Genomic DNA, 53,022 nt, shown 5'->3' on the forward strand with positions numbered 1-53,022 from the left:
GAGGCTGTCTGAAAAGTCTATGAACTGACGTTGGAGTGCCGGCTTCAGCCGGCTAAAGCCGGCACTCCAACGCGTGCCAATTAGCTTTTCAGACAGTTCCTCTGTGTCCTCGGTGCCTCTGTGGTGCAATACTCTGTCCCTCTGCTCATCACCGCTTCACCGCCTCATGAACCTCTAGCGATCCCTGCACCGCAGTACGTATAATCCGCGTCTGTTCGATCACATGCAGGCTATGCATACCCTCAGCGGGCGATGCCGATTCGCTGCGTCCCACATAGCTCAGGGTGATGTGGGCGGGTAGCAGGGGTTGCAACCGTGGCACGATGTAGCTCCAGGCGCCCATGTTCTGCGGCTCCTCCTGCATCCAGACGACCTCCTGTAGGTTGGGGTACTGCGCCAGAGTCTGACGCAGATCATCGGTGGGGAAGGGGTAGAGCAACTCAAGCCGCACGAGGTCAACACTGCCATTGGTCTGTTCCAGTTCACCAGAGGCCAGCAGATCAATCGCCACCTTCCCACTACAAAGCACGAGGCGGGTGACTTCGCTCGGCGGCGGCGCAGCACTCCCAAGGGTGAGCAGCGGCTTAAAGGGGCCAGCGGCCAACTCGTTGAGTGACGAACCGGCACGCGGGTTACGCAGCAGGCTCTTGGGAGTCATGACCACGAGGGGCCGTGGGTGCAGTGAGAGCGAGGCGGCTTGGTAGCGCAGCAGGTGGAAGTATTGGGCCGCAGTGGTGGGATTGGCTACGCGGATATTATCGGTGGCGCAGAGTTGCAGGAAGCGCTCCAAACGGGCCGAGGAGTGCTCTGGGCCTTGGCCTTCGTAGCCGTGGGGCAACAGCAGCACCAGTGCTGGATCAACCGCCCACTTAGAGCGCCCCGCGACAATGAATTGGTCAATAATGACTTGAGCGCCATTCGCAAAATCGCCAAACTGCGCCTCCCAGAGCACAAGCGTTCCGGGCGCGTGGGTGCTATAGCCATACTCAAAGGCAAGCACCGCCGCTTCGGAGAGGGGGCTATTGTAGACGGCGAAAGAGGCGCGGGCCTGGGGCATCGCGTGCAGCGGGATATGGCGTTCCCCCGTCAGTGCATCGTGTAGCACCAGATGGCGCTGACTAAAGGTGCCGCGTTCACTATCCTGACCAGTCATACGAATCGGCGTCCCATCGGCCAAGATAGCAGCAAAAGCCAACGATTCCGCGTGGGCCCAATCAATCCCGCCCTGGTCGTGGATAGCCTGACGGCGACGTTGCAGCATACGCTCCAGTTTGGGGTGGGGCGTAAACTCCTCGGGGCGGTCGAGCAGAGCCTCATTCAGTTCAATCAGCTTTTGGCTGGAGATGGGCTTGGCATAGATCGAATGGCGCAGCGGATTAACCACCGGCTTGGTTTGGGGCGGGGGCGGTGCGGCAGCAGCCAGGCGCTGGCGCTCACGCACCAGCTCAAACGCCTGCTGAAGTTTGGTCATCACCGCCTCAATGCGCGCCTGGGCCTCCTCATGGGTGATCAGGCCGCGCCGTTCCAACTCACGCGCCCAGATTTCACGCACCGTCGGATGATTACGGATGCGTTCATACATGCGTGGCTGGGTAAATTCAGGTTCATCACCCTCATTATGGCCCCAGCGCCGGTAGCCTACTAGGTCAATGAGAATATCTTTCTGGAAACGCTCACGATAGGCCCAAGCCATGCGTGCCACCGCAATGCATGCTTCAGGTTCATCGGCATTGACATGGATGACTGGCATCTCAAAACCACGGGCGAGATCGGAGGCATAGAGCGATGAACGCGAATCCTGGTAATCAGTGGTAAAACCGATCTGATTATTCAAAATAACATGGATCGTACCGCCAACATGATACCCCTCAAGCTGCGACAGATTGAGCGTCTCGGCGACAATCCCCTGGCCAGGGAAGGCAGCATCGCCGTGGATCAGGATGGCGACCGACTCCTTCTCATCTTCATAGGGATAGCCGGGGCGGGTACGCTTCTCTTGGGCGGCGCGGGCCCGCCCGATAATCACTGGATTCACAAACTCCAAATGGCTCGGATTGGGCGACAGGGTAATCGGCATCTCAGAGACACCACTCTCACGATAGGCCTTGCGGGCCCCCAAGTGGTACTTCACATCACCCGTCCAGCCCAGATAGGTGTCTTTGGTATAGTCGGGCGAATGGAACTCGCCAAGGATAGAGAAGTAGGGTTTACCAAGAATATGGGCCAGCACATTGATCCGTCCGCGGTGGGCCATGCCAATCACCACCTCACGGGTACCAGCGGCAGCGGCATTACGAATAATCGCATCAACTACCGGCACCAGCATATCGGTACCCTCAAGCGAAAAGCGCTTCTGACCGGGGAAGGTCTTATGCAAAAAGCGTTCAAAGGTCTCAACCTCAGTGAGGCGGTCGAGCAATTCACGCTGGCGGTCGGGATCAAAATTCGCAAAGAAGCAGCGGCTCTCAGCGGCATCACGGATCCAACTGCGTTCTTCCCAATTCTGAATCTGGTCGGTCTCATAGCCAATCGGCCCAGCATAGATCTGGCGCAGGCGTTCCACGCCATCGGCGGCATCACGAATCTGGCTGGCAAGGGGGCCACGAATAATATGGGCGGGCAAGGCAGCCAGATCAGCCAAGGTGACCCCATGAGAAACCAATTCCAGCCCCGGGTCACCGGGCGGATCGCTGCCAAGGGGATCAATCCGAGCAGCGAGGTGGCCCATCTCGCGCAGATAGCGGATCAGACGCGCCGCACCAACCACACGCGTAACATCAAGCCCTTCCGTCTCCGCAGTTGCCACTGCTTCCAACTCAGGCTGCCATTGGGCAAAGAACGCACGCGTTGCGGGATCAAACGCCTCGGGATCCAGCAGAAAGCGCTCATACAACTCAATCAAATAGCCCGCATTCGGGCCGTGAAACTGCTGCCAGTCGCTCATAGCTTATGCCTTTGTGTGCGTGTGTGCGGCGGGGAGGCGGGGAGGCGGGGAGGCGAGGACGCGAAGACGCGGGGACGCGGGGACGCGGGGACGCAGGGACGCAGGGACGCGGGGACGCAGGGACGCGGGGACACGCTCGTCTGTTCCTCTGTTCTTCCGTTCCTCTGTTCCTCTGTTCCTCTGTGCGTCCATACCTCATACATCCAGTCTGCGCTGTCAATCCATGCGTGTGATTTCATGATACACGGTTTCAGCAAAAAATCAACGATTCTTACCGTTCGCTTATTCTTTTGGCCGATACATGAAATATATTGTTAGGCATGGTTTCAGAAACGGCCTTTCAGCTTTACCGTTGGAGTGCCGACGTTAGTCGGCATCCAGAGGTTGTCGGTGACCTCAGCCGACTAACGTCGGCACTCCGTCGGAAGCCAAACTGTAAAGTGTCCTGAAACCATCCCTTAGCGCGAAAAAGCCTTGGGTTGACAGGCGGCGTCGCGGTGGCTGAGCTTGTCGAAGCCAAGCGGCGCGGCCCAGAACTTCTTCGCGCTAACAATACATTCAATCTACAATCTACAATCTGCAATGGTATAAGGGGGCGGGCGGCGTAGCTATGCTACAATAGCGGCATTGAGCATGTGTGGGAAGAGAAGATTTCCGAAACGGCCCATGGCGAAATCGGTTTGTCGGCTATGCACACGCTGCTGCTGCCCAAGTTTCATCGGCCCTTGCCGCCCAAGCGGGCGGTTGTGCGCCCGGCGTTGCTGGCCCGCCTACACGCCGGGCTGGCCGCCCAGCGCCCGCTGACGCTGATTGCGGCGGCGGCTGGCTATGGCAAAACGACGCTGGCGGCCCAGTGGGCCAGCCAACTTACGACGCCTGCTACATGGCTGACGTTGGAGCCTGCCGATGATGATCCGCTGCGCTTTGCGACCTATCTGGTTGCCGCCCTGCAGCGCCTGCACCCGTCTATTGGTACAAACCTGCTGCCGGTGTTGCGGGCGGGCCAGTTGCCCCCAGAGCACGTATTGCTCACGACGCTGCTCAATGATCTTGATGCGGCCCATGCGCTTCGCGCTACGCAGCAGCAGGCAGCACAAGACCCGTTTGTCTGCTTCCTCGACGACGTGCATGCCATCCAGCAGCCGCAGAACTTGAGCATTGTGCAGGCGCTGTTGAGCCATCCGTCGCCGGGGTTGCATCTGGTGTTGGTCACGCGTGAAGACCCCGCGCTGCCGTTGGCGCGCCTGCGTGCCCGCGCTCAACTGACGGAGGTGCGGGCGGCTGATCTGCGCTTTAGTGAGGCCGAAACTACGGGGTTGCTCTGCACCGGCATGGGCTTGAGCCTGGCCAGCCATGATCTGGCCAGCCTGCATAAGCGCACCGAAGGCTGGGCCGTCGGATTACAACTTGTTGGCCTCTCGCTGCAAGATCACGCCGATCCTGCTGCCTTTGTCGCGGCGCTCAGTGGTTCGCACCGCTTCATCCTCGACTACCTGACCGAAGAGGTGCTGGCTCGTCAGCCTGCCGATCGCCAGCAGTTCCTACTCGAAACCTCATTGCTAACCCGGCTGCATGGCGCGCTGTGTGATGCCGTGACAGGGCGCAACGATAGTGCGGCATTGCTGGAAGAGTTGTTGCGCGCCAATCTGTTTATCATTCCGCTCGACGATGAGGGGCGCTGGTATCGCTACCATCAATTGTTTGCCGAGTTGTTGCAACACAAACTGCGCCGCGAACGTGGCGCGTGCATGCCAACGTTGCACCGACGCGCCAGCGAGTGGTACGAGCGCCAGGGTATGCCCGCCACAAGCATCGAACACGCCCTAGCTGCCGACGATGAGCCGCGTGTGGTGACATTGCTCACAGCGCATGGCTGGCACCTGCTCACCCGCGAACAGACGCCCATGCTGGCGCAATGGATCCAGGCGCTACCTGAAGCGGCACGCCAGCGCAGCCCACACCTGAACACCATGATGGTATGGCGGCACATACTGCATGGTGCCTATCAACAAGCCCCCCCATACCTCGCTGCCGCGCACCGAGCCCTCGCCCATCTGCCGCCAGAGTCCAGTGCAAGCCGTGCGCTACAGGCCGACATCCTCGCGCTACAAGCCTTCTTGGCCCAGGTGCAGGGCCAGCCGAGCCAAGCGCTCACCTTGGCCGAACAAGCCCGCTCACTAGTGCCGCCTGAGCATACGCGCTTGCAAGCCTCAACATCTCTGGCGCTAGGCGTGGCCTATCGCGTGGTAGGTCGTTGCGACGAGGCGATTGAGGCGTTGGAAGCAGCACTGCACGCCGCCCAAGCAATTGACGACCATGTAACAGCCATTGTGGTCGTCGCCCACCTCGCCCTAATCTGGCATCCCTTGGGGCGCTTGCACCGCCTGATCGCCACAGCCGAAGCCGTCATCGAACGCACCGAAACCATCTCGCGGGTTGCGCCACTCATGATTGGCACCATCCATGCCGTGATTGGGCAGGTCTACTACGAATGGAACCAGGTGGCAAAAGCGCGCCACATGCTCCTGCATGGTCTTCAGATGGCCCAATTGTCTGGACAGACAACCTCGGTGGCCTATGTCAGTATCTACTTGGCTCGTGTCGCTCAAGAGACCGGCGATCAGCAAGCGGCGGCCCGCTACCTGCGTGAAGCCGGGGATGTACTGGCACGGGGCGGCGCACCCGCGTGGGTGCGTTTAGATTGGATCGCGCAGCAGGTGGCCTTGCTGGTAGCACAAGGCAAACTAGCGGAAGCGGAGGCGAGTCTCCGCGAAACCGGCATCACACCTGAAACCCCAGTCAGCTATCAGAGCGATACGATCCACCTAGCTTGGCTGCGCTGGCAGATCGCCAGCCGCCAGCCACAGGCACTCACGCTGGCCCAACGGATCGTGCAGAGCGCCGAGGCGCAGGGGCGCAACGGCAGCCTGATCCAAGCCCTGGTCTTGGGGGCAAAAGCGGGCGGCGGCCAGGCATGGCTCATCCGCGCCCGGCAACTAGGCGAACCCGAAGGCTACCAGCGCATCTTTATGGCCACCGAACGCACCCCGAACGCAACGCCAGCCCTGATCGAACCCCTAACCGAGCGCGAACACGATGTGCTACGCTTACTAGCCACAGGGCTAACCTATGCCCAAATCGCAGAACAATTAATCGTCAGTATCAACACCGTGCGCTACCACGTCAAAGGTGTCTACGGCAAACTAGGCGTGGAGAAACAGATGCAAGCAGTAGAACGCGGGCGAGCATTGGGGTTGTTGAGTTATAGCCCTTCAGATAATGAATCGTAAAATTGATACCTCGGTTAGCAAACCTACATTCACGGACTACATCATGATGTAGTCCGTTTTTGTTTGGTCGGGCGTAAACTTGGGGCATAGGTGAGGACAAGCCCATGAACGCCCCAGAGACCCAACGCTATACCCTTCGCTGTCGCGGCGGCCTCGCTGCCAACTTCTTGGCCGACTACTGCCCGGTCGGAACAACCCTGACCATGGGGCAAAACGAATTCACCCTTGCCAACCTGCGTACCGACCAAGCCGGGCTGCTGGGCATTCTGCGTAGCCTGCACAACCGGGGCTGTACGCTGCTCTCGTTGAGCGTTGATACCAACTGAGTGGGCAAGGGTGCCCGAGGGAACCCGGTTCCCTCGTCTTTTCAATGGAATAAAAAAAGTCCTTGAAGCAAGGAAATCTTCATGATCAACTCAATCGCAAAAACAGGCTTTATCCTGATCACGATCATTCACGGCCTGATCCACCTGCTCGGCTTCGTGAAGGCGTTCAATTTCGCACAGATCAATGAACTGACCCAACCCATCAGTCGCCCTTTTGGGCTCTTGTGGCTGCTTGCCGCCCTGGTCTTGATCGTCAGCGCTGCGGCTTTCGCCTTGAACAACCAGTGGTGGTGGGCGGTTGCCATTGTGGGCGTACTGCTCTCACAAGTCCTCGTCTTCAGCGCCTGGCAAGATGCTAAGGTTGGGGCCATCGCCAACCTGATCATCATCGTTGTCGCCCTTTTGAGCCTGGGGAGTTTTCGCTTTGAACAAGGCTACCGCCAGGATGCCAACAATGCCCAAGAGCGCGTGCGTGGTCTACCAGCGGAAATCATCAGCGAAGCCGAGCTCCAAGCCCTGCCGCAGCCGCTGCAACGCTACCTGCGCTATGTCGGCGTAGTGGGCAAGCCAAAAGTTCATAGCATGTTTGTAGAGATGAGCGGCGAGATGCGCCAGCAGGGGCGCGACTATTTCCCCTTGACTGCCGAGCAGCACACCTTCTTCGACCAACCGACGCGCCTCTTCTTTATGAAAGGGCAGATGTTTGGCCTAACGGTACCAGGCTACCACCGCTACCAGGAACAGAGCGCAACGATGGATGTGCGTCTCTTTGGGCTATTGCCAGTCATGCAGGTGGGCGGCAGCGCCATGTTTGAAGCCGACACCGTAACCCTCTTCAACGACATGGCCCTAATGGCCCCGGCCACCCTGATTGACCAACGCATCACCTGGGAGACAATTGACGACCTGACGGTCAAGGGAAACTTCACCAACCAGGGTGTCACCATCAGCGCAACGCTCCATTTCAACGCAGAGGGCCAATTGGTCAACTTTGTCTCCAACGACCGCTGGGATGTCGCCGCTATGCAACAATACCCCTTCTCAACGCCAGTGTCGCGCTACCGCACACTCAACGGCTACAACCTGCCCACCTATGGCGAGATGATCTGGCACTACCCTGATGGCGATTTTGTCTATGGCAGACTGGAGATCAAGGATGTGGTGTATAACAATGGCGGGTGAGCAACCAGCCACGAACCTGGAGGTACAAGATGGAACCACACTTTGCTTGGGATGGATGATCCTTTCAAATTCCCCCTACGTCTGCGGGAGGGTGGCCGTCTGGAGCCAGTAGTCGAGCATAGTTTGCAGGGCTTGCTTGAAGCGCCCGTAGTCTACTGGTTTAATCTGGTAGCTGTTGGCCCCATAGCGGTAGCAGGTGGCAATATCTTTCGGATTATTTGAGGTAGTAAGAACCACAACCGGAATAGATTGGAGTTCTTGGTCGTCTTTGATCACCGCCAAAAGCGCCCGCCCGTCGGTGCCGGGCAGGTTGAGATCGAGCAGGATCAGGGCGGGGCGCGGTGCGGGCCACTGGGCCGCATAGGGGCCGCGCCGGTAGAGGAAATCGAGCGCCTGATCGCCGGTGGCACAGTGGTGAAAGATCAAATTGAGCCCTGGGCGGCGCAGGCCACGCACCACCGCCTCTACGTCTTCGTCGCTATCTTCGATCAGCAAGAGATGCCATTCGCTCATAGGGTACTCGCTCCAAAGGTAAACCAGAAAGTCGTACCTTGATTGAGTTGTGAGGTAAGCCAGATCGTACCACCGTGGCGCTCGATAATCTTTTTCACAATGGTTAGGCCAGCACCAACCCCGCCACCATAGGCGTCACGCCCATGCAGACGCTTGAAGATGCGAAAAATGGTATCGTGATGCTCTTCCGCAATACCAATACCATTGTCACTCACATAAAACGCAAACGTCTTAGAACCATCACCAGCGGCAATGAGATCATAGCCAATTTCAATCAATTTCTGAGATTTGTCATTGTATTTTAGGGCATTGGCAATCAGATTGGCAAAAACCTCACGGACACGGGCTGGATCAGCCTGGATAGTAGGCAGGGTACGGGTCACACGGATAGCGACACCATCTTCACGCAGACGTGGCTCAAGGAGGTGTAGCACATCGGCCAATTCAGCATTAAGATCAACCGCAACGCGAGTGAGTTCAGCGCGCCCCACGCGTGAGTAGTGGAGCAGTGAATCGATCAAATTTTCCATGCGCTGGGTCAAACGTACCAACGTTTCAAGTTTCTCTGTACCCGACGCATCAAGCTGCTCACCATAGTCCTCAATTAAGAAATGGGCGTAGTTATGTAAACCACGCAGTGGTTCTTTGAGATCATGAGAAGCGACATAGGCAAACGAGTCGAGTTCTACATTGCTACGCGTCAACTCCTCATTGAGGCGGGCCAGTTCATCAACCTTATAGAGCACGAGATCGATAATCGCCCGCCGCAGATCGCGTGCAGCGGCAAGTTCACAGTCATGCCAAGGCAATGAGGTGTTGGTTACCGTCTGCTTCCAAACTTCAAACGACTTACGCGGACTAAGGAGATCACTACCCGCCACCACCTCTACTGGTTTTGCGGGATTCCCCCCCCAATTAACGGTTTGGACAACTTCCGGGCGAAACCAGAGCAGATAGTTAGGCCGTGCCCGAACCAAGCGTACAGCCAACAGCCCACTCGCAATCGTCATAAAGGGCGTTATGGGGGGGTAGACACTAGGCAGCGCATTGGTCGCAAAGATCGTATCTTCCATCTCCTGATGCAACCAATCCACCAACTGCAAAATCAGCGCCTGGGGCGGAGTTGTGCCAAGGGTAACACAGCGCCCATCCATACAGACTGCGGTGCCCCCAGCAGTGATGAAGTCACTCAGATTGGGTTGGAAGCGCGTGAGGCCATCAAGCACATCATTAGCGACGCTCATATGTTGAACGAGGGCGCTCTGCACCTCTTGCAGCGCCAGCCGATAGGCCGTATCTTCGGTTGCCTCTTTATCGCCAATCTGCAGCGAAACCATATGGCCTAAAAATTCGCATGCCGCACGAATGTCATAGGGCAAATAGACCGGCCCATGTTCGTGATGGCATGCAATCAAGCCCCAGAGTTGGTTATGGCGTACCAACGAGATAGACATCGAGGCATGCACTCCCATATTCTTCAGATACTCAATATGGATCGGCGATACGCTGCGTAGTGACGCAAAGCTCAGATCGAGGGGCTCACGGGCATGATCGGCATCAAGGGCCAAGAGTGCCACCGGCTGATAGTTCACATCAGGAATCAAACGCACCCAATTGCGTAAGTAGAGCTCACGCGCTTGGCGCGGAATATCAGAAGCCGGATAGCGCAGATCAAGAAATGCTTCAACTGTTTCGCTCTTCTCTTCCGCAATCACAACGCCACTCCCATCAGCCTGAAACTGATAGACCATCACGCGATCAAAGCCAGTCAATCCACGCACAGCGGTCACGAGCGTTTGGGCAAACTCGCGCACCGAGGTGGTACGTTGGCAGGCAATGACGGTCTGTTTGACCATACGGTAGACTCGTAGCGCGAGCGCTTGATCGCTCTGGGCTGAAGCTTCCAGCTCCAAGATGAGTGTTCCAGCCATACGATGAACAATCAAGTCAAAGGGTTGCCCTGAACCACCAAGGGCCAGAGTAAGGTTATGAAACTTCTGTTCTTCAATCTGGGTACTACTCAAGCCCTCTTGAATCAGCGCAATCTGTTCAGGCGTAAAGAGTACTCCCAAGGGCTGGCCCAGCAGATGTTGCGGAGACAGCCCCAGCAGCGTTGTGGTATTGGCACTTACTTGGATAATGCTCAAGTCAGGTTCAGTCAACGCCAACAGCACCCCGTGTGGTTGAATAGTTCCGGGAATATGGATTGGTTCACGATCGCAGTTGGTGAGATCAACCATTCACTATCCACTCCTGCATAGTGCGATAGGTAGCTTTGGTACCAGCGACGACTTCAGCCTCACGTTCAGGGGTGGTGGCATACGCTTCCAGTTGCGCACCAAAGCGGCGCCACATCGATCCGGTGGTAGGGCCATAGGCATAAAAGAAGGCCAAGCCGTGCTCAGGGCCAAGTTGCAACGCGCCCTGCAATTGGCGCACGAGAATTTGCCCGCCGAGAGTCGAGCCTTCAGTGACATAGAGGCAACCCAAGGCGGCAGCGACATTCGGCAGCGGGGGGAGCGCTTGACAGCGGGGAAGCTTGATCAATTCATCATGGGAGAGACCCAAGGCCAAGAGATCACGAGCCAGCAATGCAAGCTTATAGCGCGCCTCAAGATCATCAACGACTGCTGTAAGGTCGGCGACATGTGCCAGGGTCTCTTCCAGGGGCGCATAAAAGCCATAGAACCGCGCCAACAGCATACGGTAGCTATCGAGCGAGGCGACCCGCGAGGGGATGTCTACCACGAGACCAATCTGCTCATGATCGTGGCGGGTCATCTCTTTGAGCTGTTTAAGGAGCATACGCTTCATCCTATTCTATGGATCAGGTGGTCGAAAGCGGTAACCCACTCCTGGTTCGGTAACAATCAGGCGCGGATTGCCGGGCGTAGCCTCGATCTTACGCCGCAGTTGGGTCACAAAGACACGCAACGTATTGATATCATTCTCGGAATGTGGCCCCCAGATCGTACGCAAAATCATGCGATGCGTCAAGACTTTACCGGCATGGCCACTGAGCAATACGAGCAAATTATACTCGGTAGGGGTAAGGCGCAACTCGGCACCATCGTTCGTCACCACACGTCGGGCGCGATCAATCTGTAAGGTACCAAAATGTACCACCGCACCAGGATCGCCATGCAAACGCATGCCATGGCGTAGACCAACCCGAATACGAGCCAAGAGCTCTTTCACCCCAAATGGTTTAGTCACATAATCATCGGCACCCAGATCGAGCATGGTCACCTTCGCATCTTCGCTGAGGCATGCCGTCAAGACAATGATCGGCACCTGCGACCAATCGCGGATACGGCGACAGACCTCATAGCCATTAATGATCGGCAGTTGCAATTCGAGCAATACCAGATCGGGACGCGAGCGGGCCACACGATCAAGCGCAACCTGACCATCAGGCGCGATCTGCATACTATAGCCCTCAGCCTCAAACACCCCCTTGAGCAACCGTCTGATCTGAGGATCATCGTCAGCCAGCAGTAACTGGGCACCCATGCGAAGAAGGAACCTCCAAGCAAGATACGGCTTGCTAGGCAATCTAACATATCGGCATTATTTCCTCCGTACGTGCTGCCATTATAGCGAAAAAGCCTAGCACGAACGGTGCGTAACGTCCCTCTTAAGCTTAACCAAACATGTTTTGGTTCATTCCAAATCTTTTCCACATCCATGCGATGGTACATTAACCTTGTTAGTGTAGCGCACCTTGCGCAAAGCCTCTTGCGTGAATGTACTGTATGGACAAGCGTCTCGCACAACCCACTGCCCACCCCCAAACATCGTTTATTCAACGGATTGTAGCACACATCGAACTAGCCGACCCAATTACTTGGATTTCGCCGATCACCATGGTGATCTGCGGTGCGCTTGCGGCTGGTCGTGGTGAGCCCGGCTTTCATGCCAACGAATGGCGCGATCTTGGATTGTTGGGTTTAGCCCTACTCATGTGTGGTCCGTTTGGTACCGGTTTTAGCCAGAGCATCAACGACTACTACGACCGTGAACTAGACGCGATCAACGATCCGTCGCGGCCCATCCCTTCCAAGCGGGTCACGCTATTTGAAGCACGGATCAACTGGCTCCTGTTGGGGGCGGGAACGTTGCTACTCGGCTTGCTCTTAGCCAGCCAAAATCTTTGGATATTACTCATCACCGCGTTGAGCCTGATTGTCGCTGCGGCCTATAGTGTACCGCCGATCAAACTGAAGCAGCACTACTGGTTTGGCCCGCCGGCGGTAGGTTTTGGCTATGTCTTCCTCAGTTGGATGTTGGGCCACATCATTTTCGCCCCACTAACGTGGCCAAGTTTCCTCTTAGCGCTGATCAATAGCACCCTCGCGGCTGGTCTACTCTTCCTCAATGACATTAAGAGCATTGAGGGTGATCGCAAACTGGGCCTGCAATCGATGACGGTAGCGCTAGGGGCACGCCGCACCCTAATCATTTCCTATCTAATCATTGGCATCTGCCAACTTATGCTCTTGCTGCTTGCACTGATCGCAGGCCACCTCTGGGCCATCATTGTTATGGTCTTGGCCCTTGTGGTGCCCCTCTTGAGCCAAATTCGGCTCTACCGTGAACCAAATCACAGAAACTTTCAGATCTATATTTTGGTCAGCAATCCTTTTGTAGTTTTCATTCAGTTTGCTTCGGCTTTTATTGTAGGTGGCTATTTGGTTTAGTCTACAAGGAGATGGCGTGATTACTCAAGCCGATTTTACGCGTGAAGAGTGGCAGACGATCCTACAAGCCCCTGCCTTCACGATGCTCTATGTCATTCAAACAAGCGCTTGCGGGCCGCTCGTGGCCTACCAGAAGATGCTGATTGGCATGCGTGCAATGACGTGCCCACACACCAACGAACAGCATAGCGACCTGATCAATGCGGTACGTCAGGCTATTTGTGCTGGGCAAGCACCCAACCAACCAGCGCCCCTACCCAAAAATTTAGCCGAGGCACACCAGATGACGCTACAACGCTGCCAAGCGGTGGTCGCGCTGCTTGGTCAGCGCGTACCCGATCACGAGGCCACAGCGTACCTCAACTGGTTGCTTGCAATTGGACGCGCGGTAGCGGCAACGGCCCACACGCCAGCCGACGAGGTAAGCTTGATGCCCTTGGAAACAGCCCTAGCGCTGTAACGTAGAGAAGACGAGGGAACGAAGTTCCCTCGCACGTTCCCCCCTACCTACTCCCCTGTCTCAATCCGTACTTTGGTCGGCGTCTTGGGCTTCACGGGCGTAGTCCCCGATTCACGGATCGCCTGGCTGAGTTGGTGCGTCGTTACCCCAACCGAATTAACTACACTCTTGACTAAGCCTAAATGTAGCCGCCCTACTGCTTGGAAGAGGTCGTTGGTCGTATCGTATGCCTCCTTGCGTGCAGCATTGGGCACTAGATAGAAGGGCCACGTGACGACAGTTGCCCCAACGTGGGCCAACTTTGTACCAACTTTCTCGGCCATAGTGTATACTCTTCCGCCTTCAGCCGCGTTCTCATTGGTCTTTTGTGGGTCTGACATAGTAACACCTCGCTAAACTAACAAACTACGACTGCTATCATACAACATTTTTGTTGTTTTGTCAATTGATTGCATAATATTATCGTTGTAATTCGTCGATAATAAGATCCAAATGTAATTTTATTACTCTTTAATTCTTGCTTTTCGTTTATTTTATTGAAAAATCGCGGAAATGAGATGAAAATACCGTAGGGGCACGGCACTGCCGTGCCCCGGCACAGCGTTCCTTTTGCGTTATTGCGTTTCCTTCGTTGTCACGGGGGACAAAGACCGCTGGGAGTAGGCGCTTCAGCGCCGTTGCTCTCTTCCACTTCAGCCTGCATGAGCAGGTCTACGCCGGAGGCACCGTTGTCGGCAAGACCTCACGCCACTCTTCTTGCACCCAGGTGGGCATGCGCTGTACTTCGGGTACACAGTCGCTCCATGAGAAGAGAGGGGCCCACTGTTCGACACTCCAGAGCTGTAGCGCCTCTTGGCGGGCCATGGCGGCGCGGAAGCAGACAGTTGCGCGCTCGAAGCGCATGAGCGCAATGGCCGTGCGCTGGTTGGCATCAGGCTCGGCGTAGCTGCCTACAATCTCGTGGAAGCCTTGATAGCGCCCAAATGGGGTGTTGGCTGGGTCTTCGGCCCAGCCAACAAACTCGCGCATGGTTTCGATCTGGTGTGCAATCTCGGCGTGGGCGCCCATGCCGCCCACGCGGTAGACATAGCGCGCCAACTCGGCATCGCCACTCGTCACCGCATCAATCCAGGTCTTGAGAAACAGCGCACTCTCGCGCTCGTCTTGGCTGATAGCGGTTACGGCTGCGCTCAAGGATGGTGCGGTGGCAGTTGGGGCAACGCTGACGATGGGGGCCGGCGTAGGATCGTGGCTCGTGCGGGCACAACTGGTGAGCAAGAGCAGCAAAACGAGGGCGAACAGGCCAACAATACGACGGATGAACATAGTAGGGCTCCTTACATAGCGATGTCTCCTACTTATTACACCGCTCGAAGGGGCCAAAAGTTACGGTTTTGCTGAATAGGGATGCTTTCAGAAAAGCGGAAGGTCGCTTTACAATCCTGCGAGGAGGCGTGAGGCGAGGACGCGAAGCCTTAACGTCCTCGCCTCACGCCTCCTCACCCTATGCACGGCCGGCCATCTGTGACGACCCCGGCAAAGCCAACTTCGAGGCGCCACTCTGCAAGCGCACAGCCACTTGCGCTGGCATAGATGTTTTCAAGCGCAATGCCCGCAACTTGGTACCTGTGACGGCGCTCCACAAAACGCCGTGCTGCGCACCCGATGTGCCCACAGTAGGATGGATCATCGAGGAGGGTTAAGACCACTTGGGCCATCTGCGCTACCTCGGGGACTACGACCAGTTCATGGCCTGTTATCGCCTCAAGCTCACGGGCCAGCGTCGGCAGGCCGAGTACCGGCAGTCCTAGTGCCATAGCTTCGAGGGGCGTGTAGAGGGGATGGTGGCCTGGTAGCGCCGGAACGAGGACCAGCGTTGTGGTTGCTAGATAGGGCCGGGCGTCGCGGATTGCTCCGACAAAATGGATACGCTGCTCGTGGGTGAGGGCACGTAGCGCCCCTGGCGGTGGTGGCCCCAAGACCTGCATATGGACATCGGGCCGCGCCTGCCAAATGCCAAGTAGTACGCGATGGGCGGACACCAAGACACTCATGCGCTCAAGCGGCGTAAAATCACGTAGGTCGAGCAGCAGCTTCGCATGATCGCGCAGTTGCAGCATAGGCTTAAAGCGGACGGTATCCACGGGTGTAGGTACCACCTCAGGCCGTTGCGCCGGGTATCCCAGCGTCTCATAGGCCCAGAGGGCTTCGTTGTTGGCTACAATCAACCGTTGCTCATGAGACAAGCCAGTCAAGGTTGCGCGGCCTGGGTATAACGTCTGCATCACATGGGCGGCGCGCACTAAAAGTCCCGCCGCTCGCATGATTCGCTCCTGAGCTTGGGGAATGCCTGTGCTAACATCAACCACCGTTGGTAAGGGCAAGGGCAGTTCTATATCTTTGACCACCTCACCTTCAACATGGGCCAGATCAAACTTTTGTCGCGCCAGTTGATCAATGACCCGTCGAGACAACCCACTCCGCCGCGCCACGGGAATCAGCGTATGGCACCGATCACTCAATTCGTCAAACGCCGTCCCCGCACCATCAATGAAGATCACACTTACGGTGTGACCGCTCCGCGCCATTGCAGTCAGCAAACCATGGGTACGTGGACGGTCGGTTGTTGGTGCCGCTGCACAAATCATGAGAATGTGCATCTTATGTTACGCCTCCCGGCGGGGGTTTGGGGGAGGCTTCGCCTCCCTCGAAGAACTTTTTTTCTTTCGGGTTGGCGGCAAAGCCGCCAACCCGAAAGAAAAAGAGGGTTTGGGGCGTAGCCCCAACGATACTCTACCTGATCATAATGACAACTTGTTGGCAAAAACCGCCACCCAAGATTGCGCTCCTGTCATCTTTTTGCTCAGAATGTGCTACGATACAGCACAGATCAACAAGCTGCAATGGTATAACGCCCTATGGCTAAACTTGAACTCCACGCTTGGTATCGCCAGTTTCGTAAGCTCAAAGATCAAGCGGCTGATGCGATTCTGCTCTTCCGTTTTGGTGATTTCTATGAAACCTTCGATGATGACGCAAAACTCATAGCCGAACTGCTTGATGTTACCCTCACGCGCAAAGATTATGCGGTTGACCGTAGTCAGCCCAAGGATCGCCAAAAGCTCTATACCCCGATGGCGGGTATGCCCTACCATGCGGTTGAGCGCTATGTGAGCGATCTGGTCAGCCGGGGCTACCGCGTTGCGATTGCCGAGCAACTGACCGAGACTGAGTCGTCGCGCAATGATACGCGCCCTCGTTCGATCTTTGCTGCGGGCATTCAGCCGGTGGCTGCCGGTGAGCTGGAACGCAAGATGGTACACCGTGCGATTGTGCGGGTGATTACCCCCGGTACGGTGATTGATGCCTCGATGCTTACGGCGCATGCCAATAACTATTTGGCCGCTGCGATTGTCGAAGGTGATGGCGTGGGCCTCGCCTATGCCGACCTCAGCACGGGTGAGTTTGCGGCTGGTGAGTTTCACGGCGAACGTTGTGCAATCCAACTGCAAGGTGAATTGGCGCGCCTACAGGCCGCCGAGATTCTGGTGCCCGATCTGCCCGAGTTGCGCCTGCCCAACCTTGCGCCTGCCCAGGCGAGCCTGACGCAAGACCTTGCGCCGATGACGAAGGACGAGCGTGATATGCTGCTGCCCCACGAGCGCGTTGCCCGCCGCATCGAGGGTGCCAGTACGGCCCGCTGGTCGCATGGCCAAGTCACGGCATGGCCGGTCTGGCGTTGGGAACTGCGCGAGGCCCAAGAGGTGCTGCTGCGCCAATTGCGCGTTGCGTCGCTGGCCGCCTTTGGCCTCGCTGAACGCCCCCTCGCAACCCGCGCCGCTGGTGCGCTGGTGCAGTATGTCCACGAGACGCAACGCCACCAGGCGGCCCAACTCTCCAACCTGCGTGTCTATACCACCGGCAGCTTTATGCTGCTCGATCCCCAGACACGCAGAAATCTTGAACTGCTCGAACCGAGCCGCCAAGGGGCCAAAACGACCCTGATTAGTGTCCTCGACCGCACGCGCACCCCGATGGGGGCACGCCTGCTGCGGCGCTGGCTGGCCCAACCGCTGCTCGAACTCGCGCCGCTCCAAGCGCGCCAAGCCGCTGTCGCTACCCTAGTGGAAGATAGCCTCATGCGCGCCGAACTGCGCGAAGCCCTTGGTGCCATTGGCGACATGGAGCGGGCGATCAACCGCATCGCCCAAGGCAGCAGCGTCGCCACCCCCCGCGATCTCGTGCAGCTCCGCACCAGCCTGCGCGCTATCCCGGCGGTGCTTGCGGCGCTGGGCGGGCGTGGGGCCGGGTTACTACCAGAGGAGCATAGGGAACAGGGAACAGAGAACGGAGAACAGAGAACAGAGAACAGAACGCAGAGCACAGGGGGCGGCAGTCAAGATGATGACGATCTCTTTGGGGATGATGATCATAGCGAAACCCAAACCCACTCCCCGATCCCCGCTCCCCACTCCCCACTCCCCACTCCCCGCTCCCCGCTCCCCGCTCCCCGCTCCCCGCTCCCCGCTCCTCGCTCCCCGCAGCCCGACCCATGCAGCGACATCCTCGATCTGCTCGAACGGGCGCTTGACGATGATCCGCCTGCGCTGTTGGGCGCTTCCAACTATCTGCGGAGTAGTGAAGAGGGGGGCGAGCGCCCGCGTCGTGTGATTCGTCCGGGCTATGAGCAGCGCATTGACGAGCGTGTGCGCCTCAGTCGCCATGCCCAGGAGTACCTTGATCGGCTTGAGGCGAAAGAGCGCGAACGCACCGGCATCAAGAGCCTCAAAGTGGGCTATAACAATGTCTTTGGCTACTTTATTGAGGTTTCGCGGACTACCGACGAACAGCTTATTCCCAAAGACTATGAACGCAAACAGACTTTGGTTGCTGCCGAACGTTATGTCACGCGCCAACTCAAAGAGTGGGAGAGCGTGATCAACGAGGCGCGGCTGCAACTGGTTGAATTGGAACGCGACGCCTTTGGGCGGCTCTGCAACGAACTGAGTGGCGGGCTGGAGCGTTTGCGTAGCACCAGCCGCGCCTTGGCCCATCTGGATACGCTTGCAGCCCTGGCCGAAGCCGCCGTGCGCGGGCGCTATGTGCGTCCCACCCTCAACGAGGGCACCGCGCTACAGATCGTCGCGGGCCGCCACCCCGTGGTGGAGCAGGTACTCAACGACCGCTTTGTTGCCAATGATCTCACCCTTGCCAGTGCCAGCGAACAACTCTTGATCATAACTGGCCCCAACATGTCGGGCAAGAGTACCGTGTTACGTCAAGTGGCCCTCATCGTCCTCATGGCCCAAATCGGCTCATTCGTACCCGCCGAGGCGGCAGAAGTCGGGCTTGTAGACCGCATCTTTACCCGGATTGGGGCACAAGACGATATTGCCACCGGCCAGAGTACCTTCATGGTCGAGATGACCGAAACGGCGGCATTGCTCTTGCAGAGTACCCCGCGCAGCCTGATCATTCTCGACGAAGTGGGGCGTGGCACCTCAACCTACGACGGCATGGCGATTGCGCGGGCGGTAGTCGAGTACATTCACAACGAACCGCGCCTGGGGTGTCGCACCCTCTTTGCTACCCACTACCACGAACTGACGGCGCTCGAACAAGAACTCGCACGCCTCCGTAATTACCACATGGCCGCCATCGAACAGGCGGGCCAGGTGGTCTTCCTGCATGAACTACGCCGGGGCAGTGCCGACCGCTCCTACGGCATCCATGTAGCCGAACTGGCTGGCATCCCGCGTGAAGTGATCACCCGCGCCAGCGCCCTGCTCAGTGAACTAGAAGGCCAGCGTCCGCAAAGGCAACCAAGCCCAGAGCAAGAAGAGCAGGAAGCAGCGCAGCAGAACGCACCATGCGCGCAAGAGCAGCCAAGTTCAGAGCATGCCCAGGAAGTAGCACAGGAGAACGCGCCACCGCATCCACCGCCTCCCCCCCCAGCCCCCGCATTCGCACCCATAGCCCCACCGGACCTCGCAACGGGGCAACTCTCACTCTTCGATCTCGCCCCCAACCCAGTCCTCACCTACCTACGCCGACTCAATCTCAACGAAATCACGCCCCTAGAAGCCATGATGAAGCTGCACGAACTTCAGAAACTCGCGGGATCTGAATAAGATTCACCACAGAGGCACAGAGAACACAGAGATGGTTTTCGCATAGCACTCACCGAAGCTTATGAACTCACCAGCGCAAGCCCATATCCTATTAGTTGATGACGAACCTGCGGTACGGCTAACCCTCGCCGCGCTCTTGCAGCGGCGCGGGTTCAGGGTCACCACTGCAGAAGACGGCGAAGCAGGGCTCGAACTGCTGAACGCCGGGCCTTATGCTATCTGCATTATTGATCTGCACCTACCAGGCATCAACGGCCTCAAGCTAGCCCGGTGCGCCCGCGAACGCTTTCCCAACCAGCCAATTCTGATCCTCACGGGCAGCGGGATCAGCCCCCATGATGATCTTAGCGCAGCGATGGATCCCTTCCCGGTACTCATGAAGAGCAGTAATCCTAGTGAAGTGTTGGATCGTGTGGCTGCGCTGTGTGGGCAAGAGCATACTTGAGTACAAAAGAGGGCTTGGAGGAGGCTTTGCCTCCCCCAAGCCCCCGCCGGGGGCTTAATGTAATGCGAATGGGTGCCCCACCTCCTAACGCCGCACTAAGGGTAACCAGACGCTATGCCTGCCGTCGTTCGCCGCGCCGACGGTGAAACTCCAGGTATGCGCTTCGGCCAAACGGTTGCCCGCGCGGTCGCGTACCCCTGTGGTGATGGTGACGCTGTAGCTGCCTGCGTTGAGCGCTTGGCGCGGCATGAGCACGATCTGGTTGCCTCGTGGATCAAAGTGGGCCAGGGTGGCAATCGTGTTCCCATTGCTGCTCTGTACCTGCACGGTGCTACTCGTCACCGTTGCGCCATCCAAAGCCTCCGACATGCCCGCAATGATCTGTGGCCCGTAGAGGTTGCCCTGGGTGTCGCTGAAGACCACCGTGCGCGAGGCGAGTACTCCGGTTGCATCGGCTGCCGGTAGGGTCCATACCACCTGGGGCGCACGCGTGTCGCCCTCAGAGCTGACTTCGATACGCACGTCGGCAGGGCGGCTGTCAATGGTGCCGTTGTTGGCCACGAAGCTGAAGAAGTCGGCCCCAACATAGCCCTCCATTGGCGTGTAGGTTAGGTTGGGCGGCGTGCCGCTCAGAGTGCCGAACAGGGGCGGTGTGGTGATGCGGTAGGTTACGGCAGCGTTCGAGACCTCGCGGGCGCTGAGGCTGATCGCGAGGGGCGTCTCATGCTTGGTGGTCAGCGTTTGCGGCTCGGCCACCACTGGCTGCACCATATGTACCACCACACTGGTCGGCGTCTCTTCGGGCACGCTGGGGAAATAGACCACCGCCTGGTTGGTGATGATCGTGCCGCCGGGCAGGTTGGGCTTGAGGTTTACCGTAAAGGTCACCTCGCCAGTAGAACCGGGCTGACCCACGGGATCGAGATCGCCAATCAACCAACTGATCTCGCGGGTGGTGGCGTTATACTCGCCGCCATTGCCGATCACGAGGGTCGCATCGTCAAAGTGTTCGTGGAGTTGGTCAATGATATAGACGCCATAGGCGATCCCTTCGCCGACATTCTCGTACTCGATGGTATAGGGCACCACCTGGCCGGGCAGCAGATCACCAGCGGGCCCATGCTTCTCGTTGGGGTCACGGGCGATGATAAAGCTATTGCCGCGACAGTCTACGCCATTACCAGAGTCGCTGCAGCCCGCACCAGGCACACAGCACTCACCAAAGGCACAGGGCAAGAACTCTGGCTTGGTGCTGTAGCAACCATTGCGGCAGCGCCAGACGGTGCGGTTGGGTACGCCAAGCCATTCGTAGATGTTGTACCAGCGCGGTTCGCAGGTCACCAGATCGTTTGTACAACTCTGACTGTTGGGATCACCGGCACACTGAGCGAGGCACTCGGTGACGCCCGCGAGATTGTCAAGTCCACTCACCCCCAGTAGCCGCTTGCCAATCGTGTCGGCGCATCTGGAGAGTTGATCGCTCAAAGGATCAGACCTCAGAGACTGGGCACAATCATAGGTTGCCATAATGGTACCGAGGGTACCGCTCACTTGTCCCACCACTGCCGAGAGGGCAACGTTACTGAGGCAGTTGCTGAGACAACAGCCAGCCCCGCTCAGTTCAGCGCAGAGTTGGGCGTCAACCACGGTACCGGGCCAGGCCGCGCCATTGATCGTATCCCACGCGCCCCAGTAGCGCCGCTCATCACTCAGCATATCCCACTGCATCCCCCCCCGAGCGTCTTCGACACGATAGCTGTTGGGGGCGTAGGTGGCAGCCTGGGTACGCTCACCATGCAGTTGCAAGACGCGCACTGCTCGCTCGCCGCGATGCAGCAAGATTGCCTGGTAGCTCTGCTGATCACCCGCGAGGTCTACCTGCTGGGCCCCGGCCCAGATGTAGCCCGCGTTGAGCGCCTGGGTATACAGGCTGTTCAGCTCGGCATTGGTATTGCGTAGATCGTTCCATTGGTTCAGACTCAGTTGCCCAACCTCGGCGATCGCTGGTGCGCTGTAGTTCTGATACGCAGTGCGATCAAGCAGATCCTGGTTGTAATTGGCGGCCACGAGCATGGCCGAACTGCTATCAAAGGTGCCAATTGGAATGCCCCACTGGAAGCGGGCGCGTACCAGGAACTGCTCACTGGCCCCAGGTGCGATGTTGCCTAACTTCCAGAAGACGACCTGACGGGCAGGCCAGTAGGTACCACTGCCACGATCCTCAAGGGCAGCGAGGTAGGGCAGGCGGAAGATCAGGATGGCATCGTTGATCGTACCTTCAGTGTGGTTGGCATAGCTCACCACATAGTCCACCAGTTGGCCGGGGAAGATGCCGCCGACACTTGCAATCTTCACCGCCACCTCAGCGGCTTGCACCGGCGACGCGGTCAGCCACGGATCGAAGAGGATATTATCATTATTCCAGAGCGTATTGCCCTGACCATCTGGATTCTTCCCAACATGCTTGGGCCCACTCGCGTGGCCCCACCAGTTGCCGCGCACATCGAGGGTGGGTTCGAGCGTATAGCCTAAGCCATACCCATCAATATCCTCGATCCGATTGTTGCGGAAGGTGAGGGTACCAAAGCTATTCACCCACAGCCCATGGCCGCCACTCGCATGGAAGGCACAATCTTCAACCCGCACCGTGCCGGTCGTATCAATTTCTAAAAGCGACCCAAAATTACGCCAGAAGGTACGCCCGCCATAGGCAACCTCACAGTGCTGCAAGGTAGCGCTGCTGCCTGGTGTTAAATGGATGCCATGCCATGCCCCCGCCCCCCGCTGCGCCCCCAAGAAGCGGATCGGCGCTTCTGGCGTGCCCACGGCTGTGAGTTGACCATTGACAGCCATAGATGAGCCTTGGGGGAAGTTGAGCGTGACTCCGGGCTCAAGCCGGAGCGCACCCTCACTACCAATCGAGAGGGTACTGCCTTCGACCAAAAAGGGTAAGCCCGCTTGCGGGATGCGCCAATGGCGGTTGTGCTGAATCCCAGCGAAGCCGATGAGCATGCCATTAAAATCATTGCCACTGATCGTGGTATCCGTCAGCACCGGCGTATCATTGTCGGCAGTCATGCGCAGCGCCGCGCCACCGTTGTTCGTTATGCGGCTATTGTTCAGGGTCACCTGATTGCCCACGCTGGCATTATCAAGCCCAAGCCCACCATTATCGCGGATGGTTACATTGTTCAAGGTGAGGGTCTGATCGCGTGGTGGGCCGCCGCCGATGCCTTTGGGCATCGCCAACCGGACACCATCACCACCATTGGCATAGATCTCACTAGCATTGAGCGTCAGTTCACCGTCATAGGTGGAAAGCACCAACCCATCACGCTGATTGTCATAGATACGCAGGTTGCGCATGGTAGTGCGCAGCGCCACCTGATTCTGTTGCCAGCCATCGAGTCGCAGACCGTCATGGGCGCTCTCACGAATCGTCACATCGCTGATCGCCACCTGATCGCTCGCTACCCAAAGCGCGGCAATACTCCCCCCCCAGGTGCCGCTGCCACCACCGCGAATCTCGGTATGGCTAAGCGTGCCCCGCGAGCCATACTGGAGAATCAGCCCCTTCCAAGCGCTCTCGAGGGGGGTAAGCATGATCGGCTCGGCCAGCGTCCCGGTAGCTGTCAAGGTGCCACCCTGCTGAACCACAATCCCTTGGCCGGTATAGAAACCAATGTGCGTCCCTGGACGCAGGATCAGCGTGTTATTGTCGTACACCCCGGCATCATTAAAGATGCGGAAGGGGCCACCATCAAGCACCGCCGTGCCCACTCCGGTGCCCCACGCAATGCCAACGTCATCGCTACTGTTGGCTTCCAGCGTCAAATTGCGGTAGCGTGCCGTCATAAACTGGGTATTCTGGTAGATCGCCCCGGGCAAATTCGGCTCGGCACTGCCCACATTATGTTCGATGTGCGTAGCCTCAATTTGCACATCCACGTCCGGCCCATAGAGGGCAATGCCCGCTTTGAGGCCGTGACTGATGCGGCTCTCGCGGATCTCTAGCGTGCTATCTTGGGCAAAGATCTGGGCACGATTCGCAAAGATCCAATTATCCCACCTGCCCAACTCCCCCGAGCCAGCATAACTGACCTGGGTGTGCAGTAGATTACCCCTACTGCCTGACGCAAAATGCAGGCCATACCACTCGCCCGCAGTGGCGGTATTAGCCCCACCACGGGAGCGATTATCGTTCAAACTGGTGAAGATCACCGGGCTGACCGCAGTTCCCTGGGCCTGCAAGCTGCCCTTGACCACAAGGGCGCAATTCTTGCTCCCCGAGGTTCCACAATTGCCCCCCACCTGCACCGCAGTCCCCGCCTGAAGCGTCAGGGTGGCCCCCTCCGCAACAATCAGGTTGCAGCCATCCAATTGATAGACATTATTCGCCGTCCATGTCGTATTGCTGGTCACGGTGCCACATGCAGGCACCACCGTCTGGGCTAGTTGCGGAGCTGCCGCCAAACTGCCCAATAAGGCCGGAAGTGAACCAAACAAAAGCACCAGAACCGCCACGCCCAACAGAATCGTAAGCCGCCAACGTACGTGGATGGATTTGGTAGACATCGCCGTCTCCTTTGCGAGCACAGCCCAAAAGTTGTCGAGTTACAACCTTGTATTATTAAAAATAAAAATGTTTTTAATTGTTTTTTATTAAGAAATAAGAAACTAAAAATAGAGAAACGATCCTCATTATAGCAATCCGAGCGTCTGTTGTACATAAAGGATTTGTTAAGGTTTTTTGTTCGGTTTTGGCGGCGAAGCCGCCAAAACCGAACAAAAGTAGTGTTAACAGCATCAACACATTCTAACAATCCTCTAACGCCCCATTAGCACAGGACATGCGAAGACCCGCTACACTAAGAGCAGTACATGATAAAGGTGTAGACTTCAGATAGAAGCGAGGAATGCTCATGGCGAAGATTGTAGGGATTGACCTCGGAACAACCAATTCCTGTGTTGCGGTGATGGAGGGCGGTGATCCCACCGTCATCCCTAATGCTGAGGGGAACCGCACCACGCCTTCGATAGTCGCGTTTGCCAAGAATGGCGAGCGCTTGGTTGGCCAAACCGCCAAGCGTCAGGCGACGATCAACCCCGATAATACGCTCTATTCGGTCAAGCGTTTGATTGGCCGCGATTATGACGAAACCCATACCGAGCGTGAGATGGTACCCTATAAGGTTGCCAAGGGGCCGCGTGGCGATGTGCGCATTGCGGTGCCCCAGACGGGCCGTGACTATGCGCCCCAAGAGATCTCCGCAATGGTACTGCAGAAACTCAAAGCCGATGCTGAGGCGTATCTGGGCGAGCCGGTCACCCAGGCGGTGATTACCGTGCCCGCCTATTTTAATGATAGTCAGCGCCAAGCCACGAAGGATGCCGGGAAGATTGCGGGACTTGAGGTGCTTCGGATTATCAATGAGCCCACCGCCGCCGCGCTGGCCTATGGCCTCGATAAGAAAAAAGATGAGACGATTCTGGTCTTTGACCTTGGCGGGGGTACGTTCGATGTCTCGATCCTTGAGGTTGGTGACGGCATCGTGGAGGTGAAGTCCACCAGTGGTGACACCCATCTCGGTGGTGATGACTATGATGCTGCGGTGGTAGACTGGATCATCGATGAGTTCCGCAAGGATCAGGGTATTGACCTGAGCAAGGATCGTCAGGCGTTACAGCGGCTCAAAGAGGCTGCCGAGAAGGCGAAGATGGAGCTTTCGGGCCTTACCGAGAGTGAAATCAACCTGCCCTTCATCACTGCCGATGCCACTGGCCCCAAGCACCTACAGATGCGCCTCAGCCGCGCCAAGTTTGAGCAGCTCACCGCCCATCTCACCGAACGGCTGCGTGGCCCGGTCAACCAGGCGATCAAGGACGCCAACATGCAGCCCAGCCAGATCGATGAGATCGTGCTGGTCGGTGGCTCCACCCGGATGCCGGTGGTGCAGGAGCTTGTACGCAAACTGACCGGCAAAGAGCCCAATAAGTCGGTCAACCCCGACGAGGTGGTAGCCATGGGCGCAGCCATTCAGGCTGGCGTGCTGGGCGGCGATGTCACCGGCGTGGTACTCCTCGATGTTACTCCGCTCTCATTGGGCGTCGAGACCCTCGGCGGTGTGATGACCAAGCTGATTGATCGCAATACCACCATTCCAACCCAGAAGAGCGAGATCTTCTCGACGGCTGCCGATGGTCAGACCGCCGTGGATATCCACATTCTCCAGGGCGAGCGCGAGATGGCGGGCGACAACATGACGCTAGGGCGCTTCCGGCTTGAGGGTATTCCCCCCGCCCCGCGTGGCGTGCCGCAGGTTGAGGTCACCTTCGACATTGATGCCAACGGTATTCTCCATGTGAGCGCCAAGGACAAGGCGACCGCCAAGGAGCAGCGCATCACCATTACGGCCAGCACCAACCTCAACAAGGACGAAGTGGAGCGCATGGTGCGTGAGGCTCAGACCCATGCTGAAGAGGACAAAGCACGGCGTGAACTGGTCGAACTCAAGAACCAGGCCGACAGCTTGAGCTATCAGAGCGAAAAGACCTTGGCCGATCTCGGCGATAAGGTGGACAGCATTGAGAAGGAGCGGGTCGAAGGGCTGATCAAGGATCTGCGCGATGCCGTCGCCCAAGAGGACAAAGAGCGCATGACAAGCCTGATGAACGAGTTGCAGCAGGCGATGTTCAAGCTCTCGCAGAGTGCCTATGGCGATGCCGAAGGGGCCGCTGCGCATCAAGGCCAAGCCCAGGGCCAGGGCGGCCAGCCCGGTGCCGCCGGGCGCAAGCGCGATGATGGGGTCGTGGATGGGGAGTATACGGTAGATTAAGGATAGAGTAACGAGAAAATAGAAAATAGGCAATAGCGCAAAAGTAACGCTGTGAATACGCCATCCTGGGTGTGCGGGCCAAAGGCCCGCGCACCCAGACAGCGTTCCTTTTGCGGTATTGCGAAAATAGGTTTGCGGCATCAGGATGCTTGGAGTGTCGGCTTTAGCCGACTAAAGTCGGCACTCCAGCGTGTGCCACATCATCAAGAACACCAAAGCCCATTGGGACGCCATGTTCGGCAATCTACAATCTACAATCTACAATCTGAAATGGTGTAACATCACCAGCGCACGGTCACTGGCGTACCCAGCGGAGCCCAGCCATAGACCCAGGCGGCTGCGCCGACTGGCAGGTTGATACACCCATGGCTACGACGCACGCCGGTGCCAAATTGGTTGTGCCAGTAGGTGCCGTGCATGGCTACATCACCCACAATGTACATTGCGTGGGGCACGTTGGGCACATTCCAGCACTCACCGCCGCTACAACCACTCATCGTCTGCGCAGGCACCTTATGGTAGATTGCAAAGCGGCCCACCGGCGTATTGAAGCCGTCACGCCCGGTTGAGACGGGGGCATCAAAGACGCGCTGTGTGCCCTCGTAGGCATAGAGCCACTGGGCACTCAGGTCAATCACAATCTGCTTGCCGCCGCCCTGTCCCGCCACAGGTGCGGATGCTTGGGCCGGTGCAGGCGCACGCGCAGGCGCAGCCGTCGGTGCAGGCGCAGCGGGCACCAGCGTTGGCAGGGGCGTCGGTTGGGGCGTTGCTGTGGGTAGCGGCGTCGCCGTTGCGGTTGCCAATGGGAACCACGCCTGTTGCCCCGCAAGCACCGGCTGGCCCCACTGATCCACAGGTAAGGCGCCGGCTGGATCCACCGGCGCTGTCGGCAGACCACGCAGCAACACCAGGTCGCGCCCCAGATCAGCAATCTGCACAACCGCCTCACCCAACTCAGGGTAATGCTCTAGGCGCACTCGCTCAAAATACTGCACCAGCGCCATCTGCGTACCCACATATTCCCATGTTGGCGCACTCAGCGGCAGCCCAAAGACATCCAGCCCCCCAGCCTCATGCCAAAAGCTGCGGAAGGGCTCGGCGAGGCTATCGCCTGTAGCGGCAACATCCCCAGCACCAACGCCACTCGGCGCAGCAAACTCGCGCCAGAGCGCTTGGGCATATTCTGCACCCAAATGCCCGCGCAGCACCGCATCCTGGTATTCTGGATGCAACTCCAAGCGTCCACGTTCAAAATACTGCACCACCAAGCCTTGTTCAAGCAATGGAGGCGTCAACGCAGCCCCTAGCGTTAAGGGGCCATTACTTGCTTGCCAATGGCCCAAAAAGCCATGGGTATGATCCAAACGCTGACCCGTACTCACAAAATAGAGCGCCTCACCCTCAGTTTGGGCTTGGCCCGTACGCGGCACCACCACGAGACCAGCCAGTAACCCCAGCAACAGACCAAGCACACCAAGCGGCCCCAAGTAGCGTGTAAGTGACATATGGTTAGCTCCAACATAAAAAGCCCGTAGTAGCTCATACCATTCACGATTGTAGATTGCAGATTGCCGAACATGGCGTCCCAATCGGCTTTCGCGTTTTTGATCATGCGGTATGTTCAAGGGTCATTGGTATCAGTATAGCACGCTGCAACGAGCCATAGGCTGAAGCGTTAGCATATGAGGTGTGCGGTTTCGCTGCCCTCGTGCCCCTACCGTCAGCTTCGCCTATGCTATAATGCCAAGCATAAGAAGCTGTCTGAAAAGCTGGTGGGCATGTGTTGGAGTGCCGGCTTTAGCCGGCTAAAGTCGGCACTCCAACGCCAGTTCATAGACTTTTCAGCCAGCCTCTAAGGTTTCAGGCTACATTACCCTTTAGAGACATTCAGCGCATCCTGATGTAGCAAACCCTATTTTCTATCTTCTAGTTTCTGTATCCCCTTCCACTATGGCTAAAACACTCCTCCAGGACGCCCCTGCCCCCGCAGGGGTTTTGCTATGGGAACGGGTGGCTCTTGCCGCCCTGATTGTGCTGGTGGCACTGTTGGCGCTGATCAATTTGCCCTATGTGCCACCAACATGGTTCGATGAAGGCTCGCACCTGCATGTTCCCAAGACGCTGGTGCGCTTTGGGGTCTATGCCGATATTAGTAGCGAGGGCTTTCGCTATTTTGGGCCAACCATCGGGGTTGGGCCGACGGTCATGCTACCCATTGCGCTTGCCTTCCAAGTGGCTGGCATTGGTCTGCTCCAGGCCCGCCTCGTGATGGTGACCTACTTGGCCCTTGCGCTGCTTGGGCTCTTTGTCTTGGCCCGTCGGCTCTATGGCTTCCAAGTAGCCCTCTTGGCGCTGTTGCTCGCCCTGGCTTCGCGTACGCTCCGCTTCGAGGGCATGGTGGAGTATGGGCGCCAGGCGTTGGGCGAGGTACCGGGGGTGGCCTTCCTGCTGGCCGGGCTGCTCGCCTATGCCTTGGGCCTCTTTAAGCCTGAACAGAGCCGTCGCTACGCCCTGCTGGCCGGGCTAGGCTTTGGCTTGGCCTTGGTAACAAAGAATCAGTTTGTGCTGATTGTGCCACCTACGCTAGTGCTTTTAGCCCTGCTCGACTGGCTCTACTATCGCGCTGGCGACTGGTGGCTGCGCCTTGCGCCGCCAGTGATTGCTGTAGCCTGCTTTGGTGCATGGACAGTGACGATGCTCGCCTTCTTTGGGCCTGATGGTTTTAGTGCGAATTTGGCGAAAACACGCCAAGCCGCCGGTGGGGCGATCTTTGTCTTTGATCCCGAAGCCACCCGGCGCGCGGTCGTCTACCTTGTGCAGGTCTATGGCGGCCTGCTCGTACCCGGGTTACTCTACAGCATCTGGCGTAGCCGCGAACGAACGCCCCACGCGTTAGCGATGCTGGCTCCAAGCCTGATGGCGATCCTCTGGCTCAGTTGGTTTGTCACATCGCTTGGCTGGGCGCGCTACGCCTTCCCGGCGGTCATCCTGGGCAGCCTGGCGGTTGCCCGGCTCGTTGCCGATCTGCTGCACGAACTCTACGCCCGCCGCCAGCGCCTCGTCCTCGCAGGGGCCATGCTCTACCTCAGTGTCGCCATTATGCTGCCCCTCAGCCTCACGGCCCAAGTCATCCTCAGCCCACAGGACGCGGCCCAACGCATGGCTGCTTTTATGGATGCCAATGTGCCCTTCGATGTCATCGTAGAGACCTGGGAGCCGGAGCTGGGCCTGTTGACCGACCATAATTACCATTATGTCCCTACTGAACTGCTCGATCCCGCAGTGCGCCGTCAGTGGCTCGGTGGCCCACCAATTAGCTACGCTGGCCTCGACGCCGAACCGCCCTTTGTGCTCTTGGGGCCGTTTAGTGGCTACACTGAGATCTATCCCATTGATGTGCTAGAACGGGAATATCGGGTGCTCTATACTGCCGAGCCCTATGTGTTGCTGGAGCGCGTGCCTCGCCCGTAGGATGGCTGTCTGAAAAGCTAGTGCGCACGGTATTGGAGTGCCGGCTTTAGCCGGCTAAAGCCGGCACTCCAATACCGTGCTGGCTTCGACAAGCTCAGCCACCGCACCACCGCGCCGCTGGCTCGGTGGTTGAGCCTGCCGAAACCAGCTTGTCGAAGCCAAGCGGCGCGGCCCAGAGCTTTTCTCCCCTCAATCTTACTTGCATGTTCAAAGACTTTACGTTACAGTAAAGACAAGATCATTGCAAAGCATGTGCAGCCTGCGCCTGAGGAGGGAGCATGTCTGACCCCCAGCGCCCGAATGAGCAGTTCAAGGGCCTCTGGATTTCCGATATGGCCATCCGCCAGCCGGTGTTTATCACGATGGTGATGCTGGCGGTTGTTACGTTTGGTTTGCTTTCGTTTCGTACCTTGCCGGTGAATCTGCTGCCCGATATTGATATTCCGGTGATGTCGGTATCGTTGCGCTATCCCGGTGCTGGCCCTGAAAGTGTGGCCGATCAGGTGGTGCGCCCGCTTGAGGATTCGGTCAATACGATTGCTGGCCTGCGCGATCTTACGTCGCAAGCTAATGACGGCCTGGCTATCCTCATCCTTGAGTTTGAGGCTGGTACCGATATTGCGAAGGCCGACCAGGATGTCCGCGAGAAGATCAATGCGGTCATGCCTGCGTTGCCCCGCGATGTGCGCCAGCCGGTCTTTCAGCGCTTTGATCCCAATCAAGACCCGATCATGTCGGTGGCGGTGGCGGGGACTGCGGGCCAATCGCCCCTTGAGTTGCGCCAAGTTCTCGATAATGAGATTGTTCCGCTGCTGCAACGCGCCCGTGGTGTCGGGAATATTGATGTGGATGGCGGTGAACTGCGTCAGATCAATGTGCTCATGGATCTGCAGAAGCTGCAAGCCTACGGCATTCTGCCGGTGCAGTTGACCAATTCGTTGCGTCAGGCGAACGCTAACCTTGGCTTGGGTAGCATTGTTCAGGGTAGTACCGATATTAGCCTGCGTGCGCCCTCGCTGCTGCAAACCCCCGAAGATATTGCGAATATCCAGATTACCGGCACGCCCTATCGCATCGGTGATGTCGCCACCATCGAAGATGGCGCCGCCGAGCGCATGAGCTACGCCCGGCTCGATGGCAGCGATGCGATTATTCTCTCGATTCGTAAGCAGTCTGGGGCCAATACCGTTACGGTTGCCGATAATGTCCATGCAGCCATGGTTGAGGTTTTTGCCAATCGCCCTGAACTGACCTACACCATTGCGCGTGATGATTCCGAATTTGTCCGCGCCTCTATCTCTTCCTCGCTAGAAGAACTTGTCTTTGCCTCCATCGCTGCCTTTTTGGTGGTCTGGTTCTTCTTCCGCAACCTACGCAGCACGATCATCACCATGGCGGGCTTGCCGGTCATCCTGATTGGCACCTTCATCTTTATGCCCGTCTTTGATCTCTCGGTCAACCTGATTACCCTGCTGGCGCTCTCGCTCTGCGTGGGCCTCGTGATTGACGATGCCATCGTTGTGCGTGAGAACATCTTCCGCCATATGGAACGGGGCGCATCGGCGCGCATCGCCGCCTCCAAAGGCACCTGGGAGGTCGCCCTCTCGGTTGTGGCCATGACGCTCACCATTGTCGCTGTCTTTGTACCGGTCACTTTTGCCGAAGGCACCGCCGGGATCGTCTTCCGCTCCTTTGGGTTGGTCATTGCGGTTGCTATTCTGCTCTCGCTACTTGAGGCTTTTGTTCTGGCCCCAATGCTTTCGGGCAATGTCTTCCCCGGAACCAATCTGAAGAAGGAGCATAAGCCCCACGCTTCGGTGGATCAGGCTCTACCCGACCTGAAACTTGAGCATATTGCTGGGGCGAATGCCGAACGTGATGCCAGCCTTATCCAAGAAGCCCAAGAGGACCCTGGGCGCTTGGGGCGGGCCTATGGCAAGCTGCTCGCGTGGACGCTCGCCTCGACCCGTAATCGGCTCACGGTGATTGGTATTGCGCTTGGCGTCATGGTGGTGAGCCTTTTTGTTGCCTCGACGCTCAAGTTCTCCTTCTTCCCAGAGCAGGACCCCCACGAGTTCCTGATGGGCTTTGAGGCTGCGCCGGGCACGACGCTCGCCGAGACCAATCGGCTGGCGGCGCGGGCCGAGGAGATTCTGCTGGCCGATCCGGCGGTCGAGACGGTCATTGCGACGGTGGGCTACAGTGGTAACCCCGAACGCACCCAGTTCTTTGTGAAGCTGGTGGCCCGCACGCCCACCCTTGAGGTGCAAGAGCGCCTGCGCGAACAGTTGCTTTTCCTGCCGCGCCTCGCTTTTGCCCTCCCCAGCTTCCAACCCACCAGTACGGGCGTCGCTGGTCGTGAACTGCTCGTGAGTGTGCAATCCACCCGCCCAACCAACGAACTCGGCCCAGTGGTTGATGCGATCAAGGGGCAAATGGCGACCATGCAGGGCCTCGTGGATATTGACACCAACTTCCAGACGGGCCGCCCGGAACTGCGCTTCATCGCCGATCCGGGGCGCATCGGCGAACTGGGGGTTACCAACGATGACATTGCCAATTCGGTACGCGCCCTGATCAGTGGCGATGTGGCTACGGCCATGCGTCAGGATGGGGTTGACACCGACATTGTGGTGCGCCTGCGCGAAAGCGACCGCAGTGGCATCGAGGCGCTCAATGCGATCAGTATCCCCACCAACGCTGGCAACGTCCCGCTGAGCGCCCTCGGTCGCATTGAAATTGGCGACAGTCCCGTCACGATTCGGCGCTACAACCGGCTCAACGAAGTCTTGGTTGGGGCCAACCTCCAGAATCGCAACCTGGGCGAAGCGCAAGAAGAGTTGAATATGCGTATCGCCGCCCTGGGTATTCCCAACGATGTCGTTATCGAATATACCGGCATCATGGAGCAGACCACCGAAGGCTTTGATTCGCTCTTCCTAGCAATGGCCCTCTCGGTACTCTTTGTCTACATGGTGCTTGCCTCGCAATTTGGCTCCTTCACCCAACCACTCGTGATCATGATGGCCATGCCCTTCAGCTTCATTGGTGCCTTCCTCGCGCTCCGCATTCTCAATGTTGATCTGGACATCACCGGCATGATCGGCCTGATTCTGCTCTTGGGCCTTGTGGTGAAAAACTCGATCTTGCTGGTAGATTTTACCAACCGGATCCGCGATCTTGGCCTCAACAAACACGATGCCCTGCGCCTAGCCGGGGCCATTCGTCTGCGCCCCATCCTGATGACCGCGCTCTCACTCATTGCCGGTGCTATGCCCACGGCAATTGGCCTGCATGTCTTTGGAACTGGCCAGGGCACCGAGTTTCGCAGTGGTCTTGCCTGGGTGATCATTGGGGGCATGACCACCTCGACGCTGCTTACGCTGCTGGTCGTGCCTACGGTCTATAGCTTAATGGACTCAGTTGCTACACGCACGACTAACTGGGCCGTGCGGCGCTTCCCTTCACTCATTGCCATACCCGAAGCAGCGCCAGTTTTATCAGATTCGCAGCCACCAACGTCATCACCAAGCACAACGCAGGCCAATGCACCAAGCCCAGCTTCGCAGCAGCCCGCACCAAGCCACAATCGGCCTATTTCATCAGAACCGACTGCTGATTGACACCAGTAATACCATTTACGATTGTAGATTGTAGATTGCAGATTGCCGAACATGGCGTCCCAATAGGCTTTAGCGTTCTTAATCATGCGGCATGCCTCATGACATTCAAGCGCATTGAGACGCCATGTCCGGCTATCGGCTATCGGCTATCGGCTATCGGCTATGGTATAAGTAAGGAGAGTCCCTTGACCACGCGCATCATAGGTATGCTGTTGCTGGCCCTGCTGCTCGGTGCCTGCGCCAGCCAAGAAGTGGAGCAACCCCAAGTGGTTGCGAATGTTCCAACCATCGAGTTGCCCACCAGCGCACCGCTTGGGGCGGCGACCACAGTGGTTGATGGCGAGAGCCCTGCGCCACCCGCAGCGCCCAGCATAGGGTTGGGGGTTACGGCGGCGGGCGAAGTGCAAGCGCGGCGCAAAGCCGACCTGAGCTTTCGTGTGCCGGGCAACATTGCGGAAATTTTGGTAGAAGAGGGCGAAACGGTGCGCCCTGGAACGGCGTTAGTGCGTCTTGACCTTGCAGAACTTGAGTTGGCCGTTCGCCAGGCGGAGGCGGGGGTTGCCCAAGCCCAAGCGGGCTACGAACGGTTGGCCGAGGGCGCACGCCCCGAAGATATTGCCGCCGCCCGCGCCCAGGTGGCTCAGGCTCAAGGCGCCTTGCGTCAGGCCCAGGGCAGCGTTACGGCTGAAGACATTGCCGCCGCCGAGGCTTCACTGGCCAGCGCCATTGCACGCCAGGCGGAAGTCGCAGCGGGGCCCAAGACCACCGATCTGCAACAGGCCGAGGCGGGGGTTGCCCAGGCCCGTGCCAACCTCGACATGCAGCGTACCAACCTCTCAGCCGCCAAGAACAACGCCCAGTTGCAAGTGGAGATTGCGGCCAACAATCTGCGCGATGCTCAACAGACCTACTCAAGGATCTATTGGGATAACGTTGAGTTGCGGCAAGAACTCGATAAATTTGGGCGCGACATGCCTCAGGAGGCGCTCGATGCGGAAGACCAGGCGCTACGCCGGGTCAATAGCGCCGAAGTCCAGCTTGAGCAGGCCCGTCTGGGCCTTGAGCAGGCGGTACGCAATGAGCGCGAAGGTATCCAAGCGGCTGAGGCGAACCTGCGTAACGCAGAGGCGAGTCTGCAACGGCTGCTCGATGGGGCCACGGCTGAACAGCGTGCCGCCGTGGATGCCCAAGTAGCCCAAGCGCGTGCCAACCTCGACAAGTTGCGCGGCGAACAGCGCATCGGCTCGGTGCAATCGGCCCAAGCCTCAGTCAATGCCGCCCAAGCCAGCCTTGCCCGCACCACCGCTGGGGCTACCGCCGCAGAACTGGCCCAAGCTCAGGCCCAAGTTGACGCAGCCACTGCCCAACTCGAATCGGCGCGCCTCAACCTGGCCAAAGGCACTCTCACCGCACCCTTTGCGGGCACCATCGCCCGCATCAATGTCGAAATTGGCGACATTGCTGGCACCAGTCCGTTGCCCGCCGTACAGATTGTAGACACCAGCCAACTACGCATCGAAGTCAACGTAAGCGACACCGATGTAGCCCGTGTCCGCATTGGGCAGAGTGCGCGCATCACAATTGACGGCATCCCCGGACGTACCTTCAGTGGCACGGTTACCTTCATTGCGCCCACGGCCAGCGTCGTCGGCAACGTGCGGACCTTCCCCGTGCGCGTGACGCTGGATGAGCAGGACGAACTGCGCGCTGGCATGAGCGCCCGCGTGACGATTGAAGTGGATCGCTGACACATGAGGTTCAGAAGTTGTCTGAAAAGCTAGTGGGCACACGTTGGAGTGCCGGCGTTAGCCGGCTAACGCCGGCACTCCAACGCCAGTTCATAGGCTTTTCAGACAGCATCTGAAGAAATGCCAAACAAAAACCTCTCTTCTCCGTGTCCTCTGTGCCTCTGTGGTGAATCGCTCTGTATCTCTGCAACAACTCTCCTACAACCATGAGCCAAAATCTGCGCGAACGTCGCCGTGCGCTACTCCGCGACGAAATCCTCGAAGCGACCCACCAACTCATGACTGAGCGTGGCTATGCGGCAATGTCTATGGAGGATCTCGCAGCGCGGGTGGGGGTATCAAAACCAACGCTCTACAATCAATTCCCCACCAAAGAGGACCTCGTAGCCGCAATGGCCAGCCAACTCATCGAACGGGTCTTTGCCCAACTCGAAGCAGCCAACGACGCATCTCCTTTAGCTCGGCTACTCGAATTTCTACACAATACTATTCGCATTCAAATTGAGCATGGTACCAACTCCATGCAACTCCACATGCCCGAAATTCTCACCATCCTTGAGCGCAACCCTGACTCACGGGCCTTGCTCCTGCGCGTAGATGCACGCCTCGTGGCGACCATTCAGGAGGCCCAAGCCCTTGGCGAAATTGATGCAACCCTTGATGCCGCCAGCCTGCTACGCATCTTCAACGCACTCATCCTAACCCCCAACATGGGCAACCTCAGTTCATGCAGCCCGGCTGACCCCCAGCGCATGGCTGACGATGCGGTTATGATCTTTCGCCGGGGTGTGCAGCCACTACGATTGTAGATTGCAGATTGTAGATTGTAGATTGCAGATTGCAGATTGCAGATTGTAGATTGCAGATTGCAGATTGTGCTTACCGTCGTTGTCGCGGGAGACACAACGACCGCTGGGACACTTAAAAATTTCTGCTTCCCTAACAAGCTTTCTTGGCAGATGTGGTATCCTTAAGCATACACCCTGTTCTTCTGTTCCTTTGTTCCTTTGTTCCTTTGTTCTTCTGTTCTTCTCCTCCTCTCTTCCCCAAGGAGTCCTTGATATGCTACGCGAACGCTACGCTCATCAGATCGGTGGCCTGCGTGATGACCTGCTGCGTATGGGCAGCATGGTTGAACAGGCGCTGCTACGCGCCTTGAAAGCGCTTGATCATTGGGATACTGCAATGGCTGCTCAGGTGATTAGCGATGATAGTCGCATTGATGAGGTGTGGCGCAGCCTGGAAGAGCGCACTATTATGCTGTTGGCTACACAACAGCCCATTGTTGCCAGCGACCTGCGGCTCTGCACGGTGGTCACTGCCATTGCGGGTGAGCTGGAGCGTATTGGCGACTATGCGAATGCGATTGCACGGCGGGTACGCTCGGCTACCAAGCGCCCGGCGCTGCTGCCGCCGCCACCACAAATCCAAGAGATGGCCGAACTCACCTTGCAGATGGTGCATACGAGTTTGGAAGCCTTTCTGCACCAGGATGTTGACTTGGCCCATTCGCTAACGGCGAGCGATGAGCGCGTAGATGAACTTGAAGATCGCTTGCGCGCCGAGATTATTGCCAATGCCAAGCGCGATCCGGATTGCTTCGAGGCGGCCATTGATATGATTGATGTGGTTCACGCCCTCGAGCGTTCAGCCGACCGAGCGACCAATATTGGCGAGCGGGTGATCTATTTGGTGACCAGTAGTATCGAGACGATCAATTGATGCTGATCATTACATGCTAGGCTGTTGGACTTGGGGCATCTGTTCTATGCTATAATCGGCGCGCAATAGCGGGACGAGGGCACGGCCCACTGCACCGCCAACCAGACGATATAAGGAACAATGGGGATGAAGCTCACCTGTTTACAAGAAAATCTCAAGCGCGGACTGGCTACCGTAAGCCATGCGGTTGCGGGAAAAAGCACCTTGCCAGTCTTGTCCAATGTGCTCCTGGCCTGCGATGGGGGGCGGCTCAAGTTGGCGGCTACCAATCTGGAAGTTGGGATTACCCATTGGATTGGGGCGCAAATCGAAGAGGAAGGGGCGATTACGGTACCGGCTAAACTGCTGACCGATGTGGTAGGTAGCCTACCGAATGATCGCATTACCATCACGCTTGATGCCCGTACCCAAACTATTACGATTCAGTGTGGGCGCTTTACTACCAATATTAAGGGCATTGAGGCTGAAGAGTTTCCCAACATCCCAACGATCAGTGACCAGCAACCAGCGGCGAGTTTGCCCCCCGATGTGCTGCGGGAGGCGATTGATCAAGTCGTCTTTGCGGCTGCCAGCGACGATTCGCGCCCAGTGTTGGCCGGGGTGCTGGTGCGCCTCAATGAGAACCGCCTCTTCATGGCTGCTGCCGACGGCTTCCGCTTGGCCACGCGCACCGTCACTATGCCAGAACCAGTAGAAGCGCAGATTGAGTTTATTGTGCCCGCCCGTACCTTGGCTGAGTTGAGCCGCATCGCGAGTGAGACGCAGGGCGTGTTGAGCCTGACGGTGGCCGCTGGTGGGAGTCAAGTACTCTTCCATACCGAAAATACAGAACTGGTCTCGCGTCTTATTGATGGCCGCTTCCCCGATGTGGAACGGATTATTCCCCAACAGTATACGACCCGTACTATTCTGGAAACATCCGAACTGACCAAAGCGGTCAAACTGGCATCCTTCTTTGCCTCCGCAAGCCAGAATGTGGTCAAATTGACCATGGAGCCGGGTGGTGATCTAGGGCCGGGGCGCTTGACCATCAGTGCCAATGCCGCTGAAGTTGGCGATAATACCGGCGAGCTTGATGGCATGATTACTGGCGATGGCGGTCAGATTGCACTCAATGTGAAATACCTAGCGGAGCTATTGGGGGCGATCAAGAGCGCCCAGATTGCTATTGAAACCCAGACAGCCCAGAGCCCAGGGGTCTTTAGGCCGGTGGGTAGTGAAGGCTATATTCATATTATTATGCCTATGAGTATTCGCTGAGAGGAACAGAGGAACAGAGGAACAGAGGAACAGAGGAACAGAGGAACAGAGGAACAGAAGAACAGAGGAACAGAAGAACAGAGGAACAGAGGAACAGAAGAACAGAAGAACAGAAGGCGGTGGCTGAGCCTGTCGAAGCCACCGCCTTCTGTGTTGATTCGCAATTTCACCGATTTGCCACTTGAGATGCCATGTCCGGCAATCTACAATCTACAATCTACAATCTACAATCTGCAATCTGCAATCTACAATCTGCAATCTGCAATCTGCAATCTACAATCTCTCATCCCAAACCAAGAGGCCCGGGTGCGTTGTTAGTGGGAGGGTTGTACACCAGTGTTCGCTGAGGGTGCGGGTGTAGGGGTCGGGCGGTAGGCTGGTGATCTGGCCCTCATGATCGAAACAGACGCGCACGCACGAAAAGGCGAAGGTGAGCTCGGCTTTGCTGCTGATGATCAGTTCGACTTCGCCTGCGGCCCCCGTTTCGACGCTGCCGCCTAGCTCGGCAAGAGCCTCGCGTAGCGCAGCAAGGTCGAGGTTGAGCCGCTGTTTGCGGGTGCCGCCAACGACAATGGCGATCTGGTGGCTGGTGATGATCGAGTCGATCAGGAAGAGTTCGTAGGGTTCGCTGCTGAAGAGCATGGTGGCTGCAGGGTTGTGCCGTGCGATGCGCCGTTCCGTCAGCGCCCAACCGAGCGCGTTGATGTCGAGGGCGCTACGCTTGGCCGCCGGGAAGGCAAAGGCGAGGTAGGCCGCGCCGTTTAGTCTCGCTTCGAGGCTGGCATGGGGTAGCCCAAAGCCGCTCAGGAAGCCGCGTAGGATGTGTAGCCCCAAATCGAGCGTCACTCGGCGCGACCGCCGCCCTGAGATGTCGGTGAGTAGTGATGCTTGTGGCTGTAAGCCCAGCGGCTGTGCGTTGTCGAGTAGGGGTAGCAGCGAGCCGCGAAAGAAGCTGCGCCCCTGGCGATACAGGACGACCGAGAGTGGGCGCACCCGTGCATCTGGGATACGTACCATGTTTGCGCCGTACAATTCATGCACGAGGCTTACTAAAGGGTCCTCGCGGCATAGGCGAAAAAGGGTCATGAGGTCTCCTAGTTTTTTGTTCCGTGTTGGCTGAGCTTGTCGAAGCCAACACGGAACAACAAGAGTTTGTTAGCGCGAAAAAGCCTTGGGCTCGTGGGGAAGCTTCGCGTTGGCTCGGTGGTTGAGCCTGCCGAAGCCAGCTTGTCGAAGCCACCGCGACGTTGGCTTCGACAAGCTCAGCCAACGTCGCGGCCCAGGGCTTCTTCGCGCTAATTTTCTTATCTTCCTACCCCCTCCGGCGGGATTTTCAACATTGTGGCCAATGAGCGTACCAACCAGCTTAGGGCGCTGCGTTGGGCTGCTCCGGCGCGGGCGGGATCGCCTTCGCTGGCGACGATGATCGCTGGGTCGCCTTGGTGCCCCGCGACGCTGCTTAGTTCGTCGCGTAGACGGTAGATCGCGCCACTGGTGTCAATGTAGTAGTGCCAACGTTTGTGTTGCTTGGCACTATGCAGATCAACGCTGGCCGGGCCAGGGCTGGCCGTAATCACTAGGCGTGCGGGGAGCGCTTCGTTGGCTGCGGGCGGACGGCCTGTAGGCCCAAGATCAAGCACGCTAGGTTGGGTGGCGCGCGGCCCCAGCAGGACGCCCGGCATCGGTTCAGCCCCAGAGCGCCGCGCTGCCTGGGGCTTGATGAAGCGCCGAAAGAGCCCACTGCTGCTTAAGAGGGCGCTGAGGCCGCTGCGGGGGCGCTGGGCCGCCATCAGGCTGATGATGCTGGTTGCTGTGGGCAGTGGGCGCTCGATGGGCCAGTTGGGTGTCGGTAGACGACAAGCCAGTACGTCGCAGGCGAAGGGCATGAGCAGGTAGGGTTCGTCGCCGATCACGGCCACCTCTGGTGGGCCGAGCGGCGCTCCAAGTTCATGCTGCTGCGCGTAGCTACTCAGCAGCGCACTCGCATCGTAGCGCCGCCCCGTCCGCGCTCGGTAGAGATCGTCCAAGAGGGCGTGACGCAAGGCAATGACCTCACTTGCGCTCAAGCCCGGCAAACTACCCTCAAGTTCACTCAGCCGGTAGATGGTCTTCCATGCGCCCACGGGCGAGCAGAGGCTGTCGAGGGCGTAGTGCTGGCAGGCAAAGGCGCGGCGCGGCGTGAGCGTGAGGCGATGGTTGGGGCCAATCGGCACACCTAGTTCGTCGCTGTAGTCGAGAAAGTGCTGGTGGAAGGCCCAATCGGCGCGGAAGCCATTGACCGGATCGGCAGCGCGAAACATGAGATCGAGCAGCGCTTCTTGTAGCGGCCCTTCGGCCAAGGTGGTCAACTGGCGCACCTGCGCGGCTGCTGGTGGCTCACTGCTCTCACCTGTCACGTTGGCGTAGAGCAGATCACGGGCGTAGACCTCAACGAGCAGCGGCGGCTGGCCTGGTAAGCGTACAACGCGATCAAGGTCGTCTTGGGCCGTATGGCCCGGCGGCGTCAAGGTCGCATTGCTGATCAAGGCCACCGGCATACCCAAGTCGCGCCGCTCGGCCACCGTGTGAAGTGGCCACGCCGCGCTCAAGCCGCTCCCCGCAGCCCGATAGGCCAGATCGAGCATGTGGCTACGCACATGCTCCTCGGCGGGCTGCGCGGGCTGGTGCGCCTCTGCATAGACCCGCGCAACAAAACTGGCCCACGGGAAGCCCGCAGGATCGGTTTTTCGCCCTGGGCTAATGTCAAGGTGACGCACCAACTGGTTGCGTGGTACGTTGTAGCGGCGCACCAAAAGGCGCGTCAAGGCCACCGCAGCCGCAAGCTGCTCCTCTGGGTAGGGGTCGCGCCCAGTGTTGAGATTCTCCAACTCGATGCCCAACGAACAGCGATTGAGGTTCTCGCGCAGCTCGCCATCAATCTCCCAACGGCTCACGCCCGCGTGCCAGGCAATATCGCCATCCTTCACAAACTGGCTGATCTGGCCGCGCTTATCGATGTAGTAGTGGCACGAAACCGGCCTGCGTTCATCGCCGCCCTTACGCAACCAGCCAAAATCGCCCGGATAACGCCCCGCAGTAGCGTGCAGCACTACCATGCGAATTCGTTCCACATTGCCAGGCTGGTAGTGCTGGCGGGTCATGCCGATCCATGTAATTTCCATTTTGCTCTTGTACTCCTGTTCCTCTGTGCTCTGTTCTCCTGTTCTCTGTTCCCCTGTTCCTCTGTTCTCCTATTCATCAATTCACTCCCTGCTTCATCACCACATCCGCAATCCGCCCCCCGGCGCTGGCGTAGACGCGCTGGGTGCTGCCGGGTTGCCCTTGGATGCGCAGGGCGCGAATGGTGCCGCCACGGGCGATGACGCTCTGTTGGGAACGTTGTGCCTGCGCTGCTGCATTGGGTGTGCTTGGGGGTAGGGTTGGCCGTAGGCAATAGGGGCCGCCGCTGCGCTCGCGTAGGTAGAGTGTCGGCACAAACCAGGAGGTGGTGTCTCGCTCGCTGACGAAGAGGGCGCGGCGGGCTAGGGCGACCCCATGTTGGAGACTTTCACCTGTGGCGAGGGCGTGGTAGATGCAGGCGGCGGCTCGCGCTGCGGCACTGGCGCGAACTGCCAGTTGCATGCCTAAGACGGCGGGTGCGCCAGCGGCAACGAGGGTTTGGGCTACACCTCCGAGCAGCGCTTCGCCCGCGCCGACGTTGATGCTGGCCCCTTGGCAGGCAAAGAGGGCCACAAGGCCGACGCCACCTACGAGGCTGGCCATGGCTCCGGCTGAAAACCAGTCGCCCCCCCGTGGTGTGTCGAGCAGCAGTTCGCCTTCAGGCCCACGTAGCCGCCCATGCCCATAGAAGTGGATGATGTCGAAGGGCCCGTGGAGGCTCACGGCATCGGCAAGGGCTTCGCGGTTGGCCGGTTCAAGCTCATGCACCAAGGCCAAGCCTTTGTGGAGCAGTGGGGCCAGGGCCTCTTGGCGGGCGGCGCGTTCCACTTGGCGCAACTCTGGGCCAATCCCGGCCATAGGCGAGATGGCCAGAATGCGGAGTGGCCCACTGCCTCGGCGCGGCGGCGGGAGCGCCTGCGCCAGATCGAGGCGGCGCGTCAGGCTGCCCTGCATGCCGCGTCCTAAGAGCAGCGGGGCTGGCCCCGCATCCCAGAGCAGCTCCCAGGGCAAAGCGGCCAGCCGCGCCGCTTCAGGTGGGAAGCCGAGCGTGATGTGCAGCGGCGCGCCTGTGGCGAGGGCGTGATCACGTACCGCGTCGAGCGCCACCCGCCCCGCCACATCTTCGGTCAGTGCGGCAAAGAGCCGCCGCCCAAGCCGCCGGGGAGCATCATTCACCACATGGCCGTGGGAGCTGATCAGCTTCAGATCGGCCAAACGGGCCCGCTCATCGCTACTCAGCGTAAACTGACGCTCCTGATGGGCCGTGCGGGCCAAAGGATAGTCGGGGTCTTGGAGCATATCTAAGGCCCGCAACACCAACGCCACATCCTCCGGCGGAATCGGCGCACCCAGACGACTCAGGCGCACCCCCAAGACTGCGGCCTCCCAACGAATAATCGCCCCCTCGCCCTGGGGGATGAAGTTGAGTTCGAGGGCGATTGGATCGGGTGTGGAGAGCATAGAGAGACTCCTTCTAAGAGCGTTTTATAGAGTTTTATAGAGTTTTACAGAGAAATTTCACCACAGAGGCACAGAGGACACAGAGGATGTTGAATTTTTTAGGTGAGGAATCAGTTAAGAAATTTATGAATACTCTCAAAATTAAAAACCCTCTGTGCTCTCTGTGCCTCTGTGGTGAAATTTCTCTGTGCCCTCATAACCTCTCTTCTCCCTCTTAACCTCCCTCTGCCACCCAGACGAGGCGGAAGCCCAAGAGGTTGTGCCGTTGCGCTGGATGGAACCAGTAGTGCGCTCCGCAGCGTAGTGCTTCGGCCTCCCAGTTGAAGGCGCCGCCCTTGATCACTGGCAACTCGTCGAGGGCGATGTCGCTACATGGGGTGAGGTCGCTCAGGTTGGCTGCGCGGCTGGCGGTCCATTCCCAGACGTTGCCCGCCAGATCGCGGGCACCACAGGCTGCTGCGCCGGTGGGGAAGCAGCCCACTGGCGCGGGTACACGCAGGCCCGTGGCGCTATAGTTGGCCCGCTGCGCCTCTGGTGGCTCGTCGCCCCAGGGGTAGCGCCGTTGTTCACCACCGCGTGCCGCACACTCCCATTCGAGCGCAGTGGGCAGACGCAGCCGTTCACCCGGATAGAGCCAACCCGCCCGTCGCCCCTCAGCCGTCAACCAGGCGCAGTAGGCGCTCGCCTCGTACCACGAGACGCCCACGACGGGTTGGTTGGGGCTGTTGTAGGCGCTGTTGGCCCAAAGACCCGGCTGGGTAATCAGGCTGCCCGCCTCATCAGGAAGCGTGCGCGGCCCATCGGCAGCCAAGAAGCGCTGGCCCGCCACACTCCACCAAGTCGGCGTCGTATAGCCCCCGGCATCAATGAAGTGCTGAAACTCCGCGTTGGTCACCGGGTAGCGTGCGATCCGCAGGTTGTAGCCTAGCTCGCTGCGCTGCAACGCGGCCCGCCGCGCCCCTTGCGCCGCCTCGTCGCCCCACCAGAAGGGCCCAGCCGCAACGGTACACCAGTAGTCGGACGAGGCCGTCGCCCGGCCTGTGGTGGCCTCAAGCAGGCGTGGATCGCCCAACTGCCCAAGGGTGGTACCAGCGGCAACCCTGATCGCCACGGGTGCGGCATGATCATCCAAGAGGCCCATCAGCGCCTCCGTCACCGCATCCCAGGCTTGGCCCCCCGCACCATTGCGCCCCACATCAAGCAGACATTCGCCCGCCAACACCAGCGGACGGCCATAGTCGCTACCGGCAGCGGGTGCAGTGAGAATCAGGTGCAGCATGCGCCCCGCTTCGCGCTGGGGGGCTGCCGCTACCGCAAGGCGCAGCACCTCGCGCCAACGCACATCGCCAGCCCACTGGCAGAGTAGCGCCTCCGGCTCGGCGACTGCCAGCGACTCCAGCAGGCCGCGTGCAGCCAGATACTCCTCAAAGGTCAAATGCAAAAAACCAAAACGGCGATAGCCGCGCTCCTGCAGCAGGCCCGTCTCGCGGCGCATCAATTCAACAAAATCGTGAGCCAAACGACGCGCCCGCTGACGCGGCAAACCATCAGTCTGCACCAGGGTCGCCGCAATGCGCCCCTCAAGCTCATCCTGATCCACCAAGCCGCCCGCCTGCTCGCCGTGCAGCCAAAGGGCCACCGGGCCCAGCAGATTGACCACGAAGCGCTCATCGAGCAACTCATCGCCCAGATGGACATCCACAGGCCGCCCGCTGAGCGAACGGGCGCGGTTCCAGGTCTCGGCAAGCGCCACCACACAGAGCCGATAGAGCTCCACGCGGCGGTCGGGCAGGCGCGCCCCTTGATTGTGGATGAGCGCCAGGATCGTGAGCAGTAGGGGATTACGGGCCAACGCAGTGACATGGCGCTCGCCAAAGACCGCTGCGTGCAGGGCGGCACTGCGGCGTGCAATCTGGCGCTCCTGTTCGGCTAGGGCCGCGTGGCGCACCAGATCATCAAGCAGCGCATCAGCGGGCGCAGCCGGAGCGAAGCCCAAGGCAGCATAGGCCCGCGACCAGCGCACAACAAAGTGGCTAATCTGGTCATCATTGAGCGGTGCCAGCGTCACCGTGGCAAAGAGGCTCGGATCGAGTGGGGCATCATCGTAGCCCACAATCCGCGCCGTCGCAATGAAACGATTACCCAGCGCATCCCACTCGCGGGCACAAGCTTCCAGCGCATGCACAATCGCCCGCCGGTCTTCGCGCACCTCATCAAGGCCATCAAAGAGCAGCATAGCCCGCCCCAAGGCCAGCGCCCGTTCAAAGAGCGGGCCATAATCGGGTTGCGACAACCCCCGGTAGTAGTCGCTCAAATAGTCCAGCGGGGCCAAATCGGCATTACGTGCGCGCGCCGCCGCAAAGGCAGCCACAGGAAAAAAGATCGGCAACCAGAGCGGCTCAAGCCCCAGATTGGCCTGGGCATCACCACGGGTAAGCGTCAGCAGCAGATAGCGCACCAACGTACTCTTACCGCTCCCCGGATCACCCAGCACCACCAGCAGCGGCTGCTCGCGCACCAAAGCGTGCAGCGGTTGCGCTTCCGCACTATGCTGATGGGGCAGAGCGGCCCCCTCAACATAAATCTGATCAAGGCCCAAGCGCGTAGCCGCCTGAATCTGCAACAAGCCACGAAAATCGAGGCTCCCATAGGTTTCAACCACAAACGCCCGATAACGCGCATAGAGCAGGGTCAAATCATGTGGCGCAGGCAGCGCCGCCACCAGATCACCATGGACAATCGTCTGTTGCACATGGGCAATCGCCGCCCCATTGGTTGCCACAATCGTCTGGCCAAGCTGCTCAACCAGGGGTGGCGGGGCGCTACGTTGCGCAACCCGCAACGGCGTGCAGTATTCCCGTTCAGCCGCAGTAGGCACAATCTCGCGCAGGCGCATCTGGGCGGCGCAAGCCTGGGGCAACAGCGTACCAACAAATTGGAGCAGCAGCGGCCCCAATTGCGACCAAGCGGGCAGCGTGAGATCACTGGAGGCCAGGGCGGGCCGCACCTCACGTCGGTAGCACTCAACCAAACGGGCCCGATCAGGCTGAAGCGCAAACCAGAGTTCCTCAAAGCTCAAAGTGGCAAAACGAACTGCCACAGGCCGCTCATCGCTCAACAGCGTCAACAGCGGTGCCACCGCCGCACCATGCGCTTGTTTCATGTGCCCAACCGCCTGAGTCACCGCCCGCTCAAACGCAGCAGCCCGCGGTGCCACCGTCAAACCCTGAAGCGCCTGACAGCGCACCAGCAGCGGTGCCGCCTCAGGCAAATCAGCAACACCATCACCAATAGCCCCCGCCAGATCAGCGAGTACCGTAGCCAAACGTAGAGCCAACATATTCATGCCAAATGCCTGTTATCCCCGTTATGAGTGACGAGTGACGAGGGAGAGAGTCTTCTGAACAAGGGATCCAAAACACCACCGAGAAGAGATACCGAGAATTGCACCACAGAGGCACCGAGGGCACAGAGTTTGGAACAGCAGGGAGCCGCAACGCTGGTAATGGCTGTGCCATACCCACTCTGTGTTCTCTGTGTCTCTGTGGTGAAAAACTCTGTATCTCTGCAAAAACTCTATAACTGAAAGCCTTCACCCCTCGTCCCGCATCTTCTCACTGAGCAAACGGCGCAACAGCGCCTCGCCCGCCTCGCCAGCGGATACACGCCCGCCAGACCGAGGGGACGCCGCCGCCACATGGCTACGATCAACCCGCAGAGCCACATGCAGACGCGCACGGGCCACCGCAGCACTCGACGAAGCCAGCGAATGGGGGGGGAGTATGTGAAGCATTGGAAGTCTCCTTGAAACTGTAAGTTAGGAAAGTAGGTTTGCCGCAAAAGAACGCAAAGGGATGGTTTCAGAAACAGCCTTTCAGCTTTACCGTTGGAGTGCCGGCGTTAGCCGGCATCCAGAGGTTGTCGGCGATCTCAGCCGACTAACGTCGGCACTCCGTCGGAGGCCAATCAGCTTTACCGTTGGAGTGCCGGCGTTAGCCGGCATCCAGAGGTTGTCGGCGATCTCAGCCGACTAACGTCGGCACTCCGTCGGAGGCCAATCAGCTTTACCGTTGGAGTGCCGGCGTTAGCCGGCTAACGCCGGCACTCCAACACCAGTTCATAGATGTTTCAGACAGCATCTAAGAACTGCACTCCCCCTGAGCAAGACACTCCGGCGACCAGAGTTCCACATAACTCACCATGCCCACTGCCACCGCACCAGCCGCAAGGTTGGCATAGGCGAGCAGCCGGGGCGGAATGGCAACACATGCCTCCGCGTCGGGCACAAGCTGTGCAGCCGCACTGAAGAGCAAGCGGCGCAGCATGCGTGCCGCAGCAGCCGTGAGCGGCAGGCTACTCACCCGCTGCGCGAGCGGCTGCCACGTAGCCAGCGGAAAGAGTTGGAGGCATGGCTCAAAGCCACGGGTAATGGTCAAACCTGCCGAGGTAACGGCATGCCACGCGGACGGCAGCACAAAACGTCCATCACTGGTGCGGTCGAGGCGCCACGTACCGAACAACATGGGGGGTACCACCTTTGCGGATTACACGCTCTGCTTAGACTTAATTGGGTTCTTATTGGGTTCTTGTTGGGTGATACTATAGCACATAGTTTAGGACTTGTTAAGCCCCCTTTTGGCCTATTTTGGGGGCAATTTGACACGCGCTAATTAGCACATTTGAGGCTCTTGTCAACTGCTACTATTTGTAGTAGGATGCAAGCAAGCAGAGCTTTCACCCGATACACAGGCTGTACCCATCGTGTAAGCCGCCAAGCCAGTACAATCGGCGCAAGCTTTTCCAGGCCAGTACGCATAAAACGAGGAGGTAGCACCAATAGATACGCCCACACCAAGCCACACTCAGCCTCATGCTAGGCCCAGATTAAAATCCCAACAAGCACCCAATAAGGACTAGACAAAGGACGAATAAGCGAGTATAATACCCCCCACGAGACAACGAAAGGAAGCGAGGAACATGAACAGGTCTCGTCTCGACAACGAGAACACCCCCGGTCCAGAGGGCATGACATTCGAGGTGACGCTGAAGGTTTTAGGAGTTTCGACTATCTATGCCGCAACGTTGAGCTATCTCGAACGGCACTACCCCATCAAGCCCGATCACATCTGGGCCGAGGTTGCAGGCGGTGTTCTCATCTCACTGGTTCCGGTTGCGCTGACCGCACGGAAGACACAGCAGGTAGATTGGCGCCTCTATGAAGGGGCAATTTGGCGCAGCTTCATCGCTGCGGGCACCCCAATCATCCTTTGGCAGATCGGCGAGGCGATGCTGCGCCAGATGGAACTGCTGCGTTACACCACGGCGCGCGAGTTAAAGAGCGCGAAAGCCTATGTCCACGACACCACGCCGCTGGCCGAACGAGGTGGAGAACGAGCGCGAGGGGGCAATGAGGTTTGCTGATGAGGCAACCCACATTTTGCAACGTGCCCAAACCACGCTTGATGGCGCCCGCGCCAAGGTAGGGGCCAATCAGAACCTTGCTCTCGTGCTCATCACCGACACCGAGCGCTACCTCTCCGATGCGCTCGCACGCACTGAACGTGTACGCCGTTTCATCGCCGTGGCCAAAGGCAAGCCCATCAATGGGCGTTGGCCCCAGGTCGCAACTCGCCAGCGTGATGAGGCCGAGGAGTATCTTGAACGTGCGATCAACAGTCTCGATGAGGCTGAAGCAAGCATCCGACCCCTACGTGATAAGATCGCCAAAAACCCCGCCCTCTGCGAGGCCATCATCGCCGATCTTGCCCTGCTGCTCTCACGAGCAATCACTCGTATCGAACGTGTCGTGCGCCTGCTTACTGAGGGCGGTCTTGGAAGAGCTTAGCGGATGTGGGAGAACTTGGTTCTCCCACGTTCTGCTGTAGCACCCGCAGCGCATCCTGATAGCCCAATGCAAAGAGATGTTCGTGGTTGTGGTGTTCGTAGTCAATGATCCAGTCTAAGGGCATTGGTTCGAGCGGGGCAATCACGGTTGGCAGGGCCATGGGGCGCGGCAATGGCCCTGCGGGTGGCGCTAGGCCGGCAGCCTGCAACCGTGCTACCGCGTCTGCCAATTGGTTGCGTTGGCTGATCGCCTGAAATGCGACGCGGTAGGAGGCCAATAGGGCCCAATCTAGGGTGAGACTCAATGCCTGGGCCAAATCTTGCGGCAGGCCGGTCACACACTGCATGGCATGATCGGAATTCCAGGGCGTCATCATGACCACAATGATCTCAAGGCTATCTTCGCCTGCCAACTCAATCACCGGGTCGAGCGGCGTATTGGCCAGTACTGCACCGTCCCAGTATTTCCCTGCGCCAATCTCGGTCCACGGATAGACCACCGGGATACTCGATGAGGCCATGAGGTGTTCGATGCCCAGTCTGGTTGCGGGCCGTCCACGCAAGGGCCGATTACAAAAGACTTCAAGCCCACCAGTCTGCAATTCGGTGGCTGCAATGAGCAGCGCTGGCGCAGCCGGGCTATTGATCCGCGCAAAATCCATCCAGCCCGCTAGGGTATGGCGCCAGGGCTGCGTATCGAGCAGGCTGCGAAAAGGGCGACTGCGGAAGAGGTTGGCCAAACGTGTAAAGCAACTCCACGCACTCTGCCCAACTTCTTGGCGTGGCAACGCAGGTGTCACCCCATTGCGCCGCTCCGAAGTCAAGATACTATGCAGCAAAAAGCGTGCAAAGGGCCGCGTCACCAGAGGCAGATCAGCCGAGAGGCGATGCACATCCTCGGTATGCATGGTGCGCCAACGCTGCTCCAATTGGGCCACCCGTAAACCCGAGGCCAAGGCCGCCGCATTGATCGCCCCGATTGATGTCCCTGCGAGCAAATCCGGCCCGCGCCCATCCTCCATCCAACCCAACTCCACCAAGGCCCGGATCACCCCCACATGGTAGGCACCACGCGCCCCACCCCCCGAAAGCACCAACGCCTTCTTGCGCTCCCCCATACCCGCCTCCCCCTATGCGCTGCTTGTTCTGCATAGGGATAAACGTGGGAATATACCATTTCAGATTGTAGATTGTAGATTGTAGATTGCCGAACATGGCGTCTCAATGGGCTTTCGTGTTCTTGATGATAAGGAACGCAAAAAAACAGTGGTGCCTTCGCCCCTCTCCCACAACGTGGGAGAGGCGGTGCCCTGAGCTTGTCGAAGGGGGTAGGGGGTGAGGGCCATCCTGGGCATCCCAACGTTCTATTCGGAGCTTCAGGAGCAACGGTAGCGCAACGAAGCATTACCCGCGCTGCTCAATGTGGGCACGCAGCAGCCACGCCATCTTCTCGTGCTTCTCCATGAGACCAGTCAGGTAGTCGCTGGTACCCATGTCGTCATACTGCTCATCACTGGCACGTACATCGTTGCGGAGGTTGCGAATGATCGCCTCATGATCGGCCACAAGCTGCTTGATCATGCTGCGATCATCTGGTAGATCGCCGGGCTGCTCGGCTAATGTGGTAAGCTGCAACATCTCGGTGAGCGTACCGGGAACATTGGGGCCAAGCATACGAATGCGCTCGGCAATGTCGTCAATATCATCAGCCAAAGCCTCGTACTGCTCCTGGAAGAGCGCATGCAACGGGCCAAAGGCCATGCCAACAATGTTCCAGTGGTAGTTGCGTAGACGCATATAGAGCACATGCTCATCGGCTAGCAGACGGGCAAGTAGCGTCGCAACTCCTTGCGTATTGGCCGCACTCAGGCCCAGATCAGGCGTCGGGGTGGTCGTAATCTGTCCAGCAATCTCTGTAGTCATACGTAACACTACTCCTTACCTTGTTGAAGCAGGATAGCCCAACACTATCCCGACTAGCATCCAACGGCAGTATGGTAACAACATACCTGCTTCGTGTATAGTAATCCCTCTGCGTACTACCTGATTCTACCAGAAAGTTTCGCAAGATGCAATTTGTGTAAGTACTTCACCCAGGGCCACTTCAAATACCATAGTTGCATGGAATGTCAAAGCACAGTACTATATACCCAAAGGCGTTGGTTGTATAGTTAGGCAGATACGGTATCTTGAAGTAGGGATGGGCGATAGGCGGGCGTGGCCCACTGAGAACAGCCCCAATCAAGTCCTACGCTCCAGAAACAGCATCTGCACGACTATGGGAAAGGCAGGGTTCCGATGGATTTGTGGATCATGATCGGGATTATGGTCTTCGTACTGATCGCTCAGGCAGGTCTGTGGGTGTGGGTCATCCTCGAACGGCGACGCAAGCTCCCCGATGTAGAGGTCTTGAATTGGCGCGATCTCTATAACTCGGCACGCAAGGCGGTTGATGAGTATGATAAGTCAATGCGCTACCGCCGCCGCTAATACCATTTACGATTGTAGATTGCAGATTGCCGATTGCCGAGCTGGCGTCCCAATAGGCTTTCGCTTCGATAGCCGATAGGGGAGCGCGAGGGAACCAGGTTCCCTCGCACACCCTAAACAGCACAAACACGGTTTCCTCTTTTCTATTTTCTCTATCCTAGTTTCTCGTTATGGCAGGTAATAGTTTTGGGCAGGTCTTTCGCCTCACTACATGGGGCGAGTCGCACGGCGTGGCGGTTGGGTGTACGCTTGATGGCTGCCCCGCTGGCTTGGCCCTCAGTGTGGACGATGTGCAGCGTGAGTTGGATCGGCGGCGCGTTGGGCAGAGTAAGGTCAGTTCGCAGCGTCAAGAACTCGACCGCGTGGAGATTCTTTCGGGCCTCTTTGAGGGCCGTACCACGGGTACACCGCTGAGTATGCTGGTACGCAATACCGATGCGAAGCCTGGCCACTACGAGGATATAAAGCAACTCTATCGCCCCGGCCACGCCGATTATAGCTGGGACGTAAAGTATGGCTTCCGCGATTGGCGCGGCGGCGGGCGCTCTTCTGCCCGTGAGACGATTGGCCGCGTTGCGGGTGGTGCGGTGGCGAAGTTGCTCTTGGCAACCGCTGGGATCACGATTGTTGCCTATACGCTGCAACTCGGCGGTCTGCGGGCACAACAGATTGATGAGCAGGAGATTGAGCGTAATATTATGCGCTGCCCCGATGCCGCAGTAGCTGAATTGATGGTGGCGCAGGTTGATCAGGCTCGTCGTGAACGCGATTCACTCGGCGGTATCGTTGAAGTTCGTGCCCGTGGTGTGCCCCCCGGCCTCGGCGAGCCGGTCTTCGATAAGCTCCAGGCCGACATCGGGAAGGCGATGTTCTCCATTCCGGCGATCAAGGGCGTTGAGTTTGGTGAGGGCTTTGGGGTGGCCCATGCCCGTGGCTCGCAACACAATGATCCCTTTGTACGCCACGCTGATGGTAGTATAGGTACCAGCACCAACCACCACGGCGGCATCTTGGGTGGCATCTCGACTGGCGAAGAGATTATCCTTCGCCTCGCAGCCAAACCACCCGCCAGCATCGCGCAACCACAGTCCACCGTCAATCAAGCGGGCGATCCTGCCACCATCACGGTTCACGGACGCCACGATCCCACGGTGTTGCCACGCCTCGTGCCGATTGCCGAAGCTATGCTTGCCCTCGTGCTGGCCGATCATCTGCTGCGTCAGCGTATGGATCGGGTGTAGGAAGTTTAGGAAGCAGGAAGCAGGAAGCAGGAAGCAGGAAGCAGGAAGTAGGAAGCAGGAAGTAGGAAGCAGGAAGTAGGAAGTAGGAAGCAGGAAGCAGGCAATCTCCAATCTCCAATCTCCAATCTCCAATCTCCAATCTCCAATCTCCAATCTCCAATCTCCAATCTCCAATC

Annotated in this window: 37 protein-coding genes; 19 read left to right on the forward strand and 18 right to left on the reverse strand. The window is 58.4% G+C overall.

From position 1 onward, the window contains the following. Nucleotides 1-148: 148 nt before the first annotated feature. Nucleotides 149-2,944, reverse strand: coding sequence for a 2-oxoglutarate dehydrogenase E1 component (locus tag CJ255_RS08375; protein ID WP_097643647.1), 2,796 nt, complete (start codon nt 2,942-2,944; stop codon nt 149-151). Nucleotides 2,945-3,633: 689 nt separating this feature from the next. Here CJ255_RS08375 and CJ255_RS08380 point away from each other — a divergent pair. The 3 genes from CJ255_RS08380 (at nt 3,634) to CJ255_RS08390 (ending at nt 7,742) form a co-directional block, all read left to right on the forward strand. Continuing rightward, nucleotides 3,634-6,234: a winged helix-turn-helix domain-containing protein gene (locus CJ255_RS08380; protein WP_245863267.1), complete on the forward strand. Its 2,601-nt coding sequence runs from the start codon at nt 3,634-3,636 to the stop codon at nt 6,232-6,234. Nucleotides 6,235-6,338: 104 nt separating this feature from the next. Next, nucleotides 6,339-6,560: a hypothetical protein gene (locus tag CJ255_RS08385; RefSeq protein ID WP_097643649.1), complete on the forward strand. Its 222-nt coding sequence runs from the start codon at nt 6,339-6,341 to the stop codon at nt 6,558-6,560. An 81-nt stretch (nt 6,561-6,641) separates the two neighbouring features. After that, nucleotides 6,642-7,742: a DUF6544 family protein gene (locus CJ255_RS08390; protein ID WP_097643650.1), complete on the forward strand. Its 1,101-nt coding sequence runs from the start codon at nt 6,642-6,644 to the stop codon at nt 7,740-7,742. Nucleotides 7,743-7,817: 75 nt separating this feature from the next. Here the strand turns inward: CJ255_RS08390 and CJ255_RS08395 are convergent, their stop codons facing one another. Genes CJ255_RS08395 through CJ255_RS08410 form a run of 4 tightly spaced genes read right to left on the reverse strand, consistent with a single transcriptional unit; the run spans nt 7,818 to nt 11,768 of the window. Further along, nucleotides 7,818-8,255 (reverse strand): response regulator, encoded by a 438-nt coding sequence (locus CJ255_RS08395; protein ID WP_097643651.1) that lies wholly within the window; start codon nt 8,253-8,255, stop codon nt 7,818-7,820. After that, nucleotides 8,252-10,495 carry an ATP-binding protein gene (locus CJ255_RS08400; protein WP_097643652.1) on the reverse strand — a complete coding sequence of 748 codons (2,244 nt, stop codon included), beginning with the start codon at nt 10,493-10,495 and terminating at the stop codon, nt 8,252-8,254. The genes CJ255_RS08395 and CJ255_RS08400 overlap by 4 nt, the downstream gene beginning before the upstream one ends. Continuing rightward, nucleotides 10,488-11,060, reverse strand: a complete 573-nt coding sequence (locus tag CJ255_RS08405) for a biliverdin-producing heme oxygenase (RefSeq protein WP_165774622.1) — start codon at nt 11,058-11,060, stop codon at nt 10,488-10,490. Before CJ255_RS08405 ends, CJ255_RS08400 begins: the two co-directional genes overlap by 8 nt. A gap of 15 nt (nt 11,061-11,075) precedes the next feature. Next, a complete protein-coding gene (locus CJ255_RS08410; RefSeq protein WP_097643655.1) occupies nt 11,076-11,768 on the reverse strand; it encodes a response regulator transcription factor in 693 nt (230 codons plus the stop codon). 242 nt (nt 11,769-12,010) lie between these two features. On the opposite strand from CJ255_RS08410, the gene bchG reads away from it, so the two are divergent. Continuing rightward, the gene (bchG, locus tag CJ255_RS08415) at nt 12,011-12,955 is read left to right on the forward strand and encodes a (bacterio)chlorophyll synthase (protein WP_097643656.1); all 945 of its coding nucleotides are present in this window, start codon (nt 12,011-12,013) and stop codon (nt 12,953-12,955) included. Between the two features lie 16 nt (nt 12,956-12,971). After that, a complete protein-coding gene (locus tag CJ255_RS08420) occupies nt 12,972-13,415 on the forward strand; it encodes a hypothetical protein (protein ID WP_097643658.1) in 444 nt (147 codons plus the stop codon). Between the two features lie 47 nt (nt 13,416-13,462). Here CJ255_RS08420 and CJ255_RS08425 read toward each other — a convergent pair whose 3' ends face one another. The 3 genes from CJ255_RS08425 to CJ255_RS08435 form a co-directional block, all read right to left on the reverse strand. After that, nucleotides 13,463-13,795, reverse strand: a complete 333-nt coding sequence (locus tag CJ255_RS08425) for a hypothetical protein (RefSeq protein WP_097643660.1) — start codon at nt 13,793-13,795, stop codon at nt 13,463-13,465. Between the two features lie 331 nt (nt 13,796-14,126). Further along, nucleotides 14,127-14,741: a hypothetical protein gene (locus CJ255_RS08430; protein WP_097643661.1), complete on the reverse strand. Its 615-nt coding sequence runs from the start codon at nt 14,739-14,741 to the stop codon at nt 14,127-14,129. Between the two features lie 173 nt (nt 14,742-14,914). Beyond that, nucleotides 14,915-16,075 (reverse strand): glycosyltransferase family 4 protein, encoded by a 1,161-nt coding sequence (locus tag CJ255_RS08435; protein ID WP_097643662.1) that lies wholly within the window; start codon nt 16,073-16,075, stop codon nt 14,915-14,917. 258 nt (nt 16,076-16,333) lie between these two features. Here CJ255_RS08435 and mutS point away from each other — a divergent pair, with 258 nt between their 5' ends. Together mutS and CJ255_RS08445 are read left to right on the forward strand one after the other, a co-directional pair. After that, nucleotides 16,334-19,546: a DNA mismatch repair protein MutS gene (gene mutS / locus CJ255_RS08440; protein ID WP_097643664.1), complete on the forward strand. Its 3,213-nt coding sequence runs from the start codon at nt 16,334-16,336 to the stop codon at nt 19,544-19,546. A 61-nt stretch (nt 19,547-19,607) separates the two neighbouring features. Then, nucleotides 19,608-19,991 carry a response regulator gene (locus CJ255_RS08445; protein WP_097643666.1) on the forward strand — a complete coding sequence of 128 codons (384 nt, stop codon included), beginning with the start codon at nt 19,608-19,610 and terminating at the stop codon, nt 19,989-19,991. A gap of 84 nt (nt 19,992-20,075) precedes the next feature. Here CJ255_RS08445 and CJ255_RS08450 read toward each other — a convergent pair whose 3' ends face one another. After that, the gene (locus CJ255_RS08450; RefSeq protein ID WP_097643667.1) at nt 20,076-24,566 is read right to left on the reverse strand and encodes a right-handed parallel beta-helix repeat-containing protein; all 4,491 of its coding nucleotides are present in this window, start codon (nt 24,564-24,566) and stop codon (nt 20,076-20,078) included. 347 nt (nt 24,567-24,913) lie between these two features. On the opposite strand from CJ255_RS08450, the gene dnaK reads away from it, so the two are divergent. After that, nucleotides 24,914-26,827 (forward strand): molecular chaperone DnaK, encoded by a 1,914-nt coding sequence (gene dnaK, locus CJ255_RS08455; protein ID WP_097643687.1) that lies wholly within the window; start codon nt 24,914-24,916, stop codon nt 26,825-26,827. Nucleotides 26,828-27,108: 281 nt separating this feature from the next. Here the strand turns inward: dnaK and CJ255_RS08460 are convergent, their stop codons facing one another. Further along, nucleotides 27,109-28,332 (reverse strand): L,D-transpeptidase, encoded by a 1,224-nt coding sequence (locus CJ255_RS08460; RefSeq protein ID WP_097643668.1) that lies wholly within the window; start codon nt 28,330-28,332, stop codon nt 27,109-27,111. A gap of 445 nt (nt 28,333-28,777) precedes the next feature. On the opposite strand from CJ255_RS08460, the gene CJ255_RS08465 reads away from it, so the two are divergent. The 7 genes from CJ255_RS08465 to CJ255_RS23465 all read left to right on the forward strand — a co-directional run bounded on the left by CJ255_RS08465 (nt 28,778) and on the right by CJ255_RS23465 (nt 38,969). Beyond that, entirely contained in the window at nt 28,778-30,298 is a 1,521-nt protein-coding gene (locus CJ255_RS08465; RefSeq protein ID WP_097643669.1) for an ArnT family glycosyltransferase, read from the forward strand. Nucleotides 30,299-30,576: 278 nt separating this feature from the next. Beyond that, nucleotides 30,577-33,921, forward strand: a complete 3,345-nt coding sequence (locus tag CJ255_RS08470; RefSeq protein WP_097643671.1) for an efflux RND transporter permease subunit — start codon at nt 30,577-30,579, stop codon at nt 33,919-33,921. A gap of 98 nt (nt 33,922-34,019) precedes the next feature. Beyond that, nucleotides 34,020-35,669, forward strand: coding sequence for an HlyD family secretion protein (locus tag CJ255_RS08475; protein WP_245863266.1), 1,650 nt, complete (start codon nt 34,020-34,022; stop codon nt 35,667-35,669). A gap of 206 nt (nt 35,670-35,875) precedes the next feature. Next, nucleotides 35,876-36,478 (forward strand): TetR/AcrR family transcriptional regulator, encoded by a 603-nt coding sequence (locus tag CJ255_RS08480; RefSeq protein ID WP_097643673.1) that lies wholly within the window; start codon nt 35,876-35,878, stop codon nt 36,476-36,478. A gap of 253 nt (nt 36,479-36,731) precedes the next feature. Beyond that, the gene (gene phoU, locus CJ255_RS08485) at nt 36,732-37,391 is read left to right on the forward strand and encodes a phosphate signaling complex protein PhoU (RefSeq protein WP_097643675.1); all 660 of its coding nucleotides are present in this window, start codon (nt 36,732-36,734) and stop codon (nt 37,389-37,391) included. A 126-nt stretch (nt 37,392-37,517) separates the two neighbouring features. Further along, on the forward strand, nt 37,518-38,651 hold the full coding sequence (gene dnaN / locus CJ255_RS08490) for a DNA polymerase III subunit beta (protein ID WP_097643676.1): 1,134 nt from the start codon (nt 37,518-37,520) through the stop codon (nt 38,649-38,651). A gap of 150 nt (nt 38,652-38,801) precedes the next feature. Next, entirely contained in the window at nt 38,802-38,969 is a 168-nt protein-coding gene (locus CJ255_RS23465) for a hypothetical protein (RefSeq protein ID WP_165774625.1), read from the forward strand. On the opposite strand, the gene CJ255_RS08495 is transcribed toward CJ255_RS23465, so the two are convergent. From CJ255_RS08495 to CJ255_RS08520, 6 genes are all read right to left on the reverse strand, one after another. Further along, nucleotides 38,925-39,737, reverse strand: a complete 813-nt coding sequence (locus tag CJ255_RS08495; RefSeq protein WP_439100145.1) for a gasdermin — start codon at nt 39,735-39,737, stop codon at nt 38,925-38,927. The genes CJ255_RS23465 and CJ255_RS08495 overlap by 45 nt on opposite strands. A 218-nt stretch (nt 39,738-39,955) precedes the next feature. Beyond that, the gene (locus CJ255_RS08500) at nt 39,956-41,812 is read right to left on the reverse strand and encodes an N-acetylmuramoyl-L-alanine amidase (RefSeq protein WP_097643678.1); all 1,857 of its coding nucleotides are present in this window, start codon (nt 41,810-41,812) and stop codon (nt 39,956-39,958) included. 76 nt (nt 41,813-41,888) lie between these two features. After that, nucleotides 41,889-43,271: a CHAT domain-containing protein gene (locus CJ255_RS08505; protein ID WP_097643679.1), complete on the reverse strand. Its 1,383-nt coding sequence runs from the start codon at nt 43,269-43,271 to the stop codon at nt 41,889-41,891. 214 nt (nt 43,272-43,485) lie between these two features. Beyond that, entirely contained in the window at nt 43,486-46,617 is a 3,132-nt protein-coding gene (locus CJ255_RS08510) for an NACHT domain-containing protein (RefSeq protein WP_097643680.1), read from the reverse strand. Between the two features lie 246 nt (nt 46,618-46,863). Then, entirely contained in the window at nt 46,864-47,064 is a 201-nt protein-coding gene (locus CJ255_RS08515) for a hypothetical protein (protein WP_097643681.1), read from the reverse strand. Between the two features lie 346 nt (nt 47,065-47,410). Then, on the reverse strand, nt 47,411-47,794 hold the full coding sequence (locus tag CJ255_RS08520) for a division/cell wall cluster transcriptional repressor MraZ (protein ID WP_097643682.1): 384 nt from the start codon (nt 47,792-47,794) through the stop codon (nt 47,411-47,413). 454 nt (nt 47,795-48,248) lie between these two features. Between CJ255_RS08520 and CJ255_RS22635 the strand changes: the two genes are divergently transcribed. Further along, complete coding sequence (locus tag CJ255_RS22635) at nt 48,249-48,692, forward strand: hypothetical protein (RefSeq protein WP_124681868.1); 444 nt, start codon at nt 48,249-48,251, stop codon at nt 48,690-48,692. Then, on the forward strand, nt 48,622-49,116 hold the full coding sequence (locus CJ255_RS08525) for a hypothetical protein (protein ID WP_097643683.1): 495 nt from the start codon (nt 48,622-48,624) through the stop codon (nt 49,114-49,116). Before CJ255_RS22635 ends, CJ255_RS08525 begins: the two co-directional genes overlap by 71 nt. Here CJ255_RS08525 and CJ255_RS08530 read toward each other — a convergent pair. Together CJ255_RS08530 and CJ255_RS08535 are read right to left on the reverse strand one after the other, a co-directional pair. Further along, the gene (locus tag CJ255_RS08530; RefSeq protein ID WP_097643684.1) at nt 49,088-50,233 is read right to left on the reverse strand and encodes a patatin-like phospholipase family protein; all 1,146 of its coding nucleotides are present in this window, start codon (nt 50,231-50,233) and stop codon (nt 49,088-49,090) included. The genes CJ255_RS08525 and CJ255_RS08530 overlap by 29 nt on opposite strands. 286 nt (nt 50,234-50,519) lie before the next feature. Further along, nucleotides 50,520-51,038 (reverse strand): Dps family protein, encoded by a 519-nt coding sequence (locus tag CJ255_RS08535; RefSeq protein ID WP_097643685.1) that lies wholly within the window; start codon nt 51,036-51,038, stop codon nt 50,520-50,522. A 375-nt stretch (nt 51,039-51,413) separates the two neighbouring features. Here CJ255_RS08535 and CJ255_RS08540 point away from each other — a divergent pair, with 375 nt between their 5' ends. Both CJ255_RS08540 and aroC read left to right on the forward strand, forming a co-directional pair. Continuing rightward, entirely contained in the window at nt 51,414-51,605 is a 192-nt protein-coding gene (locus CJ255_RS08540; protein WP_124681869.1) for a hypothetical protein, read from the forward strand. A 170-nt stretch (nt 51,606-51,775) separates the two neighbouring features. Beyond that, on the forward strand, nt 51,776-52,846 hold the full coding sequence (aroC, locus tag CJ255_RS08545; RefSeq protein WP_097643686.1) for a chorismate synthase: 1,071 nt from the start codon (nt 51,776-51,778) through the stop codon (nt 52,844-52,846). Nucleotides 52,847-53,022: the final 176 nt, after the last annotated feature.

Origin of the sequence: Candidatus Viridilinea mediisalina, from assembly GCF_002532535.1 — a bacterium.
Taxonomy (GTDB): domain Bacteria; phylum Chloroflexota; class Chloroflexia; order Chloroflexales; family Chloroflexaceae; genus Viridilinea; species Viridilinea mediisalina.

Excerpts from the sequence above, each read along its gene's own strand:
- CJ255_RS08375 (WP_097643647.1), bottom strand. The coding sequence starts at position 2,944 with ATGAGCGACTGGCAGCAGTTTCACGGCCCGAATGCGGGCTATTTGATT.
- CJ255_RS08380 (WP_245863267.1), top strand. The coding sequence starts at position 3,634 with ATGCACACGCTGCTGCTGCCCAAGTTTCATCGGCCCTTGCCGCCCAAG.
- CJ255_RS08385 (WP_097643649.1), top strand. The coding sequence starts at position 6,339 with ATGAACGCCCCAGAGACCCAACGCTATACCCTTCGCTGTCGCGGCGGC.
- CJ255_RS08390 (WP_097643650.1), top strand. The coding sequence starts at position 6,642 with ATGATCAACTCAATCGCAAAAACAGGCTTTATCCTGATCACGATCATT.
- CJ255_RS08395 (WP_097643651.1), bottom strand. The coding sequence starts at position 8,255 with ATGAGCGAATGGCATCTCTTGCTGATCGAAGATAGCGACGAAGACGTA.
- CJ255_RS08400 (WP_097643652.1), bottom strand. The coding sequence starts at position 10,495 with ATGGTTGATCTCACCAACTGCGATCGTGAACCAATCCATATTCCCGGA.
- CJ255_RS08405 (WP_165774622.1), bottom strand. The coding sequence starts at position 11,060 with ATGCTCCTTAAACAGCTCAAAGAGATGACCCGCCACGATCATGAGCAG.
- CJ255_RS08410 (WP_097643655.1), bottom strand. The coding sequence starts at position 11,768 with ATGGGTGCCCAGTTACTGCTGGCTGACGATGATCCTCAGATCAGACGG.
- bchG (WP_097643656.1), top strand. The coding sequence starts at position 12,011 with ATGGACAAGCGTCTCGCACAACCCACTGCCCACCCCCAAACATCGTTT.
- CJ255_RS08425 (WP_097643660.1), bottom strand. The coding sequence starts at position 13,795 with ATGTCAGACCCACAAAAGACCAATGAGAACGCGGCTGAAGGCGGAAGA.
- CJ255_RS08430 (WP_097643661.1), bottom strand. The coding sequence starts at position 14,741 with ATGTTCATCCGTCGTATTGTTGGCCTGTTCGCCCTCGTTTTGCTGCTC.
- CJ255_RS08435 (WP_097643662.1), bottom strand. The coding sequence starts at position 16,075 with ATGCACATTCTCATGATTTGTGCAGCGGCACCAACAACCGACCGTCCA.
- mutS (WP_097643664.1), top strand. The coding sequence starts at position 16,334 with ATGGCTAAACTTGAACTCCACGCTTGGTATCGCCAGTTTCGTAAGCTC.
- CJ255_RS08445 (WP_097643666.1), top strand. The coding sequence starts at position 19,608 with ATGAACTCACCAGCGCAAGCCCATATCCTATTAGTTGATGACGAACCT.
- CJ255_RS08450 (WP_097643667.1), bottom strand. The coding sequence starts at position 24,566 with ATGTCTACCAAATCCATCCACGTACGTTGGCGGCTTACGATTCTGTTG.
- dnaK (WP_097643687.1), top strand. The coding sequence starts at position 24,914 with ATGGCGAAGATTGTAGGGATTGACCTCGGAACAACCAATTCCTGTGTT.
- CJ255_RS08460 (WP_097643668.1), bottom strand. The coding sequence starts at position 28,332 with ATGTCACTTACACGCTACTTGGGGCCGCTTGGTGTGCTTGGTCTGTTG.
- CJ255_RS08465 (WP_097643669.1), top strand. The coding sequence starts at position 28,778 with ATGGCTAAAACACTCCTCCAGGACGCCCCTGCCCCCGCAGGGGTTTTG.
- CJ255_RS08470 (WP_097643671.1), top strand. The coding sequence starts at position 30,577 with ATGTCTGACCCCCAGCGCCCGAATGAGCAGTTCAAGGGCCTCTGGATT.
- CJ255_RS08475 (WP_245863266.1), top strand. The coding sequence starts at position 34,020 with ATGACATTCAAGCGCATTGAGACGCCATGTCCGGCTATCGGCTATCGG.
- CJ255_RS08480 (WP_097643673.1), top strand. The coding sequence starts at position 35,876 with ATGAGCCAAAATCTGCGCGAACGTCGCCGTGCGCTACTCCGCGACGAA.
- phoU (WP_097643675.1), top strand. The coding sequence starts at position 36,732 with ATGCTACGCGAACGCTACGCTCATCAGATCGGTGGCCTGCGTGATGAC.
- dnaN (WP_097643676.1), top strand. The coding sequence starts at position 37,518 with ATGAAGCTCACCTGTTTACAAGAAAATCTCAAGCGCGGACTGGCTACC.
- CJ255_RS08495 (WP_439100145.1), bottom strand. The coding sequence starts at position 39,737 with ATGACCCTTTTTCGCCTATGCCGCGAGGACCCTTTAGTAAGCCTCGTG.
- CJ255_RS08500 (WP_097643678.1), bottom strand. The coding sequence starts at position 41,812 with ATGGAAATTACATGGATCGGCATGACCCGCCAGCACTACCAGCCTGGC.
- CJ255_RS08505 (WP_097643679.1), bottom strand. The coding sequence starts at position 43,271 with ATGCTCTCCACACCCGATCCAATCGCCCTCGAACTCAACTTCATCCCC.
- CJ255_RS08510 (WP_097643680.1), bottom strand. The coding sequence starts at position 46,617 with ATGAATATGTTGGCTCTACGTTTGGCTACGGTACTCGCTGATCTGGCG.
- CJ255_RS08515 (WP_097643681.1), bottom strand. The coding sequence starts at position 47,064 with ATGCTTCACATACTCCCCCCCCATTCGCTGGCTTCGTCGAGTGCTGCG.
- CJ255_RS08520 (WP_097643682.1), bottom strand. The coding sequence starts at position 47,794 with ATGTTGTTCGGTACGTGGCGCCTCGACCGCACCAGTGATGGACGTTTT.
- CJ255_RS22635 (WP_124681868.1), top strand. The coding sequence starts at position 48,249 with ATGAACAGGTCTCGTCTCGACAACGAGAACACCCCCGGTCCAGAGGGC.
- CJ255_RS08525 (WP_097643683.1), top strand. The coding sequence starts at position 48,622 with ATGTCCACGACACCACGCCGCTGGCCGAACGAGGTGGAGAACGAGCGC.
- CJ255_RS08530 (WP_097643684.1), bottom strand. The coding sequence starts at position 50,233 with ATGGGGGAGCGCAAGAAGGCGTTGGTGCTTTCGGGGGGTGGGGCGCGT.
- CJ255_RS08535 (WP_097643685.1), bottom strand. The coding sequence starts at position 51,038 with ATGACTACAGAGATTGCTGGACAGATTACGACCACCCCGACGCCTGAT.
- CJ255_RS08540 (WP_124681869.1), top strand. The coding sequence starts at position 51,414 with ATGGATTTGTGGATCATGATCGGGATTATGGTCTTCGTACTGATCGCT.
- aroC (WP_097643686.1), top strand. The coding sequence starts at position 51,776 with ATGGCAGGTAATAGTTTTGGGCAGGTCTTTCGCCTCACTACATGGGGC.